The 55125-nt window shown below is 45.1% G+C and carries 59 protein-coding genes, 3 tRNA genes and 1 other RNA gene (2 of these 63 cut by a window edge); 36 read left to right on the top strand and 27 right to left on the bottom strand.

What is annotated here, in order from left to right:
• Nucleotides 1–2183, bottom strand: the 5' portion of a protein-coding gene (smc, locus tag THERU_RS08130; protein ID WP_025306776.1) for a chromosome segregation protein SMC. 1282 nt of this gene lie to the left of the window's left edge; the window shows 2183 of its 3465 coding nt (coding positions 1–2183); the start codon lies at nt 2181–2183; its stop codon lies off the left edge, out of view.
• 24 nt (nt 2184–2207) lie between these two features.
• Between smc and THERU_RS08125 the strand changes: the two genes are divergently transcribed.
• Nucleotides 2208–2999: a polyprenyl synthetase family protein gene (locus THERU_RS08125; protein ID WP_025306775.1), complete on the top strand. Its 792-nt coding sequence runs from the start codon at nt 2208–2210 to the stop codon at nt 2997–2999.
• A complete protein-coding gene (locus THERU_RS08120) occupies nt 2996–3490 on the top strand; it encodes a shikimate kinase (RefSeq protein WP_025306774.1) in 495 nt (164 codons plus the stop codon). The genes THERU_RS08125 and THERU_RS08120 overlap by 4 nt, the downstream gene beginning before the upstream one ends.
• On the opposite strand, the gene mraY is transcribed toward THERU_RS08120, so the two are convergent.
• Genes mraY through flhA form a run of 5 tightly spaced genes read right to left on the bottom strand, consistent with a single transcriptional unit; the run spans nt 3476 to nt 9111 of the window.
• Nucleotides 3476–4555 (bottom strand): phospho-N-acetylmuramoyl-pentapeptide-transferase, encoded by a 1080-nt coding sequence (gene mraY / locus THERU_RS08115; RefSeq protein WP_025306773.1) that lies wholly within the window; start codon nt 4553–4555, stop codon nt 3476–3478. The genes THERU_RS08120 and mraY overlap by 15 nt on opposite strands.
• Before the next feature lies 1 nt (nt 4556).
• Entirely contained in the window at nt 4557–5129 is a 573-nt protein-coding gene (locus THERU_RS08110) for an RNA methyltransferase (RefSeq protein WP_025306772.1), read from the bottom strand.
• A 10-nt stretch (nt 5130–5139) separates the two neighbouring features.
• A complete protein-coding gene (locus tag THERU_RS08105; protein ID WP_025306771.1) occupies nt 5140–5973 on the bottom strand; it encodes a MinD/ParA family protein in 834 nt (277 codons plus the stop codon).
• Nucleotides 5973–7085: a flagellar biosynthesis protein FlhF gene (locus tag THERU_RS08100; protein ID WP_025306770.1), complete on the bottom strand. Its 1113-nt coding sequence runs from the start codon at nt 7083–7085 to the stop codon at nt 5973–5975. The genes THERU_RS08105 and THERU_RS08100 overlap by 1 nt, the downstream gene beginning before the upstream one ends.
• The gene (gene flhA, locus THERU_RS08095) at nt 7075–9111 is read right to left on the bottom strand and encodes a flagellar biosynthesis protein FlhA (RefSeq protein WP_025306769.1); all 2037 of its coding nucleotides are present in this window, start codon (nt 9109–9111) and stop codon (nt 7075–7077) included. The genes THERU_RS08100 and flhA overlap by 11 nt, the downstream gene beginning before the upstream one ends.
• Before the next feature lie 18 nt (nt 9112–9129).
• Between flhA and THERU_RS08090 the strand changes: the two genes are divergently transcribed.
• The 4 genes from THERU_RS08090 to THERU_RS08075 are packed head-to-tail and all read left to right on the top strand — an operon-like array spanning nt 9130 to nt 13551.
• Nucleotides 9130–9618: an ADP-ribose-binding protein gene (locus THERU_RS08090; protein ID WP_025306768.1), complete on the top strand. Its 489-nt coding sequence runs from the start codon at nt 9130–9132 to the stop codon at nt 9616–9618.
• On the top strand, nt 9619–10635 hold the full coding sequence (locus THERU_RS08085) for a chorismate-binding protein (protein WP_025306767.1): 1017 nt from the start codon (nt 9619–9621) through the stop codon (nt 10633–10635). It begins immediately after the preceding gene.
• Nucleotides 10636–10681: 46 nt separating this feature from the next.
• Nucleotides 10682–11815 carry a 1-deoxy-D-xylulose-5-phosphate reductoisomerase gene (gene dxr, locus THERU_RS08080; protein WP_025306766.1) on the top strand — a complete coding sequence of 378 codons (1134 nt, stop codon included), beginning with the start codon at nt 10682–10684 and terminating at the stop codon, nt 11813–11815.
• Nucleotides 11812–13551: an ABC transporter substrate-binding protein gene (locus THERU_RS08075; RefSeq protein ID WP_025306765.1), complete on the top strand. Its 1740-nt coding sequence runs from the start codon at nt 11812–11814 to the stop codon at nt 13549–13551. The genes dxr and THERU_RS08075 overlap by 4 nt, the downstream gene beginning before the upstream one ends.
• Here the strand turns inward: THERU_RS08075 and THERU_RS08070 are convergent.
• The 3 genes from THERU_RS08070 to THERU_RS08060 are packed head-to-tail and all read right to left on the bottom strand — an operon-like array spanning nt 13544 to nt 16889.
• Nucleotides 13544–14938, bottom strand: coding sequence for a hypothetical protein (locus tag THERU_RS08070; protein ID WP_025306764.1), 1395 nt, complete (start codon nt 14936–14938; stop codon nt 13544–13546). The two genes, THERU_RS08075 and THERU_RS08070, sit on opposite strands and share 8 nt — an antisense overlap.
• Complete coding sequence (locus THERU_RS08065) at nt 14935–15543, bottom strand: hypothetical protein (RefSeq protein WP_169727104.1); 609 nt, start codon at nt 15541–15543, stop codon at nt 14935–14937. Before THERU_RS08065 ends, THERU_RS08070 begins: the two co-directional genes overlap by 4 nt.
• Before the next feature lie 23 nt (nt 15544–15566).
• The gene (locus tag THERU_RS08060; RefSeq protein WP_025306762.1) at nt 15567–16889 is read right to left on the bottom strand and encodes a TldD/PmbA family protein; all 1323 of its coding nucleotides are present in this window, start codon (nt 16887–16889) and stop codon (nt 15567–15569) included.
• Between the two features lie 29 nt (nt 16890–16918).
• Between THERU_RS08060 and THERU_RS08055 the strand changes: the two genes are divergently transcribed.
• Genes THERU_RS08055 through THERU_RS08025 form a run of 7 tightly spaced genes read left to right on the top strand, consistent with a single transcriptional unit; the run spans nt 16919 to nt 20657 of the window.
• The gene (locus THERU_RS08055) at nt 16919–17386 is read left to right on the top strand and encodes a flagellar basal body-associated FliL family protein (RefSeq protein ID WP_025306761.1); all 468 of its coding nucleotides are present in this window, start codon (nt 16919–16921) and stop codon (nt 17384–17386) included.
• Nucleotides 17383–17646, top strand: coding sequence for a hypothetical protein (locus THERU_RS08050; protein WP_156916213.1), 264 nt, complete (start codon nt 17383–17385; stop codon nt 17644–17646). The genes THERU_RS08055 and THERU_RS08050 overlap by 4 nt, the downstream gene beginning before the upstream one ends.
• A complete protein-coding gene (gene fliP, locus THERU_RS08045) occupies nt 17618–18361 on the top strand; it encodes a flagellar type III secretion system pore protein FliP (protein ID WP_156916212.1) in 744 nt (247 codons plus the stop codon). Before THERU_RS08050 ends, fliP begins: the two co-directional genes overlap by 29 nt.
• Nucleotides 18358–18627, top strand: a complete 270-nt coding sequence (gene fliQ, locus THERU_RS08040; RefSeq protein ID WP_025306758.1) for a flagellar biosynthesis protein FliQ — start codon at nt 18358–18360, stop codon at nt 18625–18627. Before fliP ends, fliQ begins: the two co-directional genes overlap by 4 nt.
• The gene (gene fliR / locus THERU_RS08035; protein WP_025306757.1) at nt 18624–19385 is read left to right on the top strand and encodes a flagellar biosynthetic protein FliR; all 762 of its coding nucleotides are present in this window, start codon (nt 18624–18626) and stop codon (nt 19383–19385) included. Before fliQ ends, fliR begins: the two co-directional genes overlap by 4 nt.
• 1 nt (nt 19386) lies before the next feature.
• Nucleotides 19387–20433: a flagellar biosynthesis protein FlhB gene (flhB, locus tag THERU_RS08030; protein WP_025306756.1), complete on the top strand. Its 1047-nt coding sequence runs from the start codon at nt 19387–19389 to the stop codon at nt 20431–20433.
• Complete coding sequence (locus THERU_RS08025) at nt 20430–20657, top strand: DUF2905 family protein (RefSeq protein ID WP_025306755.1); 228 nt, start codon at nt 20430–20432, stop codon at nt 20655–20657. Before flhB ends, THERU_RS08025 begins: the two co-directional genes overlap by 4 nt.
• Before the next feature lies 1 nt (nt 20658).
• On the opposite strand, the gene THERU_RS08020 is transcribed toward THERU_RS08025, so the two are convergent.
• Nucleotides 20659–20736 (bottom strand) — tRNA-Asp (locus THERU_RS08020).
• A 22-nt stretch (nt 20737–20758) separates the two neighbouring features.
• Here THERU_RS08020 and THERU_RS08015 point away from each other — a divergent pair.
• The gene (locus THERU_RS08015) at nt 20759–21403 is read left to right on the top strand and encodes a class I SAM-dependent methyltransferase (protein ID WP_025306754.1); all 645 of its coding nucleotides are present in this window, start codon (nt 20759–20761) and stop codon (nt 21401–21403) included.
• On the opposite strand, the gene THERU_RS08010 is transcribed toward THERU_RS08015, so the two are convergent.
• Both THERU_RS08010 and THERU_RS08005 read right to left on the bottom strand, forming a co-directional pair.
• Nucleotides 21387–21695: a 4a-hydroxytetrahydrobiopterin dehydratase gene (locus THERU_RS08010; protein WP_025306753.1), complete on the bottom strand. Its 309-nt coding sequence runs from the start codon at nt 21693–21695 to the stop codon at nt 21387–21389. The two genes, THERU_RS08015 and THERU_RS08010, sit on opposite strands and share 17 nt — an antisense overlap.
• Nucleotides 21677–22108 (bottom strand): Fur family transcriptional regulator, encoded by a 432-nt coding sequence (locus THERU_RS08005; RefSeq protein ID WP_025306752.1) that lies wholly within the window; start codon nt 22106–22108, stop codon nt 21677–21679. Before THERU_RS08005 ends, THERU_RS08010 begins: the two co-directional genes overlap by 19 nt.
• A 156-nt stretch (nt 22109–22264) precedes the next feature.
• Between THERU_RS08005 and THERU_RS08000 the strand changes: the two genes are divergently transcribed.
• The 3 genes from THERU_RS08000 (at nt 22265) to THERU_RS07990 (ending at nt 23558) form a co-directional block, all read left to right on the top strand.
• Nucleotides 22265–22352: transfer RNA gene (locus THERU_RS08000), tRNA-Ser, on the top strand.
• Between the two features lie 14 nt (nt 22353–22366).
• On the top strand, nt 22367–22945 hold the full coding sequence (locus THERU_RS07995; protein WP_025306751.1) for a CDP-alcohol phosphatidyltransferase family protein: 579 nt from the start codon (nt 22367–22369) through the stop codon (nt 22943–22945).
• A gap of 4 nt (nt 22946–22949) precedes the next feature.
• The gene (locus THERU_RS07990; RefSeq protein WP_025306750.1) at nt 22950–23558 is read left to right on the top strand and encodes a C40 family peptidase; all 609 of its coding nucleotides are present in this window, start codon (nt 22950–22952) and stop codon (nt 23556–23558) included.
• Here THERU_RS07990 and mutS read toward each other — a convergent pair.
• The 7 genes from mutS to amrB all read right to left on the bottom strand — a co-directional run bounded on the left by mutS (nt 23548) and on the right by amrB (nt 31925).
• Nucleotides 23548–26100, bottom strand: a complete 2553-nt coding sequence (gene mutS / locus THERU_RS07985; protein ID WP_025306749.1) for a DNA mismatch repair protein MutS — start codon at nt 26098–26100, stop codon at nt 23548–23550. The genes THERU_RS07990 and mutS overlap by 11 nt on opposite strands.
• A complete protein-coding gene (gene rny / locus THERU_RS07980) occupies nt 26081–27751 on the bottom strand; it encodes a ribonuclease Y (RefSeq protein ID WP_025306748.1) in 1671 nt (556 codons plus the stop codon). The genes mutS and rny overlap by 20 nt, the downstream gene beginning before the upstream one ends.
• 5 nt (nt 27752–27756) lie before the next feature.
• On the bottom strand, nt 27757–28317 hold the full coding sequence (locus THERU_RS07975) for a 5-formyltetrahydrofolate cyclo-ligase (protein WP_025306747.1): 561 nt from the start codon (nt 28315–28317) through the stop codon (nt 27757–27759).
• Nucleotides 28318–28348: 31 nt separating this feature from the next.
• A non-coding RNA gene (ssrS, locus tag THERU_RS08510) (6S RNA) lies at nt 28349–28518 on the bottom strand.
• A 1-nt stretch (nt 28519) separates the two neighbouring features.
• Entirely contained in the window at nt 28520–30799 is a 2280-nt protein-coding gene (gene pheT, locus THERU_RS07970; RefSeq protein WP_025306746.1) for a phenylalanine--tRNA ligase subunit beta, read from the bottom strand.
• A 153-nt stretch (nt 30800–30952) separates the two neighbouring features.
• Nucleotides 30953–31135 (bottom strand): DUF29 family protein, encoded by a 183-nt coding sequence (locus THERU_RS08765; protein WP_342666004.1) that lies wholly within the window; start codon nt 31133–31135, stop codon nt 30953–30955.
• 16 nt (nt 31136–31151) lie between these two features.
• Complete coding sequence (gene amrB / locus THERU_RS07960; RefSeq protein ID WP_025306744.1) at nt 31152–31925, bottom strand: AmmeMemoRadiSam system protein B; 774 nt, start codon at nt 31923–31925, stop codon at nt 31152–31154.
• 19 nt (nt 31926–31944) lie between these two features.
• On the opposite strand from amrB, the gene amrS reads away from it, so the two are divergent.
• The 7 genes from amrS to THERU_RS07925 all read left to right on the top strand — a co-directional run bounded on the left by amrS (nt 31945) and on the right by THERU_RS07925 (nt 38045).
• On the top strand, nt 31945–32964 hold the full coding sequence (gene amrS / locus THERU_RS07955) for an AmmeMemoRadiSam system radical SAM enzyme (RefSeq protein ID WP_025306743.1): 1020 nt from the start codon (nt 31945–31947) through the stop codon (nt 32962–32964).
• Between the two features lie 50 nt (nt 32965–33014).
• Nucleotides 33015–33857, top strand: coding sequence for a protein translocase subunit SecF (gene secF / locus THERU_RS07950; protein ID WP_245565820.1), 843 nt, complete (start codon nt 33015–33017; stop codon nt 33855–33857).
• Nucleotides 33857–35044, top strand: a complete 1188-nt coding sequence (gene folP / locus THERU_RS07945; protein WP_156916211.1) for a dihydropteroate synthase — start codon at nt 33857–33859, stop codon at nt 35042–35044. Before secF ends, folP begins: the two co-directional genes overlap by 1 nt.
• A complete protein-coding gene (gene cdaA / locus THERU_RS07940) occupies nt 35031–35783 on the top strand; it encodes a diadenylate cyclase CdaA (RefSeq protein ID WP_025306740.1) in 753 nt (250 codons plus the stop codon). The genes folP and cdaA overlap by 14 nt, the downstream gene beginning before the upstream one ends.
• Nucleotides 35784–35787: 4 nt before the next feature.
• Nucleotides 35788–36897 (top strand): RNA polymerase factor sigma-54, encoded by a 1110-nt coding sequence (locus tag THERU_RS07935; RefSeq protein WP_025306739.1) that lies wholly within the window; start codon nt 35788–35790, stop codon nt 36895–36897.
• A complete protein-coding gene (locus tag THERU_RS07930; protein WP_025306738.1) occupies nt 36894–37961 on the top strand; it encodes a M24 family metallopeptidase in 1068 nt (355 codons plus the stop codon). Before THERU_RS07935 ends, THERU_RS07930 begins: the two co-directional genes overlap by 4 nt.
• A gap of 10 nt (nt 37962–37971) precedes the next feature.
• Nucleotides 37972–38045 (top strand) — tRNA-Met (locus tag THERU_RS07925).
• On the opposite strand, the gene THERU_RS08395 is transcribed toward THERU_RS07925, so the two are convergent.
• The 6 genes from THERU_RS08395 to THERU_RS07890 all read right to left on the bottom strand — a co-directional run bounded on the left by THERU_RS08395 (nt 38027) and on the right by THERU_RS07890 (nt 43348).
• Nucleotides 38027–38899: an AEC family transporter gene (locus tag THERU_RS08395; RefSeq protein WP_025306737.1), complete on the bottom strand. Its 873-nt coding sequence runs from the start codon at nt 38897–38899 to the stop codon at nt 38027–38029. The two genes, THERU_RS07925 and THERU_RS08395, sit on opposite strands and share 19 nt — an antisense overlap.
• Nucleotides 38892–39833 carry a DNA double-strand break repair nuclease NurA gene (locus THERU_RS07910; RefSeq protein ID WP_025306736.1) on the bottom strand — a complete coding sequence of 314 codons (942 nt, stop codon included), beginning with the start codon at nt 39831–39833 and terminating at the stop codon, nt 38892–38894. The genes THERU_RS08395 and THERU_RS07910 overlap by 8 nt, the downstream gene beginning before the upstream one ends.
• Before the next feature lie 2 nt (nt 39834–39835).
• Nucleotides 39836–40387 (bottom strand): precorrin-2 dehydrogenase/sirohydrochlorin ferrochelatase family protein, encoded by a 552-nt coding sequence (locus THERU_RS07905; RefSeq protein WP_025306735.1) that lies wholly within the window; start codon nt 40385–40387, stop codon nt 39836–39838.
• Nucleotides 40387–41673, bottom strand: a complete 1287-nt coding sequence (hemG, locus tag THERU_RS07900; RefSeq protein WP_025306734.1) for a protoporphyrinogen oxidase — start codon at nt 41671–41673, stop codon at nt 40387–40389. The genes THERU_RS07905 and hemG overlap by 1 nt, the downstream gene beginning before the upstream one ends.
• Nucleotides 41670–42473: a thiazole synthase gene (locus THERU_RS07895; RefSeq protein ID WP_025306733.1), complete on the bottom strand. Its 804-nt coding sequence runs from the start codon at nt 42471–42473 to the stop codon at nt 41670–41672. Before THERU_RS07895 ends, hemG begins: the two co-directional genes overlap by 4 nt.
• A gap of 119 nt (nt 42474–42592) precedes the next feature.
• Nucleotides 42593–43348, bottom strand: coding sequence for a CsgG/HfaB family protein (locus THERU_RS07890; protein ID WP_084326331.1), 756 nt, complete (start codon nt 43346–43348; stop codon nt 42593–42595).
• 110 nt (nt 43349–43458) lie between these two features.
• On the opposite strand from THERU_RS07890, the gene hisD reads away from it, so the two are divergent.
• The 12 genes from hisD (at nt 43459) to THERU_RS07830 (ending at nt 52831) form a co-directional block, all read left to right on the top strand.
• Nucleotides 43459–44739: a histidinol dehydrogenase gene (gene hisD, locus THERU_RS07885; RefSeq protein WP_025306731.1), complete on the top strand. Its 1281-nt coding sequence runs from the start codon at nt 43459–43461 to the stop codon at nt 44737–44739.
• Nucleotides 44736–45290 (top strand): hypothetical protein, encoded by a 555-nt coding sequence (locus tag THERU_RS07880; protein ID WP_025306730.1) that lies wholly within the window; start codon nt 44736–44738, stop codon nt 45288–45290. The genes hisD and THERU_RS07880 overlap by 4 nt, the downstream gene beginning before the upstream one ends.
• The gene (gene lgt / locus THERU_RS07875) at nt 45290–46096 is read left to right on the top strand and encodes a prolipoprotein diacylglyceryl transferase (protein WP_025306729.1); all 807 of its coding nucleotides are present in this window, start codon (nt 45290–45292) and stop codon (nt 46094–46096) included. The genes THERU_RS07880 and lgt overlap by 1 nt, the downstream gene beginning before the upstream one ends.
• Complete coding sequence (locus THERU_RS07870; protein ID WP_025306728.1) at nt 46071–46307, top strand: hypothetical protein; 237 nt, start codon at nt 46071–46073, stop codon at nt 46305–46307. The genes lgt and THERU_RS07870 overlap by 26 nt, the downstream gene beginning before the upstream one ends.
• On the top strand, nt 46304–47389 hold the full coding sequence (locus THERU_RS07865; protein ID WP_025306727.1) for an SH3 domain-containing protein: 1086 nt from the start codon (nt 46304–46306) through the stop codon (nt 47387–47389). Before THERU_RS07870 ends, THERU_RS07865 begins: the two co-directional genes overlap by 4 nt.
• A 45-nt stretch (nt 47390–47434) precedes the next feature.
• Nucleotides 47435–47947 (top strand): DUF29 domain-containing protein, encoded by a 513-nt coding sequence (locus tag THERU_RS07860; RefSeq protein ID WP_038532280.1) that lies wholly within the window; start codon nt 47435–47437, stop codon nt 47945–47947.
• A gap of 28 nt (nt 47948–47975) precedes the next feature.
• Entirely contained in the window at nt 47976–48494 is a 519-nt protein-coding gene (locus THERU_RS07855; RefSeq protein ID WP_025306725.1) for a DUF29 domain-containing protein, read from the top strand.
• An 86-nt stretch (nt 48495–48580) separates the two neighbouring features.
• Nucleotides 48581–49123: a DUF29 domain-containing protein gene (locus THERU_RS07850; RefSeq protein ID WP_038532278.1), complete on the top strand. Its 543-nt coding sequence runs from the start codon at nt 48581–48583 to the stop codon at nt 49121–49123.
• 16 nt (nt 49124–49139) lie between these two features.
• Nucleotides 49140–50141, top strand: coding sequence for a uroporphyrinogen decarboxylase (gene hemE, locus THERU_RS07845; protein WP_038532275.1), 1002 nt, complete (start codon nt 49140–49142; stop codon nt 50139–50141).
• A complete protein-coding gene (locus THERU_RS07840) occupies nt 50138–51274 on the top strand; it encodes a tRNA (guanine(10)-N(2))-dimethyltransferase (protein ID WP_025306722.1) in 1137 nt (378 codons plus the stop codon). The genes hemE and THERU_RS07840 overlap by 4 nt, the downstream gene beginning before the upstream one ends.
• The gene (locus tag THERU_RS07835; RefSeq protein WP_025306721.1) at nt 51237–51779 is read left to right on the top strand and encodes a hypothetical protein; all 543 of its coding nucleotides are present in this window, start codon (nt 51237–51239) and stop codon (nt 51777–51779) included. The genes THERU_RS07840 and THERU_RS07835 overlap by 38 nt, the downstream gene beginning before the upstream one ends.
• Nucleotides 51776–52831 carry a geranylgeranyl reductase family protein gene (locus THERU_RS07830; protein WP_025306720.1) on the top strand — a complete coding sequence of 352 codons (1056 nt, stop codon included), beginning with the start codon at nt 51776–51778 and terminating at the stop codon, nt 52829–52831. Before THERU_RS07835 ends, THERU_RS07830 begins: the two co-directional genes overlap by 4 nt.
• Here the strand turns inward: THERU_RS07830 and ygfZ are convergent.
• Complete coding sequence (gene ygfZ / locus THERU_RS07825) at nt 52823–53701, bottom strand: CAF17-like 4Fe-4S cluster assembly/insertion protein YgfZ (protein WP_038532272.1); 879 nt, start codon at nt 53699–53701, stop codon at nt 52823–52825. The two genes, THERU_RS07830 and ygfZ, sit on opposite strands and share 9 nt — an antisense overlap.
• Nucleotides 53698–55125 carry the 3' portion of a citramalate synthase gene (cimA, locus tag THERU_RS07820; protein WP_025306719.1) on the bottom strand. It continues 156 nt past the right edge of the window, so the window shows 1428 of its 1584 coding nt (coding positions 157–1584); the start codon falls outside the window, past its right edge — the gene reads right to left on this strand; its stop codon occupies nt 53698–53700. The genes ygfZ and cimA overlap by 4 nt, the downstream gene beginning before the upstream one ends.

Here is a 55125-nt window from a genome sequence, read left to right as displayed (position 1 = left end):
TGCAGTCTCTGTTCCAGGCTCTTTATCCTTTCAAAACCTTCTTTGTGTTTTTGTTCCAACTCCTTTAGCCTTCTTTCAAGGATCTTTACCACTCCCTCCTTTTCTACCAGTTCATCCCTCAAGCTTTTGACTAAGGCTTCCTTTTCTGAAATACTCTCCTTTAACCTCTCCAAAACCTCCTCCAACTGCTTGATCTTTTCCTCGTAAAAACTTTTACCTAAGCTTGCCCTTGATTCCCAGTGCCCTCCGCTTATTACACCCGTCTTTTCAAAGAGTTCTCCATCCAGGCTAACCATCCGGTAGTTTCCTATGCCCAAAGCCTTTGCACTGTCAAAGTTCTCCACCACCAACGTATCTCCAAAAACAAACCTTATTGCCTTTTCAAACTTTTTGTCGTATTCCACCAGATTTACCGCATAGTCAATAACCACCGCACCACGGGTTCTTGGAAAGGGTGGCAAGGGTTGGTCCTTTATTCTGTTAAGTGGTATAAAGCTCATTCTACCGCCCCTGATTTCTTTTAATCTTTGGATGCATTTTTTTGCAACCTCTTCATCTTCTACCACCACAAAGGAGAGCCTTTGCCCACCAGCTGCTTCTACAGCTTTCAGGTATTCATAGTCTTTAACCTTTATTAAGTCCGCTACCCTTCCGTAAACACCCTCTATGTCTTCAAAGGGAAGATAGTCCTGCTCTGCAGACCTAAGCTTTTCTCTAAGGACTGCCAGCTCCTGCAAAACATCCTCTCTCTCTGCCCTAAGCTTTCTCAGTTGGTCTTCCACTTCTTCCAGCTTAGCCTTCAGCCTTTTTTGGGCAAACTCCTCTTCTCTTAGCATTTTTTGATAGTTCTCTTTACTCAGAACATCTTCCCCAAGACTGCCTTTAACCCTTTCTAACTCCTCTTCCAAATTTTTCAGCTCTTCCCTTACCCTCTCTTCCTTTAACTCTAACTCTTTTATTTTTAACCCCAAGGTAGATGCTTCTTTTTTCTTTTCTTCAATGGTCTTTGAAAGGGCACGCATCTTTTCTTCCGTTTGATGCATCTCCTCAAAGGCGCTCTGCATTTCCCTTTCCTTCTCCTTTAGTTCCTGGTTTATTGCGTCAAACTCTTCCTGAAGTTTTTGAACCTCTTCCTCCTTTTGACGGATAACCTCCTTGAGTTCTTCTTCCTCTTGGGATAAAACTTCCAGGTCTCTTTCCAAGTGTGCTATCCTCTTTCTTGCGTTCTCTACCTCCTCCTGCATTTTTTCAATCTCTTTGTATTTATCCTCCGTTTCCTTTTGGATAAGGTCTAACCTTTCGCTCAACCTTCCCGTTTTTTCTTTGAAGGGAAGTATGGCAGTCCTCAGGGAGGAAAGTTCGTTCTCTATAGCGGAGGCTTCCTCTTGGAGTTTTTGGGCTTGTGCCTTTAGTTGCCTTATTTCCTCCTCCAAACCCATAAGCCTTTGTTCTACGGAAGTTTTCTCCTCAAGGACCTTTAAAAGCTCCTTTGAAAACAGCTTTACTTCTATGTCCCTTTTTCTTTGGGAGAGTTCTCTGTATAGCTTTATCCTTTCCACCTCTTTGGCGAGCTTTTCCATCTGCACTTCCATTTCATCTATAAGAAGCCTTAGCTCTCTGTGTTTCAGCTCCACCTCCCCAAGCTGAACCAGTGCCTTTTGCTTTCTCTCTTCATATTCCCCTATGCCCGCCACCTCTTCGATGAGCTTTCTTCTTTCTATAGGCGTCATCTTCAGAAACCTTATGATGTCCCCCTGAAGGACCACATTGTAACCGTTTTCATATATGCCCGCCTTTGACAGAAATTCAGAAAGTTCTTTTTCTTTGACCACCTTCCCGTTGATCCTAAAAACACTCCTACCGTCTCTGTAAACTTTGCGGGAGACTATCACATCCTCCTCTGGTACAGGAAAGGCACCAAAATTTTTAAAATGCACCTCCACGTAGGCATAATCTGCCCTTTCTCCATCCTTGCTGAAGATAAGATAGGAAAGGTTTTTTGCCCTGAGGGCTTTGGAGGTGGCTATTCCCAAGGCAAAGGATATGGCGTCTCCTATGTTGGATTTACCCGCACCGTTGGGACCTACTACCGCAATAAAGCCCTCCCCTAAGGGAATTTCTATCCTCTGCTTTCCGTAGGACTTAAACCCCTCAATGACTAATTTTTCTATGTAACCCTTCACCTTAGTGAGTATAATTATAAAGTCTTGGAAGGTGAAAATATTCTTATAGACTGGAAGGAGAGGATAGAGAGAAAGCTACAGGAATTTCTTGAAGGTATCGAACCACCAATTTTACAGTCCGCTATGGCATATTATCCCCTTCAGGGAGGCAAAAGATTAAGACCATTGATCGTGTGTGCAGTGGCTGTGGCCCTTGGTGGAGACCTTGAGGATGCTATAACCGTGGGTTGTTCGGTGGAGTTCATTCATAACTACTCCCTGATACACGATGACATGCCCCCTTTGGACAACGACCAATACAGAAGAGGAAAGCCCACATGCCATGTGGTCTTTGGAGAGGATTTGGCGCTTCTTGCGGGTGATGCCCTGCTAACCTTAGCCTTTGAGGTGCTCTCTGATAAAAATAACTTTAGAACCTTAGAGGCAGGCAGGCTTCTTTTGATGATAAAGCTTCTTAGCGAAAAGGCGGGTGCCAAGGGTATGGTGGGTGGGCAGGTGATGGATGTTAGAAAATTGGGAGAACTTGAACATATAAGCCTTAAAAAGACCGCAGAGCTTTTTTCCGCCTGTTTTATGTTGGGAGGTTTGATCGCAAAGAGGGATGATCTTGTCAATGATTTGGAAAGGGTAGGCATGAACTTTGGGCTTCTCTTTCAGATGTGCGATGACTACAAAGATAAAGACGGCTTTTATCAAAAGTTTGGTGAAGGATTAAAGGACCTGATAGAAGCAAAAGGGCAAGAGGTGGCATCTCACCTTGAAGCCTTGGGCTTGCTTACTGCACAGATGCAAGCCATTTTAAAGAGTTTCCTATGAAACCCACCCGCATTTTTTTGGTAGGTTTTATGTGCAGTGGAAAAAGCACAGTGGGAAAGCTATTGGCGGACAAGCTTGGCTATACCTTTTGGGACATAGACCAAGTTATAGAGGAGAGGGAGGGTAAAAGCATAGAAGAGATATTTAAAAGTAAAGGAGAGGAGTACTTCAGAAACCTTGAAAGAAATGTGTTAGAGGAGTTTTTGGAAAAGGAAAGGGTTGTGGTTAGCACGGGTGGAGGGCTTGGAGCGAACCCTACTGCTATGGAAAAAATGAAGTCTGCAGGCTTGGTGGTATGGCTGGATTTGGATTTTGAAACCTTTTTGCAAAGGTGTGCCCACCAAGAGGGTAGACCTCTTTTGAAGAGAGGGTTGGATTATCTAAGGGTCTTAATGGAGGAGAGGGAAAAGGTTTATAGGCTAGCACATATTAGACTGAAAGCGGACAAACCGCCCGATGCTTTAGTAGAAGGGCTCTTATCTCAGCTTTAGGGTTGCCACCGCCAAGACGCTGAGCAGAATGGAGACTATCCAGAGCCTAACTACGATTTTGGGTTCTGGAATGCCCGAAAGCTCCAAATGGTGGTGGAAGGGTGCCATTTTGAAGAGTCTTTTGCCCTTTGTAAGTTTGAAGTATGCCACCTGGAGGATCACGCTCAGGGTTTCAAAAACAAAGATCCCTCCCGCTATGGGCAGAATGAGTTCTGCCTTTGCTACGAGGGCTATTACCCCAAGTCCTGCACCAAGGGCTAAGGCACCCACATCCCCCATGAATAGCTGGGCTGGATAAGCGTTGAACCACAAAAAGCCAAGTCCAGCACCCACTATGGCAAAACACAGAACTGTAAGGTCTCCCGCATAGGGCACATAGGGAATGTTTAAATACTTGGCAATGTTTGCGTGTCCTACTGCGTAGGCTATTATACCCAAGGATGCGGCGGTGGTCATAACAGGTCCAACTGCAAGCCCATCAAGCCCATCGGTGAGATTTACCGCGTTAGATGTGGCTACAATCACCAAAACCGCAAAGGGTATATAAAAAAGCCCCAGGTCTATCTGAAGGTTTTTAAAAAGAGGAAAGTAAAGCTTTGTACCAACCTCTGTAAATTTATAGAGGGCGAGGGCTGTAAGGGATGCCACAAGAACCTGGGCGGAGAACTTAGCCTTTGCGGATATACCCTTTTTGTTCTTTAGCTTGGTATAGTCGTCCCAAAGACCTATGAGCCCAAAACCGAGAATACAAAAGGAGATCACCCAAAAGTAAGCAAGGTCCAGCCTCATGAGAAGGAGGGAGGACAGAAGGACGGATATAAGTATCACCAATCCACCCATATTGGGAACCAGTTTTTTGACGGTGTGTCCCTCCGGTGCGTATTCCCGCACATAGCCCTTAAAAAGTCTTTGAAGGGCTTTCAGCTTCTTTAGGAAAATGGGCGTTAGCAGTAGGGTTAGAAAGAAGGCAAGCAGTATAGCCAAGAAGGACCTAAAAGTTATGTATTTGAAAACGTTAAAGCCAAAAAAGAAATCCTTTAGATAGAAGGAGAGATGATATAGCATGTCAGCACCTGTTTTTACTAAAAAGTCTATCCAGTATTATGGCGCAGGCGTTTCTCACCGAAAGGTGGTTCCAATCTCCTGCACCGTAAATAGGCTCCAGTATGTAGTCAAAGGTGTTCATAAGGTCTGGGGGAATGCCATAACCTGTACCAAAGAGGATTAAAAAGTCCTCCTGTCTTTTTTCTATCTCCCTTTTTAAAAACTCATAGCTTACAGTGTTTGGATAGGTTCTTGCGTCCGTACCCACAAGCTTTGGCTTTCTTCCTCTCCTGTTTTGTATATCCTCTATAACTTCCTCCAAGTTGTAAGCGAGCTGAACAAGCTTAACCGTTTCTGCCCTCGTTGGGTTGGTCTTTAGACCCTCTTCAGAAGACCAATACTCTATCTGTTTTTTTATCACAGCCCTTTGGGCATCTACTGGCTGGACTATGTAAAAGGTGTTTATTTCATAGGCTCTGGCTGGTCTTGCTATATCGTGCAGGTCCATGGTGGTAAAGGAGGTTATTATTGCTCTCCCCTCTCTATCCATAGCAGGAAAATGTAGAAGTGCAATGAACACATTGTGATTGAGCATTTAATTTATTTTAAATGCTTCTTTTTAACTTTGCCAAAAGTCTTTCCCAAAAGCTCACCTTTGGCTTTGCTTGCACCAAGGAAAGCCTGTTTAATATTCTGGTTAGTTCTTTTATAAGCTCGTCGTTGAAAGGATTTTGTCCTATTATGTTCCTTATCAGCTTTGGATGGTACTTTATACTACCTGCGTACTTTGGTTCTGCGGTGGTGAATTTTTGACACACAAGCCTTATGCTTTCATATACCTTTTTACCTTCCTCCTCTGAGGATACTTTATTGACAATCAAGAAAAACTCCTTCATACCCTCTTCTGAGTTTATCACCTTTATAAGACCGTAGGCATCAGCTATAGCGGTGGGCTCTGGCGTTGTGATCAGTATGGGTATTTGGGAGGAGGAAACTATGGCTATGGTGTCTGAGTGTATGCCAGGTGGCGTATCAAAGATGACCCAATCGTAGCGCCCTTCTGCAAAGTCCTGAAGCCTTTGAATTAAGGTCTTTAGCTTGCCAAAGGGCATATTTACCAACTCCCTTATACCACTGCCACTTGAGATGAAGTCAAAACCCTCCTCTACGGGAATAACTACTTCTTCAAGGGAAGCACTTCCTGTAAAGAAGTGATAGAGGTTTTTGGGTGGAGTTATACCAAGCATTAGATGTATGTTGCTCAGCCCAAGGTCTCCATCTATAAGTAGAACCTTTTTGCCGTTAGAGTAAAGGATCCTTCCTATGTTTATGGTAATTATTGTCTTTCCTACGCCACCCTTTCCGCTGGCAACGGATATATAGCCTGTAGGTTTCTCCTTCCCTTCCAAAACCTTCAGAGGCATGGTTTGCAGTTCCATTACTCTTCCACCTTCAGAAAAAGCTTAGTAAGGTATTCATAGTTTGCCATTACCAGATCCTTAGGAACACGCTGTCCAGTTGTCCAGCAGAGTATGGGCAGTTTGGTGCGGTAAGCAAGGTTCAGAACATAGCCATGGTAGAGTGTTTCGTCCATCTTTGTGAATATTAACCCTTTTATGGGCAATACACTAAACCTTTCCAGCGCTTCCGCCATAACCCTTTCGTCCATGTTGGCGCTTACTGTAAAGTATATTTCCAAGGTGGGCAGTTTGTTAAAGAAGGGTACCAGTTCCTTTACCTTTATGTCATCGTAATGGCTCCTTCCACCGGTATCCACAAGTACAACATCCATGGAGGAAAGCTCTCCTATGCATTCTCTTAATCTTTGGGGAGTGTCTGCGGTTCTGAAGGGCAATTCCATAATGCTAATAAATGTTTTTAACTGTTGAACTGCACCCACCCTGTAGCTGTCTATGGTTATAACACCCACCTTTTTTCCAAGCTCCTTTATGTAATAGGCGAGCTTTGCCACTGTGGTAGTTTTTCCCACACCTGTTGGACCCACCAGGGCTATGATCTTAAAATCCTGTAGGGAACTTTCAAAATCCCTAACCAAATTCAGGGTGCTTTCAAGACCCATCTTTAAGGATTCGTATGTTTCTCCCTTTAGGTCCAAACGCTTTAGCTCGTAGTCATACCCACACCCTGCGTCAATGATTGCCTTTGCCACATCCCTTGCAACACCTTTGTTTATAAGTTTGTTCATAAGATTTAGCGCCCTTAGAGAGTATTCGCTTTCTATAGGTTTTGTTTCCTCTGGAGGCTCTACCTTTTGCTTTTTGACTAATTCAACCACTTCCCTTAGGCTTTCTTTTAGTTTGTTGATCTCTTCATAGACACTCTCTTGGCTTTTGAGATGGTTAGAAAAATCTTCTGTGTCCGGGATGCCTATGGTAACTTCTAATTGAGAACGGGAGATAAAGGGCAGAAAGGGTATAAGCCTTTTCTTTATGATCCTTGTGGATAGTATGGTAGCATCTGGTCCGTAGAGATTTCTCACCTCCTCCACTGCCTCCTGAAGGGAGTTCACCACCAATTTTTTAATCTTCATCTACGACACCCAGAACTTTTAAGTTTACCTGTCTGTCAAGTTCATTATAAGATAAAACCGCAAGTTGAGGGAGGTATGCGGACAGGACTTTTTTGATGTGCCTTCTCAGGTTCGTGACGGTTATCAACACTGGTTTGGCTTGGTATTGGACAAACTTTGAAATTTCTGAGTTTAGCTTGGGATATATTTTGTTTATAAGCAGGTCAAGGAATTCCTCCTCCTTTCCCTCTTGCAAGTATGCACTGAGCTTTGCCTCCAATCTGGGAGAGAGTATCAGTGCGTAAAGGACATTGTCCGTTAAATATAGCCTTGTGATCCTCTTTGCAAGCCTCTGCCTGACATATTCAGTAAGCAGGTCTGGGTCCTTTGTCTGTTCCACATAGTCTGCCAAGGTTTCCACTATAGTTAGAAGGTCGTTTATTGGGATGCCCTCGCTTAAAAGGTTCTGCAATGTTCTGTGTAGGATAGAGATGGGTATAACGTCCGGCACGAGCCCCTGCATAGCTTTTGGATGCTTCCTGGTGAGGTTCTCCACCAGGTCTATAACCTCACCCCTACCGAGGATCTCATGAAGGTTTCTCTTTATTACTTCAGAAAGATGCGTAATTATGGCGGTGCTTACATCCACCACCATATAGCCCAGCCTTTGAGCCTTTTCTCTCATGTCCTCTGTGATCCAGTAGGCTTTTAAGTTGAAGGCAGGCTCGTGGGTTTCCACACCCTCAATGCTCCCTTTCACATTCCCCAAGTCTATTGCCAAGTATCTGTTTGGCATTACCTCGTAGCTACTGACTTCAAGCCCCCTTATGAGTATTCTGTATTGATAGGGTCTGAGGGTTAGGTTGTCCCTTATATGCACCAAAGGAACCACCACACCAAACTCTCGGGCTATCTGCTTTCTCATGGATTTTATCCTCTCCGGAAGGTCTCCGCCCTGAGACTCATCCACCAAGGGCACAAGCCCATAGCCTATCTCAAAGGCAAGGGTCTCCGGTTGTGTGATGATCTCCTCCTCGGTCTTTTCAGTTGGCTTTTTCTGTTCCACCAAAAGCTTTTCCAACTCTTTTAGCTCCCTTTCCTGAAGGCTCCTTTTCAGCAGATAGTAAAGTCCTCCTAAAAGCCCAGCCATGAAGAAGAAGGGAACCTTAGGAAATCCCGGAATGAGTCCTATAAACACCAACAGAGCGGAAGAGAAGAGGAACACCCTGGGCTCTTTGGAAAACTCCTGAAGCAGAACATTTCCCAGCGGATCCTTGGAGGAGGACTTTGTTACCACTATACCTGCAGAAGTGGAAAGCATCAAAGCGGGTATTTGGCTTGCAAGACCTTCGCCCACCGTTAGCAAGGTATAGGTAGAGATAGCCTCAGAAAAAGGCATGCCTTTAAGGACTATGCCTACTATAAGACCACCTACCAAGCTCAAAAAGAGTATTATCAATGCTGCGATGGCGTCTCCTCTTATGAACTTGCTGGCACCGTCCATGGCACCGTAAAAGGATGCCTCCTGCTCTAACTGTGCCCTTCTCCTACGGGCTTCTTCCTCGGAGATCAGGCCGGCGTTTAGGTCCGCGTCTATGCTCATCTGCTTTCCGGGCATGGCGTCCAAGGTAAATCTCGCTGCCACCTCTGAGATCCTCTCCGCACCCCTTGTAATAACCACAAAGTTTATGACTATGAAGATCAAAAACACCACCAAACCCACCACCACATCCCCACCCACAACAAACTTACCAAAACCTTCTATTATGTGCCCCGCGGCAGAGGTACCCTCGTGACCGTAAAGCAGAATCCTTCTTGCTGCGGCAATGTTTAAAGATAGCCTAAGGAGTGTTCCCAAAAGCAGTATGGAAGGAAAGGCTGAAAGTTCCAAAGGCTCCTTTATAAAGGCGGTAAGCGTTAAAACCGTCAAAGAAAAAGTTATACTTAATGCCAAAAGCACATCAAGAAGTAGGGCAGGAATGGGCAAAATTATGGCACCCAATATCACCACAAAAGCCAAAAGCACCCATCCCTGGGTAATGTTCATGCTAAAATTTTAAATCTCATGCAAATAGAAGTAATCAAGGGTAGCATCCTTGAGGTGGATGCGGATGTGATCGTCAATCCTGCCAACTCCTTGGGACTTATGGGTGGTGGTGTGGCGGGTGTGATAAAGCGGTTTGGAGGAGAGGAGATAGAAAAGGAGGCGGTGCAAAAGGCACCTATACCAGTTGGCTCTGCAGTGCTTACCACCGCAGGCAAGCTAAAATTCAAGGGCGTAATCCACGCGCCCACCATGGAAAAGCCCGCCATGGAAAGCTCGGAGGAAAAGGTGAGGAAGGCGGTGAGGGCAAGCTTGGAGTTGGCGGACAGTTTGGGCTTTGAGACCTTGGCGATGCCCGGAATGGGCACGGGTGTGGGCGGACTTCCCAAGGAACTCTCCGCAAAGGCAATGCTTGAGGAAATAAAAAACTTCAAACCCAAGAGCCTAAAAAAGGTCATTCTGGTAGATATAGACCCGGAGATGGTTCAAGCTTGGCAGAAAAATCTTTGAATGCTCCTAACATCGGGCGGATTTTTAGGAAAGTCTAACAAACTTTATAAATTTCCCATTAAGGAAGTGAAATTCTTCAACTCCCTTTTGGAGTTAAGGGAAAGAAAGGGTTTTGTAGTCATCTCTTATAAGCTCTCAGAGGAGACCCTTGGTGTAAAGGTAAAGGCATCCTCTTTTCCTCCAATTGTGCTTGTGGAAGTGGGAGAACCCGTTGAGGTTGAAATAGGACCCAAGCCTTTTAAACTGAGCTTGCAGGGCTTTTCCTTGAACAAAGAGGTGTACATAGAGAGGATCAGAAGGATAAAAGAGGAGATTGAAAAGGGCACTGTCTATCAGCTTAACCTTTCAACGAGGATGGACTTTAAACTTGAAGGCTCTCCACTAGACCTTTTCTTGAAATTCTTTGAAAGACAACCTACCCCCTACGCCTTTTCTCTTGACCTGAGGGACTTTTACATCCTAAGCGGTTCAATGGAGCTCTTTTTGGAGAAAAAGGGAGGTTTAATAAAGAGCAAGCCCATAAAGGGAACCGCCGAGAGTGAAGAGGTTTTACAAAACAGCCAAAAGGACAAGGCAGAGAATTTGATGATCCTTGATATGATGAGAAACGATCTTTCAAGGGTGGCAAAGGTGGGCAGTGTAAAGGTAGAGGAGCTCTTTAAGGTGGAAAAATATGCAACTCTGTGCCAAATGCACTCCACCGTGGTGGCACAAACGGACAAAGACCTTGAGGAGATTTTACTCAACACGTTCCCCCCTGCCTCCGTGACGGGTGCACCAAAGAAAAAGGCGGTGGAACTAATAGACGATTTAGAGCCCCATCCAAGGGACTATTACTGCGGGTGCGCAGGCTTTGTTTGGAATGAAGACTTTACCCTGTGCGTCCTTATTAGAACAGCCTTCGGCATTGGGCAAGATCTTTCTTATTACGCGGGCTCGGGTATTGTGTATGACTCGGATGAAGAGAAGGAGTGGGAGGAAACCCTAAGCAAAGCAAAGGCCTTTTGGTCCATGTAAATGCGAAGTTGAAGGAATTTCGTAAGCTCGTATAATTAATATCCCAATGATAAAACTGAGCATATTGGGTTCTACTGGCTCGGTGGGAACGCAAGCCCTGGATGTGGTTAGGGCATACAGGCAGGATATTGAACTGGTGGGTTTGGTAGCAAGGAGGGCATCTGATAAACTGCTAAATCAGGCAAGGGAGTTTAAGCCTAAGTATGTGGTGTCCTATCAGGAGCCCGAAAAGGATTGGCTTGAAAGTCTCCCAAAGGAGTGTGTGTATTTAAAAGGTGAAGAGGGTTTGTTGGCTGTTGTGGAGGAATCTGAAAGGGTTTTAAACGCCATCTCCGGCATAGATGGACTCTTGCCTACTTTTTTTGTGCTCTCAAAAAACAAGATATTACTTGCCAGCAACAAGGAATCTGTGGTATGTTTGGAAGAGCTTATCAGAGAAAAGTCAGAAAATGTGGTGCCCGTGGATAGCGAACACAACGCCCTTTTTCAATTGCTTTCAATGACAGATAGGAAAGAAATAAAGAAGGTATATCTTACCGCCTCCGGTGGTCCCTTTAAGGACACGCCCATTGAGGAGCTTTCAAAGGTAAAACCCGCCCAAGCCCTAAACCATCCCACTTGGCAGATGGGACAGAAGATCACAGTAGATTCTGCCACTTTGATGAACAAAGGCATAGAACTTTTGGAGGCTAAGGCACTTTTTGGTTTGGACCCAGACCTTATAGAGGTGGTGATCCATCCCCAGAGTCTGGTGCACGGGGCAATAAAGTTAAAAGATGGCAGTTTTCTCTTTCAGGTTTCTCCACCCGACATGAAAATTCCTATAATGAACGCCATCTTTTATCCCGAAAGGCGAGAATATCACTTCAGGGATATCAGCCTTTTTGAGCTTTCCCCAATAGTTTTTGAAAGGGTGGATAGGCAAAAGTTCAGGGCTTTGTCTCTGTGTGAATGGGTCGCAAGAATAGGAGGTGTTTATGTGCCCGTGCTTTTGGGTGCGGACGAGAGGGCAGTGGAGCTCTTTTTGGAGGAACGCATAAGCTTTGATAAAATAGTCCCACTGGTGGAGGAGGTGCTCTCTTCTGTAAACATAAGAGACCCAGAAACCATAGAGGAGATCATTCAAGCGGTAGAGTGGGGCTACAAAAAGGTGGATGAAGTGTTAGGCAAGGTGCTATGAGGGAAGTCTTTTACGCTATTCTCTTTGTTTTCTTTGCCTTTTTGCCCTTTCATCTTTTATCTTCTCCGAAGGCTTACTCGGTCAGCATGAAAAGCGTGGACCCATCCAAGTTTGAAGTAAAGGTAGGCAAAGAAGGGGGAACTCTTTATTACATACTTTTGGGAGACCCAAAGACCTTGAACCCAGCCCTTGCCCAAGAGACCAGTTCTACCGCAGTGCTCTCGGACCTTTTCAGTGGACTAACAAGGCTGAACCTAAAAACTATGGAGTATGAACCTGATCTGGCAGAAAGCATCTTAGCCCTTGAGGATGGAAAAAGGTATGTGGTAAAGCTAAGGAAAGATGTTAGGTGGAGCGATGGGAAGCCCTTTACTGCGGAGGATGTGGTCTTTACATACAGGGATGTCTATCTTAACAAAAACATTCCTAACTCTACTGCAGACATGCTTAGAGGAATTCTCAAAGAAGAAAAGGATGTGGAGAACTTTGTAAGGGCAATAGACCCATACACCCTTGAGTTTAACCTTCCAAAGCCCTTTGCACCCTTTCTTGGCATCTTGGCAAGTCCCATCCTACCCAAGCATAAGCTGGAAAAATTCGTCAAAGAAGGGACCTTTATGCAGGCTTGGAATGTGAGCACAAACCCAGAGGAAATCGTAGGCACGGGACCCTACAGGTTAAAAAGATACATAAAAGGACAGTTGGTGGAATACGAGGCAAACCCCTATTATTATAGAAAGGACGAAGAGGGCAAAAAACTACCATACATAAAAAGAAGGGTCGCTTACATAGTCCAAGACCCAGACACAGCCCTGCTCATGTTCTCCACTGGCAAAGCAGACTATCATGGCATCAGACCCACAGACCTTATGACTGTAGTTCGCTTGAAGGGGGTCAGCCTTTTTGATCTGGGACCCACTCCATCCACCACTTTCCTTGTTTTTAACCAAAACCCGCAGGCGGACATTCCCAAGTATAAGCTACGTTGGTTCCAAAATTCCCAATTCAGAAGGGCAATCTCTATGGCAATAGACCGCGCCGGAATAAGTCTGCTCGTCTATAATGGCTTGGCACAGCCCCTTTATGGACCAATCACACCCGCCAACAGACCTTACTATTACGAGGGACTGTTTCCAGAAATCCCTTATGACCTAAAAACCGCCAGAAAGCTTTTAGAGGAGCTTGGCTTCTCAGACAGAAATAAGGATGGCTGGCTTGAGGACCCAGAGGGAAACACCTTGGAGATCATACTTCTCACCAACGCGGAAAACAAAGAAAGACAAGCCATAGGAAACATGATAAAGGAAGACCTGGAGAAGTTGGGTATAAAAGTAATCTTCAACCCGATAGACTTTAATGCCTTGGTGCGCAGGCTTACAACACCTCCATACCAGTGGGAGGCTGTAATAATAGGTCTCACTGGTTCCTTGGACCCACACTTTGGCAGGAACGTGTGGCACTCTTCGGGTACTCTGCATATGTGGAACCCAAGGCAAAAAACGCCAGCCACAGCTTGGGAGAAAGAAGTGGATGAACTCTTTGACAGGGCTTCCTCCGTGCTAAACAGAGGAGAAAGAATTGAGCTATACAGACAAGCTTACAGAATAATAGCCAGAGAGCAACCCCTCATATTCTTGGCTACTCCAAAAAGCATGGTGGGAGCCAGAGATAAGCTTGAAAATTACTTTCCCACCGTTTGGGGTCAATACGAAGAGGAGTACATGTTTTTCAAGTGATAAGCTCTCTGAGTCTTTCCCGAAGAACCTCGTAGGTTATCTCCCTAATTATGCCTTCCAACGGTATTGATTCAATACTCTTTTTGAGTTCCTCCCTAAGGAGTTCCCTAACAAGGTCGCTCGGATTAAAACCTTGAAAGGCTTTTTTGATTTCCTCTTTAATGGTTTCCTCTACCACCTTCTTAATATCCTCTAAGGACACGCCTTTCAGTATATCTTCCAATCTTTCTGTTTTCCGCTCCGAAGCGCTTACGGTGGGCACAGCCTCCTCTATATGTATTTGTGGGACTGGGATGGGTTCTTCCTTTTGTTCTTCCAAGACGAACTCTTTTACAGGCAATGGGCTTTCCTCTAACTTAGGCATTTCAAGTTCTTTAGTGATCTCGGGAAATTCCTCAGTTTCAGTACCCTTTTCTTTTTCCTGCACAGCTTCTTGCTTTTTAAGTAGTTCTCCAAGCATTTGCATAAGTGTTGTTTCTTCTTCCTTCAAAGGAACGAAGATTTCTTTAAATTTTTCTACTATTTCATTTGGACTTTTTTCTCTTGAAATTGCGTGCTTATTTTTAAGCGGAACATCATCTATGTTTATGTTAAACAGTTCGTCTATCAACACTAAAAAGGGCTTTTGAGCTATATCATGGTCTTTAGCCAATTCCATTAATCTTTTCTTTGCTGCAAGTCCAGAAATTGCATCAAATATAACTCCATCTACATCTTTTAAAAGGCTTTCCAAGTTTCTAAAGGACCTTATCACAACCGGTTCAAAATTTTCAGATAGTAAGGAAGTAATACTATCCACCAGGGTACTATCAAAGGACACAACTGCAACTTTTTTCTTTGGATGAACGCTTTCGGGGATGTACTGGGAAACCTCCTCCTTAGACTCTGGCTGTACCTCTGTAGGTTTAAGCCCTTTTTCAAAGAATAGTGCTTCTATACTTTCCTGTTCCGAAGGAGCTATCTCTATCACCTTTTCCAACTCTTCCACGGTTTGTTTGTAAGTTTCTATTTCAAGCTCTAAAGTAGGCAATTGGTATTCCTCTGTTTCTTGAACAGACGCGGTAATAGCAGATAGAATTTGATCAGGTGTACTCTCCCTTGGTATAAGTATCTTTCTTTGTGGTTTTAGATTTTGAGCATTTATAGGGAATAGGTCATCTACAAGCACCACAAACTTTGCATCCTTGAATTTCTGTTGATACATGTTGTTTATATCTTCTTCGGATAGAGCTCCAGATATTGCGTCATAAATGATCACATCAAAATAGGGAATTGCCAGATTGAGAGCCTCTTCCCCATTTTTAACGTCCATAACTTCGTATTCACTAAGGACATTCTTTAGTTGTTTTACTAAGCTTCTGTCAAAGGAGACTATCAGGACTTTCATTTTCTCCCCTCCATTTCTTTAAGTATATCATCGAGTATTCTCTTTGCTTCTTCAATACTTTCTTTTGGTATTATCTCATGTGTAGCAATAGCCAGCCTAAGCGCCTTTAGCTTCCTTTCTAAGCCTTGTGGGTAGGTCTTTTCAACTATCTTTTCAACTATTTTTACTTCAGTGCTTTTCTGCTTGGCTTGTGGGATTAGCATATAAACAATACCTATTGCAAATAGTATTAATCCGGCCAAAGCTATGCCAAAGGAAGTTGGGTTTCTGAGCAGTTCTTCTATGTATTCTCCAAGGTTGTATTTTCTAGTGTATATATATACCTCTGCCTTGGTTGGCGATATTTTATGATAGGACGAATACATATTGATATCCGTAGGATTCTGAAATACTTGACCGTATGTGAACACCTTTCCTTCAGCAGTTTTAAATATAAAAAATCCTTGGTCTGGATATTCTATATTTTTCAACTCTTTGTTTTCACGTAGTGAAAGTATGAAGCCGGCAAAATTTGCATTTATTTTTTCCTGCTTTTTTGTGGCGTATATTTCAAAGGATGTATAAATTCCCCATCCAAACAATAATAAACCCAATATCATGAACATAAGAGACAGAAATCTTTTCACTTTTATCCCCCAACAGTTATAGCTTCTACAAGCAAGGATGGAGAACCCACATGTCCATACATCCTAAGGTCTTCTCCTATTCCCACCAAATTTTTCAGAAGTTCCTGAATGTTCCCTCCTATTACTACTCCTTTCACTGCTTTCTCCTTCTTGCCACTCTTGTAAATTATACCAGAAGCACCTAGGGAAAAGTCTCCGGAAATAGGGTCTACGGTGTGCAGACCCATTAAATCTAAAATCAAAAAGACCTCATCGTAAGCCCTCAACAGGTCTTCCAAAGTATGGGTTCCCCTCTCTATGTACAGGTTCCTTATGCCGGAGGTGGGCAAGCTTTTATAGCCGTGTCTTACCGAATTACCCGTTGGTTTTGCATTGCATTTGACCGCAGTGTATACACTGTGCAAGAAACCTTTAAAAATTCCCTTTTCAATTACTATGTTTTTCTTAGATGGAATGCCTTCCGCGTCCAACTCCAGAGTACCCACACCCCCCTTTAAGGTTCCGTCATCTATCACCGTTAGCAAGGGGCTTGCTATTGCTTGACCTTCTTTGCCTTTTAGCAAGGTTTTGTTTTTCACGAGGGCATCTCCCAGGAACATCGGACTGAAGGCCTCCAAAAGGGATACCGCACTTTCTCTGAAGAAGACAACAGGAATGACCTTTGTTTCGTAAGAAACCGCCCCCAACTGGGCAGTAGCCTTGAAGGCAACATCTCTCGCCATCTCTTCAAGGTCTATGTCCTTTAAATATCTACCGCTCCTGTATTCGTAGGATATAGCCTCTTCCCCGTTTTCTACTGCAAGGGCTGAGGTAAGGCAGGAAAAGTAGGTGGTTGTATAGCTGTATTCAAGACCATGAGAGTTAAAGCAACGAACATCCACTTTAAATTCCTTCAGGCTTGTCTTTCTTGTACCCACAATCCTTCTGTCAAGGTCCTTTGCGAGCCTTTCAAGGTTTATAAGCAACTCCGCTTTGTCCTCAACACTAAGAGAAAGTCCTTCCTGATCGTAATCCGCTTGCAATTGCCCTTTAAACTCGCCTTTGTTTAGAACAAAGCCGTCATCCTCTGGCGTTAGCTCCAAAGATTCCACTGCCCTCTTTACACAGTTTGAGACCGCCGTCCAGGATAGATCTGTAGTGTACGCAAATCCCTGTTTAAAATTCTTAAGAACTCTTATGCCCAGGCCAACCTCCTTCGACTTGGAAATGTTTTCCAAGCTTTCCCTTGAGGTCTCCACCAAAAGTTTTTCCGTGCTCTCTATGTATGCTTCGTATTCATACTCTCCTTTTAAGGAATCTTCTATCCACTTCTTTAATTGTTCCATCGTGAAAGATTTTATAATAGTTTTTGGCTATGGCGGAGGAAAAAGTAGAAGAGAAAAAGGGAGGAAGAAAGATATTATTTCTAATACCTATCCTCTTATTAGTTTTGGCAGTTGCAGGCGGAGGTGTATATTTCTTCCTACTCAACAAACCTAAGAAAGAAGGTGAGGAAAAGATTAGTCCCTCCCATGTGGGAGTTATGGTGGATTTGGGAGTATTCACCGTCAATTTGGCAGATAAGGGAACTGACGCCTATGCAAGGGTAGCCATAACTTTGGAACTTTCCAACGAAAAGGTAAAACAGGAGGTGGATAAAAGGATGCCCATAATCAAGGATGCAATCATAGATGTGATAAGTAGTAAAACCTCTGATTTTGTAAGGACGCCCGAAGGAAGGGAAGCCCTAAGGTTAGAGCTTATAAGAAGACTTAATATCATTTTGGTAGAGGGTGGTGTCCGAAACATATACTTTACTGAATTCGTAGTTCAGACATCGTGATGGATTTCTTTTATAGCCTTTTAAAGGTTCTACTATCTTTAGCTATAGTGGTGGTGCTCATACTCTTAGTGGTTCCATACCTGCATCCTCTTTTAACAAAGCTGAGCCTTAAAGGAAAGTCGGGGAATGTGAAGGTTTTAAGCATTGTTCCCCTTATGAGGGGTGCCTTTTTGGTGGAGCTTGAGGTGAAGGGTGTATATATGTTGATCCTTGTAAGCGAAAGGGGTGCGGATGTTGTTTATAAAGACCTTAGCCCTTAGCCTTTTGTTAATTGGTGTTTGCTACGCCCAAGAGCAGATACTGCCAAACATAGAGCTAAAAGTTGGCACAGGACAGCTGGATACTTCCATAAGACTATTGATTCTTCTAACTGTTCTATCCCTCGCCCCATCTATTCTAATCATGACAACATCTTTTGTTAGGATCGTTATAGTGTTATCCTTGATAAGGCAGGCTTTGGGTGTTCCCACCGTTCCGCCCAATCAGGTGATCGTATCCCTTGCCCTCTTTTTGACCTTTTTTATTATGAAGCCTGTTTTTGAAAACATAAACCAAAACGCCCTTCAACCTCTGCTCAGGGGGGAAATAACCGATCAGGTGTTCTTTGAAAGAACCTCGGACATTTTAAAGGAGTTCATGGCTAAGCATACAAGAAAGGAGACCATAAAGGTCTTTTTGGACATATCTGGTATGAGCAAAGAAGAAAGGGAAAAGATCAAATCGCCGAAGGATATTCCCTTGAGTGTGCTGATCCCCGCCTTTATGGTAAGCGAAATAAGCGTAGCTTTCCAGATAGTTTTTTTACTATTCCTACCCTTTTTGATTATAGATTTGGTGGTTGCGTCCATACTTATAGCCATGGGCATCCTTATGATTCCGCCCCAGATCATATCCTTGCCCTTTAAACTCATGCTCTTCGTGTTGGCTAACGGTTGGGAACTTGTTATACTTTCCCTTGTAAGGAGCTACCAATGAGCCCGGACCTGATCCTTTCTATGGGACAGAAGATGCTTGAGCTGGCTTTTATTTTGGTGGCGCCCGTTCTTTTGGTTACCTTCCTTGTGGGACTTATCGTTAGCATTCTTCAATCTGCCACCCAAATACAGGAAATGACCCTGAGCTATATCCCAAAGCTTATAGCGGCCTATGTGGTTGTTCTCCTTTTGGGTGCGTGGATGCTAAACAAACTGCTGGACTTTACAAAGGAGCTCATAGTTAATATTCCCGTCTGGCTCCGATGATCTCCCTTGATCTAAACAGCCTTTTAACCCTCTTTTTGCTTCATGTTAGGGTTGTTTCCTTTCTGTTTATGGTGCCCTTCTTTGGTAGAGAACTGTTGCCAAGCACTTTTAAGGTCTTCTTTGCTACCGCTCTTTCCTTTATGCTCTTTTTATACACAAACCAAAAACCTATAGAGTTTGCCACCACAGGGCACTTTTTTCTTGCAGTTTTAAAGGAGTTTATCTTTGGTTTTTTCAGTGGTCTTTTTCTTAGGCTTATCTTTGATGCGGTTGTGATGGCGGGAGAGATCATAGGCATAAACATGGGTTTATCCATTGCCACCCTTTTCCTTCCCCAACAACCCCAAGCTTCTGTTTTTTCTGTGTTTTTTATGCTACTTTTTACATCCTTTTTCCTCTCGGTGGGGGGTCCAGAGATCGTCTTCCTCTCCCTTGCCAATAGCCTGAGCAAGGTGCCCTTGGGAACCTTTGACCTCTATTCTATAAACCCGGATGTGTTCCTAAAGCTTTTCTATGAGAGCTTTAACCTTGCATTTAGAATTTCCCTGCCCATAGTTCTGAGTATGCTCCTTCTAAACCTAACCCTAGCCATAGTGAATAGGTTTATCCCCCAAATAAACGTCTTTATAGTTGGTTTGCCTCTGCAGGTGTTTTTGGGCTTTGCCCTTTTGGTGGTCCTCTTTCCACTAATATCCTATCTGCTCTCAAGCCATCTAAAGGAGTATATAATCAAATTCAGCAGGGCTGTAGGAGGCTAGTATGGCGCAGGAAAACAAAACAGAAAGGGCGACGCCTTACAGGAGAAGAAAGCTCAGGGAGGAAGGTAATGTAGCCAAAAGTGTGGAAATAGCCACCGCGAGCACGGTCCTCTTAGGGAGTATAGCGATCTTTTTCACAGGATACACGCTTTTTAGTAAGGTTTTGGAGCTATTTTGGAGTGTTTCTTTAAACCCATACATTGATTTCCATAGGATTTTCACTCAAATAAAGGAAGGTATATTTCCCCTTATACTGCCCTTCTTTTTGCTAAGCCTTTTGGTGGTTGTTCTTACCCACATCGCCCAGTTTGGTTTTATTTTCACCATAAAACCCCTTGAGCCCAAGCTTGAAAGGCTAAACCCCTTTGAGGGTCTAAAGAGAATTTTCTCAATGACTACCCTCTTTGAGCTTACAAAGAACCTGCTGAAGGTCTTCCTCCTTATGATAGTTGTCTATTTCTTTGTTAAATCTGGGCTTTGGGAACTCTTTAACCTCTTTGCCAGTGAGAACTCAACCGCAATAAGGAGTTTTTTAAACTTTACCTTTAAGTTGGTGGTCTTTATCTCGGTGATTGCCCTGTTTATAGCCCTTTTGGACTATGCATACAAACGGTGGGATTACGAAAGAAGGATCAGGATGAGTAAGGAAGAGGTAAAGGAGGAATACAAACAGCACGAGGGTAATCCCCTTGTTAAAAGTGCCATCAGGCGGAGGATGAGGCAGTTGGCTAAGGGTAGGATGCTTCAGGAGGTTCCCAAGGCGAGCGTTGTTATCACGAACCCCACTCACATAGCCATAGCCCTCCGTTATGATCCCAGCAAGGGAGATAAAGCACCCGTCATCTTGGCAAAGGGCAAAGGTGAGATAGCGGAGAGGATCGTAGAGGTTGCCATCGTTCATGGCGTTCCAATAGTCAGAAGGGAAGAGTTAGCCAGAGCCCTCTATCCAGTTGTGGAGGTTGGGGAGGAGATCCCACCTAAGTTCTACAGGGCGGTGGCAGAGGTTATAGCCTTTGTTCTCTCTCGCAGGAGGAGGATTGCGGTATGACGGACCTTGGAAAGTGGCTAATCTTTTTTGGTGTGTTTTTTATAGTCTTTGGTTTGGTCCTTCTGTTGGTTGAAAAGCTTCCTTTTGGCTTTGGCAAACTGCCTGGGGATATCTTCATAAAGAGGGACAATTTTACCTTTTACTTTCCCTTAGCCACTTCTCTGCTCATAAGCCTTTTGCTGACCCTTATCCTTAACCTTATATTTTGGCTTTTTAGAAAGTGAGTGGCGGAGCCGACGGGACTTGAACCCGCGACCTCCGGCTTGACAGGCCGGCGTTCTGACCTGGCTGAACTACGGCTCCTCAAAGTTATATTATAACACACATGGAGATTTTTGACCAATACGCCAAAAACTACGATCAGTGGTACGAAAGACCTTTTGGAAGTTCTGCCTTTGGGCTTGAGGTAGCTTGCCTTAAGAGAGTTATAAGTCCCTTTTCTTTATCCCTTGAGGTGGGGGTGGGGAGCGGTAGGTTTGCTCAAGCCTTAGGGATTCAATACGGATTGGATCCTTCAATAGAGCTTTTAAAGTTGGCAAGACAAAGGGGTATCCGTGGAGTCCTAGGAAGGGCGGAGACTTTACCCTTTAAAAGTTCAAGCTTTGACTTGGTTCTTATGGTGGTCTCTGTGTGCTTTTTTGAAGAACCATTGCGCGCTTTTAAGGAAGCCCACAGAGTTTTAAAGAACGACGGATATTTAGTGCTGGGGCTTGTTCTTTCGGACAGCCCTTGGGCGGACTTTTACAAAGAAAAGGCAAAGAGGGGACATCCTATTTACTCTCACGCAAGATTTTATTCCTTCGGAGAGCTTTCATCCATTTTAGCCCGGGCAAGCTTCAGGGTTGAAAGGGTATGCACTACCCTCTTTGAAGAACCACAAGACCAAGAGCCTGTGAAAAATCAAGAAATAAGGGAGGGCTTTTGGAGAGAGGGAGGGTTCTTCTGCGTAGGTGCTAAAAAGATAAACTGATGAGCCTTTCAATCAACTTGGCAAGGTTAAAATCCTTGTCTGTAATTGCTTTTGCGTCGTGGGTCATTAGCTTTATCTTTAGCCTTTTAAAACCCAGCTCTACATCCGGATGATGCCATAGGCTTTCAGCCAGGTAGGCTATGGCGTTAAAAAGCATGACAGTTTCCTTCCAGTTCTTGGTGTTGATCTCTCTGCAGATGTATCCATCCTCGTATTTCCATTGGGGAATTTCGTCCTGTATTTTTTGAAGGATCTCCTCAGGACTGTAGTGCTTTAGTCTTTCTTCTGACATGAGGGACACACCCCATAAATATAAAGGGAGCGGGATAATACCTTAAAGCCGTTTACCTCCTCGGGCACCCGGCATCCAGCATCTGCTTTTAGGTCCAGTATGGCTCCACACATTACGCAGACCAGGTGGTCGTGTTCTTGAATGTTGGCGTCATACCTTACTGAACTTCCCCAGTAGGCAACCCTTTTTATAAAACCCAGCTCCTCCAAAGTCTCCACCGTTCTGTACACGGTAGCCAGAGAGACAAAGGGATATATTTCCTTAACCTCTTCGTAAATTTCTTCAACGGTGGGGTGGTCCTTTCTGCGCAGAAGTATCTCATAAACCGCCAACCTTTGAGGGGTGATCTTTAACCCCTTCTCCTTGCAAACCTTCACAAACTCTTCAAGCCGTTCCTTTTGGTGCGCCGTCATAGCAAGTTTAATAATATAAATATAAATCAAATAAAAGTAATTCGCAACTAATTCGGACGGTAAATTGCACCTATCGATACCTTCCCTTCTTTAATAGATTTCCAGCTTTTTGGATTTCTTACCCAAGGTTTGCTAATATTATAATACTCTCCTGTAGGCGAGGTGCCGGAGTGGCCGAACGGGGCGGTTTCGAAAATCGCTGTGGGTTCAAAGCCCACCGGGGGTTCGAATCCCTCCCTCGCCGTAAAAGGTTTAACCATGAGTTATTTGACGAGGGAGCTAAAACCTTACTTTGAAAAGAGCTTTATGCCTTTGATTGATGCCATCAGCAAGGCTAAGGTGCATCCCAATTTTTTAACAGTCTTTGGCTTATTTCTCGTAGCGGTGGGCTCCTACTTCCTTTACCTTAAGGCTCATCTTCTTAGCTTTGTATTCTTGCTCTTGGGAGCCCTCTGTGATGCTTTGGATGGTGCCATAGCCAGAAAAACCAAACAGAATAGCCCATTTGGTGCATTTCTGGACTCTCTAACCGACAGATTTTCCGATGCCTTGCCCTTCATAGCCATAGCTCTATCCTCCCAAGATAAAGTTTTGCCTTTTCTCTCACTTTTGGCGTTGATCTTTTCTTTTGGTGTTAGCTATGCAAGGGCAAGGGCGGAGGGATTGGGCTTTGAGTTAAAGGTTGGTTTTTTTGAAAGAACAGAAAGGTGGATTGTTCTTTTAGCGGGCGTTCTTTTACAGCAGATATTTTTGGCTTTGATCATTTTAGCAGTAGGTTCCTTTTTGACCCTCATACAGAGGGTTTATACTTTTATGAAACTCTCCCAAGGGGGGTGAAAGGATGGGAAGGCTGATCATTGCGATCCTGTGTTTATTTACAGCTAGCGGATTGGTATTTGCCACTCAATCCAAAGCTCAGAAAAAACACAGCATAAGCCACAAAAAGACTCATATTAAATCCAAACCAGTAAGCCTAAGGGAGATAGCCTCAAGGTATGGAGATGGACCAACCTTTGAGGGAGACCCTGATGCCATAAGGCTGTCTTCCTTGCTCTTTTACGGCACTCCCTATAGGTTTGGAGGTAATAGCTCCAACGCCCTTGACTGCTCCGCTTTTGTTCAAAAGGTCTTCAGGGCAAACGGTATAGAGCTTCCAAGAGACTCAAGGGCACAGGCTAAGTATGGATATAAGGTTAGTCTCTCGGAACTAAAACCTGGAGATCTGCTCTTTTTTAAGACCTACAAGCAGGACGTGTCCCATGTGGGTATATACATAGGAGAAGGCAAGATGGTCCACGCTGCCACGAGGGGCGGGCGAGTAATGATCAGTAGCATACATGAGCCCTATTACAGACAGAGGTTCTTGTTCGCAAAAAGGGTTATAGAGGCTAAAGGGGAGGAAAAGACAGACCCTATAGCTGAAATTATAGAAAGGGAAACTAACAGATAGTTTTGCTCTTTTCTCTAACCTTTTCCTTTATCTCTGCCAAAAGAAGAAGTGCCTGCAAGGGCGTAGTCTGGGCTATGTCTATGCCTTCCAAGAATTCTTGCAGTTCCCTGAAAGCCTTTTCCCACTCCAGTTTCTCGGATTCTTGATAAACCTTTTCCAGTATAGGAACCTGCTTGTCAAAGCTTGCTAAAATTTCCTGGCTTCTTTGGATCACCTCTTCGGGCAAGCCTGCCTTCTTGGCTACATATATGCCAAAGCTACCTTCTGCCCTTCCCCTTTTGAGGGTGTAAAGAAAGTTAATGCCTTCATCACCTTTTGAGACTGCCATATGATAGTTTTTGACCATGGGTAGTTCTTCTTCTAGGTGTGTTAGCTCTAAGTAATGGGTGGCAACAAGTATGCGAGCCTTTATGTTCTTGGCTATGTATTCCACAATGGCCTTTGATAGAGCAATGCCGTCGTAGGTGGATGTGCCTCTTCCTATTTCATCAAGGATTATCAAACTTCTCTCGTCGGCAGAGTTCAGTATGGCAGATACCTCCATCATCTCGTTCATAAAGGTGGAAATGCCCAAGGCGAGTACATCCCCAGAGCCTATCCTTCCGTGAATGGAAGATGTTAAGCCTATCTCTGCACTTTTGCAGGGCAGAAAACTGCCCATGTGGGCAAGCAAAACTAAAATGCCCACTTGCCTTATGTAGCTGGACTTTCCCGCCATGTTGGGACCGGTAATTATATGAACCAGTTGTTTTTCATCCATATAGGTACTGTTGGGCACAAAATCCTTGCAAAAACTCTCTATGACTGGATGCCTACCTTCCTCTATGTATAAGACCTTTTCCTTTGAGAGCTTTGGCTTTACCCAGCCCCCCTCTATGGCTATCTGTGCCAAACCCTGAAGGTAGTCTATCTCCGCCACAATCTGTGCGTTTTTGTAGACTTTGTCTATGCTTTGCAGGACCTTTTCCTTCAGGGCTAAGAAGAGCTCATACTCCAACTCCTTAATTCTGCTGTCTGCGGATAGGATTTTCTCTTCCAACCTTTGCAACTCTTCGGTGGTAAATCTCTCTGCATTAGAAAGGGTCTGTCTTCTCTTGAAATAGCTGGGCACGTATCGTAGGTTTGGTTTTGTAACCTCTATGTAATAGCCCATCACCCTGTTGTAGCCTACTTTTAAACTTTGAATACCTGTTTCCTTTCTGAGTTTTTCCTCGTACTCCCTCAAAAGTGTCTCCCCTTTGGCTTTTATGCTTCTTAGCTCGTCAAGTTGAGGGTCTACACCATCCTTTATAAGTCCTCCCTCCTTCAGATGGATGGGTGGGTCTTCCACCAAAACACTCTCCAATTCCAAGTATAGCTCCTCCAAATCCACCATTTGGTTTAGTAGTTCCACCATGATAGAAGATCTGGCATCCTTTAGCGCTTCCCTCAACTCCTTCAAGGAGAGCAGGGCTTTCCTTAACAGGGAAAAGTCTCTGGGTGTGGCTAAGTTTCCGCTGATGCGTGATGCAAGTCTCTCCAAGTCTGGCATTTTTTCAAGGCATGTTCTTATTTCCCTGAGAAGCTCCCTGTTTTTTGTTAGTTCATCTACTCCCTCCTGCACCCTTAGTATGTCCTCTTCTCTCAAGAAGGGATGGGCTATGCGAAACTTTAGCAGGCGTCTTCCCATACCCGTTAATGTTCTGTTTATTGTTCCGAAGAGGGAAAGGTCCTCCCTTCCTTCGTAGCTTTCTAAAAGTTCAAGCCCCCTCCGGGTGCGGTAATCTATTCTAAGGTAGCCCTCTCCCGAGTAGGGCTTGGGCTTTTTCAAAAAGGGTGTGTAAGACTTTTGAGTTCTCTTTAGGTAAAGATAAGCCACACCGCATGGAATTAGACAATCTTCCTCCTCAAAACCTAAGGCTATGGCACGGAATATGTCAAAGTCCTCCTTTAAAAGTCTTAGACCCTCTTGGACCTCCTCCTGCCCGTAGTAGGTGAAAAAGCACTTAAGGAGTTTACCCAGATCTTCCTCAAAACCCTTGGGAACCAGAATCTCTTTGGGTTGGAACCTCAGCAGAAACTCCAAATAGTCTTCACCCCTAAAGGTACCCGCCAAAAACTCTCCAGTGGATGGGCAAAGGTAAGAAAGGTAGTACTTGTTTCCCTTTGGATATATGCAAGCTAAACCAGTTAAGTCTCTCTCAAAGTATGTGCCGGGTGTTATGACCCTTATTACATCCCTCTTTACGATTCCCTTAGCTTGGGAGGCATCCTCCAACTGCTCACATATGGCAACTTTGTAGCCTTTGCTTACCAGTTTGGCTATGTAAGACTGGGAAGAATGATAGGGCACTCCGCACATAGGAATGCGTTCTTTGCCCTTTCCGGCGGGCCTTGAGGTTAGCACCAAGCCGAGCTCTTTGGAACCTATTTGGGCATCCTCATAAAAGAGCTCGTAAAAGTCCCCAAGGCGGAAGAAAAGCAGGCAGTCAGAGTACTCCCTCTTTAGGGCGTGATACTGGGCAAGCATAGGTGTTAAGTCTTCACTTGGCGTATTCCACATGCCTTGTTTCCCTTATCACCACAACCTTTATTTGACCCGGGAACTCAAGCTCCTCTTCTATCTTTCTGGCGATATCCTTTGAAAGCTGGTAGGCTTCCTCGTCGCTGATCTCCTCTGGATTGACTATGACCCTAACCTCCCTTCCTGCCTGCACTGCGTATGCGTTGGCAACTCCCTTAAAGGATTTCACTATGTTTTCAAGCTTTTCTAAGCGCTTTAGGTATGCCTCCAAGGTTTCCCTTCTAGCACCGGGTCTGGCGGCGGATAGGGCGTCTGCAGCGCACACAAGGGCAACCTCTGGGAACTTCACTGGCTCTTCATTGTGATGGGCTTTTATGGCGTTGAGGACGGGCTCTGGCTCTCCGTAGCGCTTGCAAAGTTCAACACCTATATCCGTATGAGAACCACCAAGCTCGTGGGATATAGCTTTGCCGATGTCGTGAAGTAGCCCAGCCCTTCTTGCCATTTTAGCATCCAAGTTTAACTCTTCCGCCAGCAAGCCTGCAAGGTATGCTACCTCTTTGGAGTGCAAAAGTACATTTTGGGAGTAGCTGGTTCTAAAGTAAAGCTTGCCTATGTAGTAGTAGAGCCCTGGGTTTATGTCGTATAGCCCAAGCTCAAGGCAGGCTTCCTCTCCAATCTTCCTGATCCTTTCGTCCATTTCCTTTTTTACCTCATTGACCACCTCTTCTATGCGTGCAGGATGGATCCTACCGTCCTCTATGAGTCTCTCTAAGGCAATCTTGGCAATCTCTCTCCTAAGAGGGTCAAAGGATGATATGGTTACCAAATCGGGTGTATCATCTATGATCAGATCCACTCCCGTCAAAAGCTCAAAGGTCCTTATGTTCCTACCTTCCCTTCCTATGATCCTGCCCTTAAACTCGTTGGAGGGAAGCTCCACAGTAGTGGTGGTGTAGTTTATGGCGATTTCTGGGGCGAGCCTTTGGACTGCGGTGGTTATTACCCTTTTTGCCCTTAACTCTGCCATTTCTCTTGCTTCATCTTCTATCTTCTTAGCGAGCCTTATAGCCTCAATCCTCGCGTTCTCCTCTGCCCTTTTGAGCACTTCCGCCCTAGCTTCTTCCATGGTTAGGGATGCGATCCTCTGAAGTTCTAAGAGTTCCCTTTCCCTTAGTTGTTCCACTTCCCTTTCTTTTTCTTGAATCTCTTTTAGCTTATTTTCTATATCCTTCTGGGCTCTTTCCACCTGCCTTTCCAATTCCTTGAGTTCCTTTTCCCTTCTGTATAGCTCCTCCTCTCTTCTTTCAAGGGCTTCAAACCTTCTTTCTACCATTTGCTCCTTTTGGGTTAAAGCCTGTTCTTTTTGGCTTAAGCTCTGCTCTACTTCCCTTATTTTGCGCTCAAGTTCTTGCTCCTTCTTTTCAAGCTCCGCACGCTTTTGAGATAGAAGGCTTTCCACTTCTCTTTTCTTCTCCTCCGCCTCCTGCCTTGCCCTTTGGGCTTCTTCCTTGGCAAGGTTTATGATCCTTTCCGCTTCTCTTTGGGCATTCTCTAAAATTCTTTGCACGTCCTCCTCAAAGGTCTTGGTAGATTCTTTTTCTTTCCTTCTAAAAAGGAAAGCACTCGCGCCCAAGCCTCCAAGCAGGGCAAAAAAAGCTAAAATGACTGCCAACACAATCTCGTTCATCGCTCCTACCTCCTGTAGATTATGGTTTCTTCGGTGGCTATGGCATCCACCCTTTGGTCCCAAGGATCGCAGGGAATTTCTTCAAAAACCTGAAAGCTAAAGGCTACTCCCACCTTGAACCCTCTTATCCTCCCCAAAATCTTGTCGTAAAAGCCTTTACCCATCCCAAGCCTACAGCCCTTAAGGTCAAAGGCTACCCCGGGCACAAGGGCAAGCTCCACCAGTTCCGGTTCCACCTCTTCACACTGGGTAGGCTCAAGAAGGCAAAAACTGCCAGGGGCTAAGTTCTCAAGAGATCTGAGCTTGCACAGCTTCATACTATCGTGCTCTACTTTTGGGATTAAAAGGTCTTTGCCTTCTCTGAGGATTTCCTCCAAAAGAGGTGATATGTCCGGTTCTCCGTCAAAGGGGCAAAAGGCTAAGATCACTCTTGCAGACTTAAAAGGCTCCAAACTCCTTATGTTTTCCACTATAGCCCTTGAGAGCTGTTGGTATTCCTGAGTGGGCAGACTCCTCCGTAGGTTTCTTATTCTATGCCTTAATTCTTTTTTGCTCAGAACTTTCATTCTTCCGCCTCCTTTTGAGGAGGGGAAGGCAAGAAAACCCACCCGGCCGTAGAGGGAGAGGCTTCGGTGGGCCCCAGTTCCATTAGGTGGGTGTCCTCCCGGGACGTCCTCGGTGGGACAGCCCCGGAGCCCGGACTCCCTATTGCCTCACCTTGTGGACCCCAATTTAGTCCTCTCCACCTACGAGCAGGGCAGGCTTGTTTTACCTTAAGCTCACACCAAACTCTTTCTTTAAATCCTCCACCAACCCAAAGACCAATTGGTTGGCTTCTTCGTCAGATAAACTACCTTTCAAGCTCCTCAGAAAGAGCCTAAAGCTAACGCTTTTCTTGCCTTCCCCGAGTACGCGCTCATCTGTCCAAACACTAACCACCTTCAAATCTTCCACCTCTTCCAGCTTCCTTATATGCATAATTAATTTATCCACCGGTAGCCCTTTGTCCATAACCAGGGTAATGTCCCTGACCACCGGCGGATAGTTGGAAAAGGGCATATACTGAGCCCTCTTGGGTTTGAGCCTATCAAGGTCCAACTCCGCTATCAGGACCTTTTCCTTTAGGTCTAACTCTCTTTCCAAGAGGGGGTTCAAAAGTCCCAAAAAGCCAATTTCCTCCCCTTCCACCCAAAGGCTAACCTGTAGGTTTGGATGTAAAAAGGAAAATTTGGACCCCTGAGAGGTGTGCAACACCTCCATCGAGTGCAGGAGGTCTGAAACCAAGCTCCTAAACTCCTGCAGAGTATGCATGTTGGAAAGGATACCAAGCCTTCTACCTTCTCCCTCTTCAAAAAATACTTTACCCACCTCAAAGAGGGCTATCTGTTGGATAAATTTCCTTCTGTTTCTTAGGTATGAGTTGATCAAGGATGGGACCAGGGATGTGCGCAGGAACCTTTCCTCTTTTACCAGGGGGTTGATGATCTCAAGGGTTGGGCTTTTTAGACCTAAGGTTTCATAGAGCCTTTTTCCCTCAAAGGAAAAGTTGAGCACTTCAAAAAAGCCCCTTGCCTTCAGGAAATTTTTTATCTCCCTCTCCAACTTATCCTTTACCTTTGGCTTGGAGGGGACAAGAAGACGCTCCGCCCGAAGATTGTCGTAGCCCTTTACCCTCAAAAGTTCCTCCACTATATCCGCATCTCCCTGCACGTCAAAGCTTCTGAAGGCTGGAACCAGCACCTCAAAGCCACAATTCTGCACCCTCACATCAAAACCAAGTTTTTGCAGAACCTTTAGCCCACCCTCTGGGTCCAACTCTTCCCCTGCGTACCTCTTGAACTTTCCAAAGGAGAGAAAGATTCTCTTGGGTTCGTAAGGTTTAGGGTATATATCCTTTACCGCCCTCACTTCACCGCCCGTCAGTTGGAGGATCAAACCTACCGCCCTGTCTTGATGTTTCTTTAAAGACTGAATATCCACATTCCTCTCAAATCGGTAAGAGCTCTCCGTTTGCACACCCAAGGACCTGGCAGACCTCCTGATTCTAAAAGGTTCAAAGTACGCACCCTCAAGGAGAATGCTTTTTGTATGCTCCCTCACACCACTCTCCAAACCTCCCACAACACCCCCTAAGGCAAGGATCTTTTCACTGTCCGCTATGACCAAGTTTTCCTCCGAGAGCTCCTTTTCTACACCCATGAGGGTGTTGATCTTTTCTCCCTTTTTTGCCCTCCTTATTACCACTGGACCCTCTATTTTTTCCCAGTCAAAGGCGTGCAAGGGCTGTCCCCTCTCTAACATCACATAGTTGGTTATATCCACCACATTGTTTATGCTCCTTATTCCGCACTGCCAGAGCCTACGTCTGAGCCAGAGGGGAGAGGGCTTTACCTGCACTCCTTCTATCAACACCGCCCTGTATCTTTTGCAGTCTGGGTCTTCTATGCGTACTTCCACCGAACCAAAGTCCTCAAAGGTTTTGTCTTGTGGCTCTTTTAAGGGTAAATCAAACAGGGCAGAGATCTCTCTGGCAAGACCTAGGATGCTCAGCAGGTCTCCTCTGTTTGGAGTAATTTCCACCTCCAAGACATACTCACCAAAACCAAGGACATCCTTGGCGGGCGTTCCGGGACTGAACTTTTCTTCAATCACAAGAACTCCCTGACTACTATCCTCCAAACCAAGTTCCTGTGCAGAAAGAAGCATACCCTCAGAAACCACACCAGAGAAGTCTCTCTTAGAAATAACCCTATCGCCTACCCTTGCCCCCGGTAGTGCCACCAGCACACCATCCCCCTCCTTTATTTCTTGGTCCCTTGTGACCACCTGCACCACATCTCCCACATCCACCTTGCAAACCTTTAGTTCTTGCTTTTGTGGATGGTTTTCTACCTTTAGAACCTTCCCAAAGACCACTCCATCTACCGATTGCTCCCACACTTCCACGGAGGTTTCCACGCTCCTCAGGGTGAGCCCTTGGGCTATGTCCTCCGGGGATAGTCCTTTTAAATCCACGAACTCCGCAAGCCAGCTTAGAGGTGCCTTCATGGGAAGGAAATATTTTAAGGCTAAGTTTTATCCTTTAACCAGGGTTTGTATTCAAGTATCTGTTTAAAGGTGTAAGGGCAGTCTTTAGGAAAGTCTTTCTCGGTGGGAATGCTCCCAAAGTATTTTTGGGCAAGGTCGTGGTTTTTGGGCTTTTCAAACCATTTGGCTTATGACCGCATCCAAATGCCTTTGTCCTATGTGCCTTATCTCCTCCAAAAGGTTATCCCAATCTACGAGGTCGTATTCTTTGTTTTCCAAAAGCTTTAAATTCTCTTCCAACAAAAGTAGAAAGTCTTTTTCGTAGAGCTCCTTGAGTTGTTGGATTTTTAGTTCCATGGGTTTAAATATAAGCCTATTGGAAAAAAGCATAACCTCCGTAGCCTACCACTGCCTTTTTATCTCCAAAGGCGGAGGCGGAGGTGTCGTAAGCTATCAGCTTGGGCTTTAGCTTTTTCCTTTGGGCTATTATGAGGGATGCAAGGATGCCAACCTTACCACAAGCTTCGCATGTTTTTAGGCTTTCTCTATCTCCTTCAACAATACCCCTGTGGCAGTGTTCGTCTATCCACCTTGCGATCTCCTCCGGGTAATAGTGGCTTAGGTCAGAGCTTACCACGAAGTGTGTGTCATCCTCTAAGAAGAATTCCATAAACTCCGCTAAAGTTTCCGGGTCAATCCTACCATAAACAATGGGCACTATGGTTAAGTTTGGAGATAGTCTCTGCAGGAAGGGCAGTTGAACTTCCAAAGAATGTTCCCACATATGGGGTCTATTGTCCAAAGCATGAGGTAACCGGTATAGCCTCAAAAACTCTTCAATTCTTTCCCAATCTACCTTTACCCTTCCCAAGGGTGTTTCAAAAAATTGGTAATCACCGAAGGATATACCTTCAAAATCCACAAAGTGCGATGGTCCAATCAGCAGTACCTTTAGCTCCTTTCCACCCAAAAGCCCAAGGACCTTTCCCGCCACTTTGCCACTGTATACATATCCCGCATGGGGAGATATGACCCCGACAGGCTCTTCTTTGGTGTTCTTTTCCAACAGCTTATCCACCAAGCTTTTCAGAGTTTCTGGATCCTTTGGATAAAAACTTCCTGCTACTGCAGGTTTTCTTACCTTCACAGGGATAAATTTAATTCAGATGATGAGGATAGCTTGGATGTCGGAGAAGAAGGACCAAAAGGTGCTTTGTAAGGCGTGTATGCAAAGGTGCGTTTTAAAGGAGGGAGAGTATGGCAAATGCGGAGTGAGGCTAAACAGAGGAGGAGAGCTCTATCTTACTGTTTATGGTTTAGTCTCAGCCTTGAACATAGACCCTGTGGAGAAAAAGCCTCTTTATCACTTTCTTCCCGGAACTGCCACCCTTTCTCTGGGCACCGTAGGATGCAACCTGTCCTGTAAGTTTTGCCAAAACTGGGAGATATCCCAGTATCCCCAACTGAACAATTACAGGGTCTTTGGAGAGGAATACTCTCCTCAGGAGATTGTGAGCATTGCGGAAAGGTTTAATATACCCTCCATATCTTACACCTACAACGAGCCCGTGATATTCTTTGAGTTTGCCTACGATATTATGAAGCTTGCTTATGAGAGGGGCATAAAGAACATATTCGTTTCCAGTGGTTATGAGACGGAGGAGGTGCTTGAAAGGTCTGTGCCATTCCTTTCCGCAATGAACATAGACCTAAAGTCCTTCTCCGATGATTTTTATCAAAGGATATGCGGGGCAAGGTTAAAACCCGTTCTAAAAACCATAGAGAAGGCTTATAAGCTGGGCATATGGATAGAGATCACCACCCTTCTGATACCCGGCTACAACGATTCAGAAGGTGAAATTAGGGCAATAACAAGGTTCATAAGAGAGCTTTCTCCGGACATTCCCTGGCACATATCCAGGTTTTTCCCAGCCTATCTAATGGGAGACCTACCACCCACACCTGTGTCCACCCTTAAAAGGGCTTATGAGATAGGAAAGGAGGAGGGGCTTAGGTATGTGTATGTGGGGAACTATGCAGACCAAAGCTTAACCTCCACTTACTGTCCATCCTGTGGGCACATAGTTATAGAAAGGAGCGGATACTTGGGAGAACGGGTAAAGGTAAAACTCAGGGAAGGTAAGTGTGAGGTTTGTGGTTTTGAGATAGCGGGGGTTTGGGGCTAAAGCCTTTTAATGATAAAAATGATAAACTATACTCTGCAATGATTGAGTTTATGAGGTTCAGGTATTATGCCTACGGGGTTTCTCTGCTTCTTATTGGACTTTCTGTGTTTTTACTTTTTTGGAAGGGTTTGAACTTGGGACTGGACTTTACCGGTGGCACCCTTATGGAGGTTCGGTTTGAAAGGAAAGTGTCCTTGGGGGATGTTAGGAAAGCTATGGAAACTGCGGGATTGCGCGCATTTCGGGTGCAAGATACTGCCCAGGGGACCGTGATCGTAAGGTTGAGGGTGGATGAGCCAAGGGATAAGGCACTTAACGCCTTAAAAACTTTAGGAGACTATCAGCTTCTGAGGATGGAGACTATAGGAGGTATTGTCAGCAAGGAGCTGAGAAACAAAGCCTTTTGGTCAATAATAACAGCCCTTTTGGGCATACTCCTATACTTGGCCTACCGCTTTGAACCCATCTGGGGCTTGGGTGCCATCCTTGCCTTAGCCCACGATGTTTTGATAGTGGTGGGGGCATACTCTCTCACCCAGTTTGAGGTGGGCTTGGATGTTATAGCTTCTCTCCTTATTGTGGCGGGATATTCAGTGACGGATACGGTGGTAGTCTTTGACAGGATAAGGGAAAACCTAAGGATCAGAAAGGGCACAGACTTTGAAAGTCTGATAAACATCTCCATAAACCAAACCCTTTCAAGGACCTTGATGACCTCCCTAACGACCTTTGTGGTATCCCTTGTCCTCTTTGTGCTTGGGGGACCAGCCCTGTCTAACATTATGTTTGCCTTTGTGGTTGGTGTGGTGGTGGGGACTCTGTCTTCCATCTTTGTGGCAAGTGCCCTCGTGTTGGATATAAAGAGATTTTTCCTAAAGGAAGTGCCAGCCTGATGTTGGTTCTAAAAGAATTTGGAGACAAGGACCACTTTTATAGGTTTTTAAAGGACAAGGTGGGCGTTTTTTTTAGGGAGGCGGAGCAGAGGAGCCACGAAGGAGTCCACAGGGTGCTGTATTTTGAAAACAGACAGATAAACCCTCAGGTTTTCTTTGAGTGTGCAAGGCAGGGCTGTTTGCACGCATACCAAAGCGAAAACCGGTTTGCCCTTTCGGGCACAGAAGCCCAGATAAAAGAATTCTGCCGGTGTCTTTCCCAATTTCACAAGGATTTAGCCCTTGAAATTCTGCAAGCGTTGATAAATTATCGGAAAAAGTCCTTTAAGCTTCAGTTCAACTACAAAATTCTGCCCTTGGGCATAAAGACTGCCATAATGGGCGTTCTTAACGTAACTCCTGACTCTTTCTCCGACGGTGGGCTTTACTTAGAGACAAGCTCTGCGGTAAAAAGGGCGGTGCAGATGGCGGAAGAGGGGGCGGAGATCATAGACATTGGGGGAGAATCTACGAGGCCTGGTTCTCAGAGGATCAGTGCGGAGGAAGAGCTAAAAAGGGTTCTGCCCGTTCTAAAGGAGGTGAGAAAAGAGCTTCCAAAGGTCTGGATCTCGGTGGATACATACAAGGCGGAGGTTGCTAAGGCATGCCTTGAAGAGGGCGCAGATATCATAAACGACATAAGCGGAGGGACCTTTGACCCAAAGATGTTTGAAGTGGTTTCTCAGTATCAATGCCCTTATGTTCTCAACCACATAAAGGGAAGACCGGAGGATTGGAAAAGTATGACCATAGTCTATGAGGATGTGGTTCATGAGTCTATTGGGTGGCTGTGGGAAAGGCTCGGTAGGCTGAAGGCATTGGGCTACAAAGGGCAGGTTATAATAGACCCAGGCATAGGCTTTGGGAAACTTCCAGAGCACAACGTGGAAATTCTCAAGCGCTTAAACGAATACAAAATCTTTGGGGCACCTATACTGGTGGGAGTCTCAAGGAAATCCTTTATTGGTCTTGTGTTGGAGGGGCTTTTGAGGAAAAAAACGGAGCCTAAAGAGAGGCTATACGGAAGCCTTGGTGCCCTTGCCTACGCAGTGGTGAAAGGTGCCCACATCGTCAGGGTGCACGACGTAAAAGAGACGAGGGAGTTTTTAGCCCTTTTGGACACGGTGAGGACCTATGGAGATTTTTGAGTTTATATCCTACAAGGACCTTCTGGATATACTGGGGACTTCTCTGTTTGTGTATGCTGTGCTTTACTTTCTTAGGATCACAAAGGGTATTCAAATACTCAAGGGTTTGATTTTTTTGGCGCTAATATGGGCTCTTGCCAGCCTTCTGGACCTGAAGACGGTTTCCACCATCTTTGAAAAACTCTGGACGGTGGGACTCTTTTCTTTGGTGGTGATCTTTCAGCCGGAGATCAGAAAAGCCCTTAGCAAACTGGGTCAGGCTACCAAGCTAACCTCCTCTAAACCTTTGGAGGAAAGGGTTGTAGAAAGAATAGTGCGTGCCTGTGCTTTTATGTCCGAAAGGCAGATAGGTGCCCTGATAGTGATAGAGAGAAATCAGAACTTGGAACCTCTTTTGGAGGGCTGTGTGACCATTGACGCAGTGGTCTCAGTGGAGCTTCTTATCACCATATTTGACCCTCTTACTCCTTTGCACGACGGTGCGGTTGTAATAAGGGGAGATAGGATAGCCTACGCATCCTGCGTGCTACCCTTATCCAAGTCTTCGGAAATTCCCAGAAAGTATGGCACAAGGCATAGGGCTGGACTGGGAATATCGGAAGAATCTGACGCCATAGCGGTTATAGTCTCCGAAGAGACGGGAGAAATATCCGTAGCAGTGGGTGGTAAGTTTCACAGGAACTTGGATCAAGAACTTTTAAAGAGCTTGCTTTTAAAGGAACTGGGCATTAATCTATAAAGCTATGAAACTAAAAACTACCATCAAAACCAAGCCAAGCTTAAGCGTTGTGCTTGGTCCCTTTGTGGGTCTTTTGGAAAAGTCCACCGAAAGCCTTTTAGAGCAGTTGGAAGAAGAAGCCCAAAAGAATAGATGCATAACGCACTTTGTTAGAAGAAAGCCAAGGTTCTTCTTTTCTGAGGAGGTTCCACAGAGGGAGATACCCTTTAGCCAAAGCCAATGGGAAAGCATAATGAATCAACTAAAGGTTGAGCTTGATGAGGAAGAACTGGAAGTTGCCTTGGCAATTCTCCATCAGTTGGACCACAGGGGCTTTTTTGTGGGCGATGAAGCCCAGATAGCCAAAGAGTTTGGAACTTCCAAAGAATTCGTAGAGGATCTCAGAGAGTTTATAATGACCGAGCTTGAGCCCGTGGGCATCGCTTCCAAGAACTATGAAGAATTCTTCTGCGTCCAACTGAGGGAACTTTATCCAGAGGAGCCGGAGCTCTGTCAAAAGGTGTTGGAGTTTTTAAAGACAGGTGTAGGAGATCAAAGGGTAAAGGACATCGCTACCCGGCTGAGGCTAACGCCCTTTGAAGGAGAGCAGAGCCCTTACAAGGTGGGCAGTGTGGATGTGATCCTTGAGAGGGATCAGGACGGTTGGCTGGTGCTTTTGATGGAGGATTTTATAGACTTTGAGGTCCGAGAGGGAGAAAGGGAAGAAAAGGAAAGAGCCCTCCGGTGGAAAAAACTGCTGGACTTAAGGAGAAAACTTCTAAGAGGGTGCATAAACTTGGTGGTAGAAAGGCAGGAGGACTTTCTGTTGGGTATTGGTCCTCTTAAGGCTTTGGAGCTAACAGAGGTTGCACAAAAGCTTGGCGTTAGCGTCTCCGTTATAAGCAGACTTATTTCCAACAAATACGTAAAAACACCCACCGGGATCTATCCTCTTAGGTTCTTCTTTCAAAGGAGGTCCAAGGGGGGCTACAGCAGGGAGCAGGTCCTTAGGGCAATGAAGGAGATCCTTCAAAAACACGGTAAGCTCAGCGATGCCAAAGTGGCGGAGCTTTTGAGGGAAAAGGGCATAGAGCTTTCCCGTAGGACCGTATGCAAGTACAGGAGAATGCTATGAGGGAAAAGAAGGTTATAGGGCTGCTTGAGGAAAGGGGTTTAGACGGATTCCTTTTTAGCTTTCAGGCAAACGTGCTTTACCTTTCTGGTTTTAGGTCCTCCAACGCCTACGTGCTTGCCACTAAGGAGGGCTTTTACCTTTTTACAGACGCACGATATTACGAGAGGGCAAAGGGAACTTTGGGGGAGGGATGGCAGGCTGTTTTGGTAAAATCCTCCATGCACAGGACTATAAAGCAAACTATAAAAAAGCTGGGAATAAAAAGGGTAGGGTACGAGGAGGACAGGGTAAGCTGTGCCTTTAGAAAATCTCTACGTTCAAGGGACATACAATGGGTGGGCTTTAGCAACTTTCTTGGAAAACTGAGGGCTATAAAAAGTACTGAGGAAATAAAGATAATGAAAGAGGGAGTTTTGAAGGCAGACCAAATTTACAGGGAACTCCTTGAGTTTGTAAAGCCGGGGATGACTGAGTTGGACCTGAGGGGTTTTATAGTTAGAAGGGCCTTTGAAATGGGTGCAATGGGCGAGAGCTTTCCCGCCATAGTTGCCTTTGCAGAGGGTTCTGCAGTTCCTCATTGGGAAACTTCCCAGAGAAGGATAGAACAAAAGGGACCTCTGCTGATAGATATGGGCATTCTATACAAAAACTACTGCACGGATTTTACCAGAACGATCTACTTGGGAAAGGCAGACGATGAATTTAAAAAGGTCTATCAAGTGGTCAAAGATGCCCACCTCTTTGCCTTGGAGAAGGTGAAGGTGGGAACTCCCATAGGTGAAATAGACAGAACCGCAAGGGAGTATATAAAAAAGAAGGGCTTTGGCAAATACTTTACCCACAGCACGGGACACGGTGTGGGTATAGAAATTCACGAACATCCAAGGCTCTATTACAAAGGAAAGGGCTCAGAAGAACCCATAGAGGAAGGAATGGTCTTTACCATTGAGCCGGGTATATACCTACCGGGCAAGTTTGGAGTGAGGCTTGAAAACATGGTGGCAGTTGTGAAGGGTGTGGGTGAAGTGCTCTCTGAGGTGTCCCTTGACTTGATTGAGTTATAATATTTATATACGCGGGGTGGAGCAGCCTGGTAGCTCGTCGGGCTCATAACCCGAAGGTCGCGGGTTCAAATCCCGCCCCCGCAATACTTAACCACAAGAGGCACATATAAAAAGCTCAAAACCAAACCAAGCCCCACGCTGGCAAAGGCAAGGTTTGGATTAAGGTTATACCTAAGGGCAAGCACCGCAGAGAACATCATAGGTGGCATGGCAGACTCCAACAGGGAAACCTTGAAGGCGACGGGAGAGAGTTCCATAAATCTTCCCACCAAATAGACCGCAAGGATAGAAACAGAGACCTTTATGAGAATGGCAAGCAAAGATAACTTTAAGTGATCCCTTATACCACTAAGGTTTATGCTGAGCCCAAGGGCAAAGAGGATTACGGGCAAAGTGGAGTCGGCAACAAAGTTTAAGGCTTCTTCTAAGCTGGGATGCAAAGGAATCCCCTTAAAGACAAAGCCAAAGACTAAGCCCAAGAAGGGAGGAAAAAGGAGAACTTCCTTTAAGTCTGGCTTTCCACTTGCAACCATCACTCCCAAGAAGGAAACCATCAGAAAAGAACCCAAATTGTCGTAAATGATGGCGATCTGTAGTCCCTCCTGTCCAAAGTAGCTAAAGGCATAAGGGTAGCCCAAAAAGGCAGTATTTCCAAAAGAGGAGACCAAAAGAAATGTCCTCAGGTCTTTGTTAGAAAGCTTATAAAGCCGGGCTATAATGTATGCTACTAACATACATAAAACTATTGAAGCCCAAGCCAAACTGGAGATTTTTATAACCTCCAACCCAAGCTTGATCTGGTGTCCTTCCTTAAAGGCAAGGATAGGAAGGGCAAAGTACATTACATAGTTTATAAGGACCTTCTCTTGCTCCTTTTGGAAAACACCAAAGTGTTTTAGAAGTTTACCACCTATTATGGGCAGGACCACCTCAAGCATTTAAAAAGATTTCCTGAAGTCTCTTTCTTGCTATGTCTGGTGCTCCAAGATGTTTTCTGAGGGTGTTTTCCAAAACCTTTATGGGTAGTAAATTCTGTGGTGACCTTGGGTCCTGAAAGGGCGCACTGGCAAACATAGGCAGGACGCCCGCGGTTAAATCGGCAAGTTCTTTAACCTTTTCTTTTGGCAAATTGCCAAAGGCTTCTAGCCTTGCCAAGGTGCCAATTCCCTCTCCCTCTGCCAATTTCACATACCAGGTGTATTTATCAACCTTTGCCTGCTCCTCTATCTTTCTTTGGGAGTGCACCCTTATAAGAGGTGTGCGGTAGCCCTTTTTTAGGTTTTGAAGAAGGTTGGCATACTCTCTGCTTATAAAGAGTCTTTTTATGGTTTTTACAAAGCCCACGCAGGTGATACCCCTGTGCTCACTGGTCAAAGTGCCATCGCAAACCAACAGCTGAGGCTTTACCTTTTCCCAGACTTCCCTTGCGGTATTTACTTCCTCCCTTCTAAGTAGCCTTAATAACTCAAGGGATAGCTCTTTATCCTCTAAAAGTTTTTTAACCTCGTATTCCAGTCCGGAGAAAGCGGACTCCTCTATATCACCCTTTACCAAAAAGACCTTTCTGACCCTTTGCATGCGAAAAGACTGCTCTATAAGGTTTATGCTTTTTGGCTTGAGAATGATAGCGCCAGCAGACAGAGTGGCAAAGACTGCCTCGTAAGATGAGTTTTTTGACTCGTCCCACACATAAGCACTGTGGTCTATGCGCCTTATTCCATCCACAAAGGCTATGGTAAACTCTTCTGGCACATACCCTTTGTATGCATCCGTTGGGTCTTCTTCAAAGCCAGCAAACTGTTCTGATTCCTCGTATTCCAGATCTTCCATTTCGTTCATTTCCCACAGCTTTAAGCTTACTCTGTATCGCATCCTTACATCCTTTTCTCTAAAAATTCCTTTAAGACCCTTTGCCTCCTCTTTCCCTTCTTCATAGAGGACCTTAGCCTGTACGCCTCCTCTAAAAGTTTATCAACATCCTTTGGTATGCACTCTTCTATTTTTTCCCTTAGCAGGGCAGACAGGGCTGGCACCTTACCCGAGGTTGATATACCTATCACCACATCCCCTTTATGGACCAAGGCAGGGAATATAAAATTGCAGTAATCTGGACTATCTACGGCGTTGCATAGAATTTTTCTCTTGCTACAGTAGTTAAACACCATCCTTTGGAGCCCTATGCTATCCACTGCTACCACCACCATGTAAGCGGACCTCAGGTCCTTTATGAGGAACTTTCTTTTCTTCCAAGATATCTTTCCAGCTAAGAAAAGCCTTTGCAGTTCCTTTGTGATCCTTGGTGATACCACCTCTATCTTAGCACCAAAGGGTAAAAGCTTCTGGACCTTTCTGGTGGCAACCTTTCCGCCACCCACCACCAAAATTCTTTTGTCCTTCAAGTCTATAAAGGCTGGAAACAGAGGCATTAGAGAAACTCCAAAACTCTGTTTGCTAAATCCTCCGAATTTCTGATGCAGTCTGCTACAGAGACACCTTTCAGATAGTTTCCTGTTAAAAAAAGCCCAGGGTGTTCCTTTTCCAAGGTCTCCGCCAATTCGTAAAATTTGCCGTAGCCCAAATTATACTGTGGGATGGCTTTTTTCCACTTGGTGATCTTCAAAATGTTTACATCTACGCCCAAAATTTCCTTAAGTTCCTTCTCCACGGTAGCGCTTATTAGGTCATCGTCCTCTTCTACCACCTGTGGGTCTGTGGCACCGCCCAAGTAGATGGTTAATAGGTTTCCTTTTCTTCCTTCAAAGATGTTAGAGGAAAAAAGCACGCCAAGGATCCTTTTGCCCTCCTTCCTTGGCACCAAAAAACCAAAGCCGGGTGGGATAGAGTCCCTTGTGTGTGCATGAACAACAACCACAGGTGCGTAGTATATACTGTCAAACTCCTGGGCTGCGCTCCAAGAGAGTTCCCTCAGTAGGTATCCTGCGGAGGTTGCCGGTGCAGAAATCACCACCGCCCTTGCAGAAAACTTACCCTTTCTACTATCTATCACAAAATGATCATCCTTTCTTCTGATCTTTAGCACCACGTTTTCCACATCCACATCCAAAGCCTTGGCTAGATGGGAGGGTAAGGTATGGTTCCCACCCTCAAAGGATATGAGCCTTCCGCCCGGACCAAGGGCTTTTAGCTTTATTGCACCCTTTATGAGACTACCAAACCTTTGTTCCAGTTCATAGACCCTTCTGACCGCATACTTCACCGACAGCTTATTAACATCCCCTGCATACACACCGCTGACAAAGGGTTCCACAATGTAGTCAAGGAACTCCTGCCCAAGGCGTCTTTTAACAAACTCTGCGATGCTCTCTTCCTTCTTTATAGACTTGGGAATAAAGGGCTCCTTTAGAACTCTAAGCTTTGCACTCAGGGAAAGTAAGGGAGAGGTTAAAAAGCTCAAGGGAGACATGGGCAAGGGCACAAGCTTGCCCTTTTTGTAGATGTATCTTATTTTAGCCTCTTCCTTTGCATACAAGGGCTTTATACCCGCCAAGGAGAGGAATTCTTCCACCTTTTTATCCGCCAAAATGGTCTGAGGTCCCAACTCGCACAAAAATCCCTCTATTTCCTCCGTTTGTATGTTTCCACCGACCTTTTCTTCCTTCTCAAAGACCTTTACATTAACCCCGGCCTTTTGAAGGCGTAGGGCTACCGAAAGCCCCGATATACCCGCCCCCACTACTGCCACATCAATCATGACTTATATGGAACACCCTTCAAAGGTGAAGAGGGCACCGCATAGGTTCTCTTGGGCATCCTACCCGCCAAGTAAGAGAGCCTGCCCGCTATGACCGCATACTTCATGGCTACTGCCATCCTTATTGGGTCCTTAGCCTCTGCCAAAGCGGTGTTTGTTAAAATACCGTCCACTCCCAGCTCCATAACTGGCGGAATGTCTGCGGCGCTACCTATACCCGCGTCTACTATGACGGGCACAGAAACCGCCTCCTTTATAAACATTAGGTTGTAAGGGTTTTGAAGCCCAAGCCCAGAGCCTATGGGCGCTGCCAAGGGCATCACCGCCGCACAGCCCACATCCTCAAACTTTTTGGCGTAGACAGGATCATCAAAGATGTAAGGAAGTACCACAAAGCCCTCCTTTACCAAAAACTTTGCCGCCTTTAAGGTCTCCTCCATGTCTGGCAAGAGGGTCTTTTGGTCTCCGATCACCTCCAGCTTAACCCAGTTTATGCCCGTAGCCTCCCTCGCCAGCATGGCAGTTTTTATGGCTTCTTCTGCAGTATAACAGCCAGCAGTGTTTGGAAGGATCAAATATTTTTTGGGATCTATGTAATCCAAAAGGTTTTCTTTGGTTGGGTCTGTGATGTTGACCCTCCGGACCGCTACGGTAATCATCTCCGCTCCGCTCGCCTCAAGAACCTCCTTGGTTTCCTGGAAGCTCTTGAACTTACCCGAGCCTATGATCAACCGAGATCTAAAGCGCCTGCCCGCAATCTCAAAAACATCATCTTCTAGCAGCTTTTCCCAGTCTAACATCTCCGTAACCTCCTGATCTTATAAAAATATAAAGATAGTCTCAAAAGGAAAGAGATTGAAAAGAAAAAATCCCTCCCTTGAGAGCTCGCTTTAAACTTAAATCAATAGGTTCGGAACTATTATTCCCGATCTTTTTCTTCCTTCTCTTCTTTTTTCTCTGGTGGCTTTGGTCTTTCAACTATTTTGTCTTTGGCGAGGCTCTCCGCTAAAGCATTTGCCACCTGAACTACCACATCTCTTGCTACCATATCAAGGGAAAGGTTTTTGCTTATACTCCAACCAGCTCCGCCAAAGGCACCACCGCCAGCACCCGCACCAAATAGACTCCAAGAGGTCTTCTCCGAGTTTGCTTCAAAAGACTTAGAATAAGCTACCTCTAATGTCTCAGGCTTTATTACATTCACATCTACCGCCAGCTTCGCCTTGTCCTTTTTGATGCTTATGGCACCCAAAAGTGGAACAACACCACCACCAAGAGGTCCGCCACTCCTTTCAAGCTCCAAAGCGGTTATAGAACCGCTTATCATGTAATCCACTTTGGGAGGTTGGACCTTTTGTCCAGTAACCTCAAGGAGTTTTTTCATCTTCTCGTATTGTTCCAAATCCACTATCTTAAAGCAATTGGTGGCCTTTAGGGCATTTGTCAGCATGGTAGATACACCCTTCCCTAACCCTTGAACTCCGCTTCCTGTGGTAAGAACCTCAAATATGGGAAGAAGTTTAGGGTTATTTGGCTGTTGGCAAGCGGCCGCCTTGCAATCAAAGTCCATTACCATTACAGAATATGCGGGCTCAGAGCACTTCACAACAGGTATTTGCCTCTCCGTAGTTTTTGTTTCATTTGCAGAGGAGATGGCACCACCCACACCAATCATGCCTATAGTTAACCCTAAAGCCAGGGCTCTTTTAAGCACGATTGACACCTCCTTTGGTTTTTTTTGAACAGGACATTATAACACATCCTAAATGGTTTAATATATTAACCATGCAAATAGAGGACCTTAGAAACTCTGCATGGCGTTTTAACAGTAGGTTGAGGTTTGTTATGGCAAGGGGGGAGGTAATGGCGGAAGAGTACGAGCCTGTGGTCAAGGAGATCATAAAGCAGGTAAGGGAGAAGGGAGACACTGCTCTTTTGGAGTACACAAAAAGATTTGATGGAGAAGAGCTAACGGAAGAGGACTTGGAGGTTCCCTACCAGGAACTGGAAAGAGCCTACGAGGAGATTGAGCCAGAGGTAAGAACCGCTTTGGAGGTAGCCCACGAGAGAATAAAGAGATTTCACGAAAAACAACTGGAGAGGTCCTTTTTGGTGGAAGAGGATGGGATCCTTTTGGGAATGAGGGTATTTCCCTTAGAAAGGGTTGGTATATACGTGCCCGGAGGCAAGGCATCTTACCCTTCCACCGTCCTTATGAACGCAGTGCCGGCAGTTGTGGCTGGTGTGGAAGAGGTGATTATGGTTTCTCCAAGACCCAACAAATACACCTTGGCGTCTGCCTTCATTGCGGGCGTTAGTCGGGTTTTTAGGGTAGGCGGTGCTCAGGCGGTTGCAGCATTGGCTTATGGGACCGAGAGGGTGCCAAAGGTGGATAAGGTGGTGGGACCGGGCAACATATACGTAACCCTCGCAAAAAAACTACTCTTTGGAGTGGTGGACATTGATATGATTGCCGGACCCTCTGAGGTTCTTGTGATCTCTGATGGCTCCGTAGATCCCAGTTGGGTGGCTTGGGATTTGCTCTCTCAGGCGGAGCACGATGAACTTGCGGGAGCTTTTCTGATCACCACAGACCCCAAGCACGCCCAAGAGGTTAAGCTAAAACTAGAAGAGATCCTTGATAACTTCCCCCGAAAGGACATAGCCCAAAAATCCCTTGAGCGGTTTGGCACCATATTCTTGGTGGAGGACTTGGAGCAGGCTTGTGTGGTTGCCAACTACATAGCACCAGAGCACTTGGAGTTGATGGTGGAGGAGCCCTTTGCCCTCCTACCAAAGATTAAACACGCGGGCGCAGTATTCGTGGGTAAATACACCACAGAACCTTTGGGAGATTATCTCCTTGGACCAAATCATACACTACCCACAGGACGCACTGCCAGATTTTTCTCACCCCTTGGAGTTTATGACTTTATAAAAAGGAGCTCTTTGATGTATGTGTCAAAGGAGGGTTTTGAAAGGGTGGCGGAGTATGCCCAGCATATAGCAAAGGCGGAGGGGCTTATAGCCCACTATGGGGCAGTAGAGGTTAGGAGGAAGCAATGAAGAAGCTTGCTCTGTTGTTGGCTTTTGGTTTTGTCTTATCCTGTGCTCCTTTGCTATGCAGACCAGATCAAACCCTGCTTCTTAACCATTTGGAAGACCGAGCGCCAGAAAAATACACAAGCCAACTGCTCATATCCTACGGTGTTTTAAAGGTGCCCGTAAAGGTAGAAAAAGACAAAGATAAATACAGGGTGGAATCTGCAAGGTTTGGAGGGTTTAGCTTTGACAAAAAGGGTCTATGTTTAAACGTTGTATGCATTGACCTGCCCTTTAGCCCCGACGGTATCATCTTTGGAAAAACGCTAACGGGTGAAGAAAAACCCAGTTGCACCTCTGAGGCGCTAATATTGAGTAGGGATGCGGATGCTTACCTGGTTAAACACTACTTTGTGAATAACCAACTTGCCAAGGTGGAAGTTTTTGACAAAAAAAAGGATAGACTGATAACCCTTACCTACGGACAGAAGGCACCCGAGGGCTACTACAGAAGGGTCAAAGTCAATTGGGAAGATCTTACCTTTACTATAAACGTGGAGGAGGTTAAGTTTTAATGTTCCCAGTGCTCTTTGAATTTTTTGGTATAAAGATATACACCTACGGAGTTTTGGTTGCCCTTGGTGTTTTTGTGGGCTACTTTTTGCTTTTAAGACTTGGCAAAAAAGAGGGTTTAAATACAACCCATTTAGAAAATGCCCTACTCATTACACTGTTTTTTGGTATAGTTTTCGCAAGGATCGCCTATATCTTGGAACATCCGGAACAGGTAGGGAAAATATTTGACATATTTGCCATATGGCAGGGAGGGCTTTCCTTCTTTGGTGGCCTGATTGGCGGTCTTTTGGGTGCCCTCTTTAGCATACACAGATACAAACTACCCCTTTGGAAGACAGCAGACCTCAGCGCCATAGCCATAGCCATAGCCCACAGCATAGGGAGGCTCGGATGCACCTCCGCAGGATGCTGTTATGGAAAACCCTTCCTTGCGGAAGACGTTACACCCGGCATACATCTTTCAAGCAAGTTTCCCTTTTTCTATGTAGTGTTTCCGGAGGGTGCTGTGGCACCTCCCTACATGCCCCTCTATCCCACTCAGCTTGTGGAGTTCTTCGGACTGTTGGTGATCTTTTTTATTCTGCTTTTCTTTTACAGGAGAAAACCCTTTGATGGTGCGGTTTTTAGCCTTTACCTTCTTCTTTACGGTGCCCTCAGGTTCTTTTTGGAGTTTTACAGGGGTGTTACTCCACTCATAGAACCCATAGGGCTAACGTGGAATCAAATTGTATCTCTTCTTATGGTTTTATCTTCCTTTGCCCTGATGTTTGTTTTGAGACATGAGGGAAAGGTTAAAAAGGCTTAAGCAGTTACTAACAGACCCCTTTAAACCGGAAGAGGTGTTAAAGGAGTTGGAAGAGCTTTTAAAGGAAATTCCTCAGATGAAGAGGGAGGAGCTCTTGGAGTTGGAGGAGGAGATGACAAAGATAAAGGGAATTTTGGAAAGAAACTTTCACATTGCCTTAGGCTGGCTGGAAGAACTTCCCAAAAAGATTAAGTTTGAACGGAAGGTATGAGGCTTTTGATCCTTCTTTTAAGCCTTTCCTTTGCCTTTTCCCTTGAGCTTTTCCCTCAGATGGCAAACCTGAGAAGCTTTCCTCGTCAGTTGGAAGGAGAAAAGCTCAAGTCTTGGCTCTCGGAGGATAGCTATCCAAAAACTAGGCTCTACCTGGGCAATGTGCCATTAACTGAAGGGCTTATGAAAAAACTCCTTGAAAATGCTAATTTAGACGCAGTGCCTCAACAGGTGGATGTAAAGTACGGCATAACCCTAAGGAGGGCAGACCTAAAGCTCCTTCCCACAGAGTTGACGGTCCATAAGGGAAACCCGGAGATAGATTACAATCAGTACACCGCCCTTGACCCTCTTACGCCTTTGGCAGTGCTCCACCGGTCCAAGGATGGAAGATGGCTCTATGTTCAAAGTCCTATAATGAGGGGATGGCTCAAGGTTGAGGACGTGAGGGAGTTGAATGAGGAGGAATTTTTTAGACTTCTTGACCTTCCCTTTTTGGTGGTTATAAAGCCCAAGCTTAAGATAGGAGGGCTTGAATACTCAATGTCCGCAAAAATTCCCTATCTTTCAAAGGAAAAGGACAGATACTTGGTTTTGATGCCCGATGGGAGTGTGGAGTGGATAAAGGGTGAGGGCGTTATAGAAGGCTACTGGCAATTTTCAGAAGATAAGGCAAAGCTTCTCCTTGATAGTCTTCTTGGTATGCCTTACGAGTGGGGAGGCTTTTATGATTGCTCCGCAGTGGTGCGTGCCTTCTTTGGTGTTTTTGGTATAGAACTTCCAAGAAACTCCAGCCAGCAAGCTACCGTCGGAAGGGGTGTGGAGAGAACTTTTAACAGCTACCAAGAGCTGAAGGAACTCTTGAAAACATTTCCACCTTACCGGACAGTGTTATACATGAAAGGGCACATAATGATCTTTGGAGGCTTCGAGGGAGAGGACCCGGTGATCTATCATGCGGTCTATGCCATAAAAAGGGACGATGGAAAAATGGTTTATCCAAAGGCGGTGGTTAAAAACCTTTTGGAAAGGGATGGACTTACCAATCTGTACAAAAGGATCGTGGCGGTGAAGGTATATTAAACGATAGCCAAGCTTTTTACCCTTTTGTGCTTAAACTTAAATTCTATGGAGCTAAAGGTAAAAAGCCTAAAGGAGCTTTACGAGAAAGACTTTTACCTATGGGTTCAGGAGAACCTAAGGCTTCTCAAAAACAAAGAGTATGAGCTTGTAGATTGGGAGAACCTTTTAGAGGAGATAGAGGATATGGGACGGAGATATCTGGACAGTGTGGTTAGCCTGATGGCGGTAATTATGGAACACCTCTACAAGTGGGAACACTTCAGATACAAGGAGTATGCAGGACACGGCTGGATAAAGAGCATAAACAATGCAAGGAAGGAGCTGAGAACAATATTTAAAAGACATCCGTCCGTAGAGGTAAAAGCTCAGGAAAAGGAAAATATACAAACCGCATGGGAGTTGGCAGTTTATAGTCTGATTGACTGGTTTAAAGAACCTAAAAACCAAGACCTTGCTAAAAAATACTTTGGAAAGTTGCCAACAGAAAAGGATTTCCCGCAAGAATGCCCCTATACCTTTCAGCAGGTTATGGAATACGAACCTTGGGTTAAGTTATAACCAAACCACCGGTTTATATTTAAAACTCATGGAGCTAAAAACACAAAGTCTAAAGGAACTCTATGAAAAAGACTTTTACCTGTGGGTGCTGGAGAACCTAAAGCTTCTCAAAAATAAAGAGTTTGAGCTTGTAGATTGGGAGAACCTTTTAGAGGAGATAGAGTATATGGCAAGGAAAGAACTGAGAAGTGTAATAAGCCTTATGGCGGTCATAATGGAACACCTCTACAAGTGGGAAAACTACAGGGAATCCGCTTATATGGGTAGCAGTTGGAAAAAGAGCATCCTCAACGCAAGAAAGGAACTAATAGACCTCTTTGATGAAATGCCATCGTTGAAAAGGATAGCCCAAGAAAAGGAGAGCTTGAATAAGGCTTGGAGAAGGGCGGTTAATAGTCTCATTACTTGGTTTAAAGAGGAGGAGGATTTAGCCCAAAAATACTTTGGCAGGTTTCCCACAAAAGAAGATTTTCCAAAGGAATGTCCCTATACCTTTGAACAAATTATGGAATACGAACCTTGGATTGAGAAAAAAATAAATCATTGAGAGCTTAGAACCTTATTTAGAGCTTTAACCACAAGCTAAGAAACTTGGCGAATTATAGCCAAACCGCTGGCTTATATTTAAAACTGATGAAGCTAAAAACCCAAAGCCTAAAAGAACTTTATGAAAAGGACTTTTATCTGTGGGTGTTGGAGAACCTAAAACTTCTCAAAAATAAAGAGTTTGAGTTTGTGGATTGGGAAAACCTCTTAGATGAAATAGAGGATATGGTCAGAAGGCATTATGAAAGTATGATCAGCTATATGGCAGTCATTATGGAACATCTTTACAAGTGGGAGAAGTTCAGAGAGAATGAATACGTGGGTGACCATTGGAAGAAAAGTATAAATACTGCAAGAATGCAAATCGCAGACCTTTTTGATGATAATCCTTCCTTGAGGGGGGTTGCCCAAGAAAAGGAAAGTTTGAGCAAGGCTTGGAAAAGGGCAGTTCGTAGGTTAATTGTTTGGTTTGATGAAGACGAAAATAAAGACTTAGCTAAAAAATACTTTGGCAGACCTCCCACAGAGGAGGACTTTTCAAAGGATTACCCGTACACCTTTGAACAGGTGATGGAATACAAGCCCTGGCGTGAGGAGATAAGGGAGAGCACGGAAACATCACAGCCTTAGTGGTAAAATACTCAAAATGCTTCTTCTCAAAAGTCTATCGGGCGAAAAGATAGAGAGATTTCCCGTTTGGCTTATGCGTCAAGCGGGCAGGTATATGCCTCAATACAGGGAGCTTAGAGCAAAGGAGAAGGATTTTTTGAGCTTTTGTAAAAATGTGGAGCTTGCGGTAAAGGTGTCTTTGCTTCCCTTGGAGCTTTTGGATGTGGATGCTGTTATCATCTTTTCAGACATTTTGGTTCCCCTTGAGCCTATGGGCATAAACGTGCGTTTTGAAGAGGGGGAAGGTCCCCATTTGGAGTGGGATGGAAACGTTAAGGCGCTTAGGAAGATCACAAGCAAGGACACAGAGTTCATTAATGAAATAATAAGAGAAGTTAAAAGAACACAAGATCGGGTGCCTGTTATTGGCTTTTGCGGAGCACCGTGGACCCTTTTTGCCTACGCGGTGGAGGGCAAAGGAAAGGCGGACTTCAAAAGAGCCAAACTCTTTATGTGGGAAAGAAGGGAAGAATACCTTGAGTTTCTTGGGTTGCTGTCGGAAAACTTAGTGGAGTACTTAAAAGGGCAGGTTAAAGCGGGTGCGGACTTGGTACAGGTTTTTGACAGCTGGCTCATGCATATGCCCTACGAAGATTTAAAAGAGTATGCAATCCTACTGAAGGCTTTCTTTGAGAGGCTAAAGAGGGAACTTGGAGTACCCGTTATATACTTTTACAGAGGTTCTGGAGAGTATTTGAAACTGCTCAGACATGTACCCGTGGATGCCTTTTCTGTAGATTGGACGGTGGATATGTTCTCTTGGATGGAAAAGGAGGACATGGCTTTTCAGGGAAACATGGACCCATCCATTCTTTACTGCACGGAGGATGTTATCCAGCGTAAGGTTTTGGAGTTTTTAAAGAGGGTGCCAAGGAAAACCAAATACGTATTCAATTTGGGACATGGGCTTTCGCCCGATATGGAACTAAAAAAGGTAAAGCTTTTGGTGGATACGGTTAAAGGCTACAAGGTAGGATGATAAGAGAGGGGAAGGTCCTTCTCAAGGTGGAAGTTCCCAAAGTTGTCTCCTCAGAAATGCCCGTTTTTTACAACCCAACTATGATTGTAAACAGAGACATAAGCCTACTCATCGTTTGGGCTATGGAAGGTGAGGAGCTTGTGGTCTGTGATCCTATGGGTGCAAGCGGTGTTAGGTCTTTGAGGTTTTTGTTGGAGGTGCCAAAGGTAAAAAAGGTCATATACAACGACATAGACCAAAGGGCGGTGGAAAGCTTCAAGGAGCATTTGCAGATCAACCAAGTGCCAGAGGAGAAGGTGGAGATATACTCTGAAGACGCCAGCCTGCTTTTAAGGAGGCTAAGAAATTGCCATTATGTGGATATAGACCCCTATGGCTCACCCATTCCTTTTTTGGATTCTGCGGTATTTCCTGTCAGGAGGGGTGGCGTTCTGTCTGTTACCGCAACGGATACTGCGGTGCTCTCTGGAACTTACCCCAGCACGTGCCAGAGGAGATACTCTAGCAAGCCTCTGTTGGAGTGTGAGTTTTACCACGAGGTGGGTATAAGGATCCTTATAAAGAAGGTGGTAGAGGAAGGTGCCAAGCACGATTATGCCCTAAAGCCTATCTTTTCATACTCTTACAAGCATCACTTTAAGGTCTTTTTCAGAAAGGACATAGGAGCAAGGAGAACAGACAAGCTCATTGAAAAAATAGGCTACCTGCTTTACTGCACCCATTGTTTATACAGAGAGGGCGTTTCCCTTGAAGGCGTAAAAGGGCAGTGTCCCCACTGCGGGCATAAACTTTTGCTAGCTGGTCCCCTTTGGCTTGGAGAGCTTTGGGAGAAGGAAACAGTGGAGAGGGTTTGGAGTTTGAGGGGTGCCATAGAACTTTCGGAAGAGACCGCCAAGCTATTAAAAAAGATCAGGCGAGAATCAGAGGTCAACAGCCTTGGTTTTTACAGTCCCTCCTACATAGCAAGGGCTTTCAAACTTGCCCAACTACCACCAAAGGAATTTTTCTTAAAATTCTTTGAGGGCAAACCCACCCACTTTAGCCCAGAGGGCTTTAGAACATCCCTTGAGCATGGAGAGTTTTTAAGGAGATTGCATGAGTTCATACAGAGAGGTAGCAGAACTAATCCTTAAGTTAAAGGGAGAGCTCTTTTTGTCTCCGAGGGAAAGGTGGTTTCTGAAGAGGTTGGAAGAGTCCGCCTACCCTTGGCATTTGGTGGAGGAAGGGATAAAGAGGTTTTACGCCAAGCTTCCACCGGAGAGACGAAAAAAGACCCCCGCCTTTTTTGCCCTTGGTGAGATTGAAAGGTTAAGAAAAAAAGCAATAAAAAACTCCGCAGGGAAAGAGGATAACTGGAGGGAAAGGTTCAAGAGTCTTTTGGAAAAGCTGGGAGAGTATATTGAGGTGCCAAAGGTGGAACCCAAAGACAAAATGTCCGCAGAGGAAATTTTAGCGGACCTGGAGAGCAAACTATACAAACACCTCTGGGATAACTTGCCAGAGGAAGAAAAGAAAGCCCTTCTTAAAAAGTACGCCCAATTTAAGCAGGATAAAACCGCCCTTAGTTTTATGATAAAAGGTGAGCTTAGAAAGAAGTTTGGGCTTGGTGTGTTCTCCCTTTTTGTGGAGGAAAGATGAGCTTTGATGCGGTGGTTGTGGGTGCAGGTCCGGGTGGTGCATTCAGTGCTTACTGGCTTGCAAAAAACGGCTTAAAGGTTTTGCTTTTGGAAAAGAAGAGACTTCCCAGGTTCAAGCTTTGCGGAGGTTGTCTTTCTGCAAGGGTGGTCTCTCTCCTGCCGGAAGGCTGGCAGGGTTTGATAAAGGCAGTGATAAGAGAGGGAACCCTTGGCTGCCGTGGAGAGGAAAGCTTTAGTCTTTCAAGTGAAAAGCCATTGGCATACATAGTAGACAGGGCGGAGTTTGACTACTTTTTGGTGCAAAATGCTCAGCGGGTAGGCGTGGAGCTTTGGCAAGAGTGCGAACTTTTGGGCTTTGAAGAGGGAGAAAGGATAAAGGTTTACACTTCCAAAGGGGAAGTGGAGGCGGACTTTCTAATAGGTGCGGACGGCTTTTATTCAAAGACCGCCGACCTTTTGGGCTACAAAAAGAAGAAGTTCTTTCGGTCCTTAGAATTCCAATGCCTTACAAACCTCAAAGAGGGTGTGCGCATAGATGTGGGGCTTGTGGAAAGAGGTTACGCATGGGTTTTTCCCACCAATGTGGGCATCGCCTCCACAGGGAAAGAAAACCTTCTGGAGCTACTTAAGGATTATTCAACTAAGCTGGGTCTGAAGGTGGAGGGCAAGGTCTATGGCTGGCACATACCCTATTTAGAAAATAAAAAGGACTTTCACGCTGGAAGGGGTAGAATTCTCCTGGTGGGTGATGCGTCCAACTCGGTGGACCCGCTTTTAGGGGAGGGTATATACTATGCCCTTTGGGGGGCAAAAAATGCAGTGCAAGCAATCCTTAACTGCCCAAATAATCCGGTGGAGGAGTATTTTAGACTTTCAAAGCCCATGATAGAAGAGCTTGTGTATGCAGGAAGGATCGCAAAGATAGCCTACCGCTTTCAGAGATTTTCTTACAATTGGGGAAAGAAAGGAGCACTGAAGGCTTACTACAGGCTTTTAAGGGGAGAGGAAAGCTACAAAAAGCTGTTTTTTAAGGCTTGGCTTCATTTAATCTAAAACAACAACCTTTCCAGTAGTCGTGGAGAATTCCCTTTTCTCTTCCAGCTTGGTAGTAAGGATATAGCCTAACGCCAAGCCTTTCCTTGACACAGATGTTATCAGACCTACCTCCTTTTCTCCGTCAAAGACTTTTTGCTCCTCCTGAAGGTTTTCTCCTTTAAAAAGAACCAAAGTTCTGGGAAGCCTGCCCTTGTAGTGAATTCTTGCTATAACCTCCTGTCCCACATAACAGCCTTTTGTTAGGCTTATGGCAACGTTCAAAAGCCCAGCCTCAAGGGGTGAGTAGCCCTCTCTCAACTCCTTCCTTATCCTCGGGACCTTTCTCTCTATCCTTAGGTCTTCAAAGTCCTCTTCAGTGATCTCTTCTTCCTTTGGAAGTTCAAGTCCATCCAGCTCGCCAAAAACATCAAATCCTTCTTCTCTGATCCTTAAAGGATTGTTTGCCACAAAAACACCATCCTTTTCAAAGAACTTGCCCTCTTCTGGCACCATACCAAAGGTCTTCTCCACCCAATCTTTGGCAGATTCTCCAAAGACAAAAACGTGCCCAAATGTAGTTAGGTCTTCAAAATATACCTTCAGAGAGAGCTTTAACCTTTCAAACTCCTCTATGATCTTTTTTGCGTCTCCCTCTGTGTCCAAAAGGTATGCGTCCTCCAGCTTATACACGAAGAAATCCTCTATAGGAGAACCGTTTTGTCTGAGCCAAAGGTTGTAGTTAAAGCTAAAGGGCTTTAGACCCTTTATATCGTTGGTTAGCAGGCTGTGTAAGAAGGAGGTGTGCTCCTCCTGAAAGCCCTTTGGTAGAGTTTTACCTTTTTTACCAAAGACCTTTATCTTTGACCTTTTTAGCCTTACCCACTTCACTCCATTTCCTCCTCGTCTTTCATAAGCTTGTACACGATGCTGTCTGTTAGGGCAATCCAAGAGGCTTCTATGATGTTCTCCGAGACACCCACCGTGCCCCACTTTCTTTTGCCGTCGGTGGATTCTATAAGGACCCTCACCTTGGCGGACGTGCCCTCAGATTCATTGACAATGCGAACCTTATAGTCTATAAGTTGCACCTCTTTTAGGTTTGGATAGAACTCCTCCAAGGCTTTCCTAAGAGCACTGTCTAGGGCACTGACTGGACCGTTGCCCAAAGATGCGGTATGTTCTTTCACACCACCCACAGAGAGCCTCACCGTTGCCTCGGAAACTGGTAGCTCGTCGGTGCTCCTTTTGGCTATTAGGACCCTGTAGGCATCCAAATCAAAGTAGTTTCTAACAAGTCCAAAGTGCCTTTTGCAGAGCAGTTCAAAGGATGCCTCTGCCGCCTCAAAGTGATAGCCTTCCTTTTCTAACTCCTTGATCTTTTCCACCAGCTTTAGAACCTCCGGAGATCTCTCATCCACCTCTATACCCATTTCTCTTAGCTTATAGACTATGTTGCTCTTTCCGGAGAGGTCCGAGACGGTGATCTTTCTTCTGTTGCCTACCAAAGATGGGTCTATGTGTTCGTAGGTATCGCTCCTTTTCATTACCGCTGATGCATGCACTCCAGCCTTGTGGGCAAAGGCACTTTCTCCCACGTAGGGCATGTTTCTGGGTACGGGCATGTTGGATATTTCTGCCACGAAGTGGGAAAGTTCGGTGAGCTTTTTGAGGTTTTCCTCGGGCACCACCTTAAAGCCAAGCTTTAACTGAAGGTTGGGTATTATGGAGCAAAGGTTGGCGTTGCCCGTCCTTTCACCTATGCCGTTTATGGTACCATGTACCTGCCTTGCTCCAGCCAAAACTGCCATTATAGAATTTGCAACAGCGGTGTCTGAATCGTTGTGGGCATGTATGCCTATCTTTGCCTCAGGAAAGGTCTCCACCACTTTTTTTGTGATCTCATAGACTTCGTGGGGCAGACATCCCCCGTTGGTATCGCACAAAACTATCCAATCCGCCCCACCCTCAATGGCATACTGGATTACCTTTAGGGCATACTCGGGATTTCTCTTGTATCCATCAAAAAAATGCTCCGCATCAAAGATCACTTCCGGCACATACCTTTTTAGATAGGCTATGCTTCCAGCCACCATGTCCAAGTTCTCTTCTAAGGTTGTTCTGAGGGCTTCTAACACATGCAGGTCCCAGCTTTTTCCAAAGATGGTTATTGCCTGTGGTTGGGCTTTTATCAGGTTTTCAAGCTGAGGGTCCTCTTCTGGCCTTTTTCCCGGTCTCCTTGTGGCACCAAAGGCCACAATCTTTGAGTGGTTTAGTTTGATATTTTTGAGTTTTTCAAAGAGCAGTGTATCCTT

Origin of the sequence: Thermocrinis ruber (assembly GCF_000512735.1) — a bacterium.
Taxonomy (GTDB): Bacteria; Aquificota; Aquificia; order Aquificales; family Aquificaceae; genus Thermocrinis; species Thermocrinis ruber.
The sequence above is the reverse complement of the archived record's forward strand: the minus strand, read 5'-3'. Positions and strand labels throughout refer to the sequence as shown.

What these genes read in the sequence shown, in the direction of transcription:
- THERU_RS08120 (WP_025306774.1), top strand. Translation starts at nt 2,996, where the DNA reads ATGAAACCCACCCGCATTTTTTTGGTAGGTTTTATGTGCAGTGGAAAA.
- mraY (WP_025306773.1), bottom strand. Translation starts at nt 4,555, where the DNA reads ATGCTATATCATCTCTCCTTCTATCTAAAGGATTTCTTTTTTGGCTTT.
- THERU_RS08110 (WP_025306772.1), bottom strand. Translation starts at nt 5,129, where the DNA reads ATGCTCAATCACAATGTGTTCATTGCACTTCTACATTTTCCTGCTATG.
- THERU_RS08105 (WP_025306771.1), bottom strand. Translation starts at nt 5,973, where the DNA reads ATGGAACTGCAAACCATGCCTCTGAAGGTTTTGGAAGGGAAGGAGAAA.
- THERU_RS08100 (WP_025306770.1), bottom strand. Translation starts at nt 7,085, where the DNA reads ATGAAGATTAAAAAATTGGTGGTGAACTCCCTTCAGGAGGCAGTGGAG.
- flhA (WP_025306769.1), bottom strand. Translation starts at nt 9,111, where the DNA reads ATGAACATTACCCAGGGATGGGTGCTTTTGGCTTTTGTGGTGATATTG.
- THERU_RS08090 (WP_025306768.1), top strand. Translation starts at nt 9,130, where the DNA reads ATGCAAATAGAAGTAATCAAGGGTAGCATCCTTGAGGTGGATGCGGAT.
- THERU_RS08085 (WP_025306767.1), top strand. Translation starts at nt 9,619, where the DNA reads ATGCTCCTAACATCGGGCGGATTTTTAGGAAAGTCTAACAAACTTTAT.
- dxr (WP_025306766.1), top strand. Translation starts at nt 10,682, where the DNA reads ATGATAAAACTGAGCATATTGGGTTCTACTGGCTCGGTGGGAACGCAA.
- THERU_RS08075 (WP_025306765.1), top strand. Translation starts at nt 11,812, where the DNA reads ATGAGGGAAGTCTTTTACGCTATTCTCTTTGTTTTCTTTGCCTTTTTG.
- THERU_RS08070 (WP_025306764.1), bottom strand. Translation starts at nt 14,938, where the DNA reads ATGAAAGTCCTGATAGTCTCCTTTGACAGAAGCTTAGTAAAACAACTA.
- THERU_RS08065 (WP_169727104.1), bottom strand. Translation starts at nt 15,543, where the DNA reads ATGTTCATGATATTGGGTTTATTATTGTTTGGATGGGGAATTTATACA.
- THERU_RS08060 (WP_025306762.1), bottom strand. Translation starts at nt 16,889, where the DNA reads ATGGAACAATTAAAGAAGTGGATAGAAGATTCCTTAAAAGGAGAGTAT.
- THERU_RS08055 (WP_025306761.1), top strand. Translation starts at nt 16,919, where the DNA reads ATGGCGGAGGAAAAAGTAGAAGAGAAAAAGGGAGGAAGAAAGATATTA.
- fliP (WP_156916212.1), top strand. Translation starts at nt 17,618, where the DNA reads ATGTTGTTTATAAAGACCTTAGCCCTTAGCCTTTTGTTAATTGGTGTT.
- fliQ (WP_025306758.1), top strand. Translation starts at nt 18,358, where the DNA reads ATGAGCCCGGACCTGATCCTTTCTATGGGACAGAAGATGCTTGAGCTG.
- fliR (WP_025306757.1), top strand. Translation starts at nt 18,624, where the DNA reads ATGATCTCCCTTGATCTAAACAGCCTTTTAACCCTCTTTTTGCTTCAT.
- flhB (WP_025306756.1), top strand. Translation starts at nt 19,387, where the DNA reads ATGGCGCAGGAAAACAAAACAGAAAGGGCGACGCCTTACAGGAGAAGA.
- THERU_RS08025 (WP_025306755.1), top strand. Translation starts at nt 20,430, where the DNA reads ATGACGGACCTTGGAAAGTGGCTAATCTTTTTTGGTGTGTTTTTTATA.
- THERU_RS08015 (WP_025306754.1), top strand. Translation starts at nt 20,759, where the DNA reads ATGGAGATTTTTGACCAATACGCCAAAAACTACGATCAGTGGTACGAA.
- THERU_RS08010 (WP_025306753.1), bottom strand. Translation starts at nt 21,695, where the DNA reads ATGTCAGAAGAAAGACTAAAGCACTACAGTCCTGAGGAGATCCTTCAA.
- THERU_RS08005 (WP_025306752.1), bottom strand. Translation starts at nt 22,108, where the DNA reads ATGACGGCGCACCAAAAGGAACGGCTTGAAGAGTTTGTGAAGGTTTGC.
- THERU_RS07995 (WP_025306751.1), top strand. Translation starts at nt 22,367, where the DNA reads ATGAGTTATTTGACGAGGGAGCTAAAACCTTACTTTGAAAAGAGCTTT.
- THERU_RS07990 (WP_025306750.1), top strand. Translation starts at nt 22,950, where the DNA reads ATGGGAAGGCTGATCATTGCGATCCTGTGTTTATTTACAGCTAGCGGA.
- mutS (WP_025306749.1), bottom strand. Translation starts at nt 26,100, where the DNA reads ATGTGGAATACGCCAAGTGAAGACTTAACACCTATGCTTGCCCAGTAT.
- rny (WP_025306748.1), bottom strand. Translation starts at nt 27,751, where the DNA reads ATGAACGAGATTGTGTTGGCAGTCATTTTAGCTTTTTTTGCCCTGCTT.
- THERU_RS07975 (WP_025306747.1), bottom strand. Translation starts at nt 28,317, where the DNA reads ATGAAAGTTCTGAGCAAAAAAGAATTAAGGCATAGAATAAGAAACCTA.
- pheT (WP_025306746.1), bottom strand. Translation starts at nt 30,799, where the DNA reads ATGAAGGCACCTCTAAGCTGGCTTGCGGAGTTCGTGGATTTAAAAGGA.
- THERU_RS08765 (WP_342666004.1), bottom strand. Translation starts at nt 31,135, where the DNA reads ATGGAACTAAAAATCCAACAACTCAAGGAGCTCTACGAAAAAGACTTT.
- amrS (WP_025306743.1), top strand. Translation starts at nt 31,945, where the DNA reads ATGATGAGGATAGCTTGGATGTCGGAGAAGAAGGACCAAAAGGTGCTT.
- secF (WP_245565820.1), top strand. Translation starts at nt 33,015, where the DNA reads ATGAGGTTCAGGTATTATGCCTACGGGGTTTCTCTGCTTCTTATTGGA.
- folP (WP_156916211.1), top strand. Translation starts at nt 33,857, where the DNA reads ATGTTGGTTCTAAAAGAATTTGGAGACAAGGACCACTTTTATAGGTTT.
- cdaA (WP_025306740.1), top strand. Translation starts at nt 35,031, where the DNA reads ATGGAGATTTTTGAGTTTATATCCTACAAGGACCTTCTGGATATACTG.
- THERU_RS07935 (WP_025306739.1), top strand. Translation starts at nt 35,788, where the DNA reads ATGAAACTAAAAACTACCATCAAAACCAAGCCAAGCTTAAGCGTTGTG.
- THERU_RS07930 (WP_025306738.1), top strand. Translation starts at nt 36,894, where the DNA reads ATGAGGGAAAAGAAGGTTATAGGGCTGCTTGAGGAAAGGGGTTTAGAC.
- THERU_RS08395 (WP_025306737.1), bottom strand. Translation starts at nt 38,899, where the DNA reads ATGCTTGAGGTGGTCCTGCCCATAATAGGTGGTAAACTTCTAAAACAC.
- THERU_RS07910 (WP_025306736.1), bottom strand. Translation starts at nt 39,833, where the DNA reads ATGCGATACAGAGTAAGCTTAAAGCTGTGGGAAATGAACGAAATGGAA.
- THERU_RS07905 (WP_025306735.1), bottom strand. Translation starts at nt 40,387, where the DNA reads ATGCCTCTGTTTCCAGCCTTTATAGACTTGAAGGACAAAAGAATTTTG.
- hemG (WP_025306734.1), bottom strand. Translation starts at nt 41,673, where the DNA reads ATGATTGATGTGGCAGTAGTGGGGGCGGGTATATCGGGGCTTTCGGTA.
- THERU_RS07895 (WP_025306733.1), bottom strand. Translation starts at nt 42,473, where the DNA reads ATGTTAGACTGGGAAAAGCTGCTAGAAGATGATGTTTTTGAGATTGCG.
- THERU_RS07890 (WP_084326331.1), bottom strand. Translation starts at nt 43,348, where the DNA reads ATGATTGGTGTGGGTGGTGCCATCTCCTCTGCAAATGAAACAAAAACT.
- hisD (WP_025306731.1), top strand. Translation starts at nt 43,459, where the DNA reads ATGCAAATAGAGGACCTTAGAAACTCTGCATGGCGTTTTAACAGTAGG.
- THERU_RS07880 (WP_025306730.1), top strand. Translation starts at nt 44,736, where the DNA reads ATGAAGAAGCTTGCTCTGTTGTTGGCTTTTGGTTTTGTCTTATCCTGT.
- lgt (WP_025306729.1), top strand. Translation starts at nt 45,290, where the DNA reads ATGTTCCCAGTGCTCTTTGAATTTTTTGGTATAAAGATATACACCTAC.
- THERU_RS07870 (WP_025306728.1), top strand. Translation starts at nt 46,071, where the DNA reads ATGAGGGAAAGGTTAAAAAGGCTTAAGCAGTTACTAACAGACCCCTTT.
- THERU_RS07865 (WP_025306727.1), top strand. Translation starts at nt 46,304, where the DNA reads ATGAGGCTTTTGATCCTTCTTTTAAGCCTTTCCTTTGCCTTTTCCCTT.
- THERU_RS07860 (WP_038532280.1), top strand. Translation starts at nt 47,435, where the DNA reads ATGGAGCTAAAGGTAAAAAGCCTAAAGGAGCTTTACGAGAAAGACTTT.
- THERU_RS07855 (WP_025306725.1), top strand. Translation starts at nt 47,976, where the DNA reads ATGGAGCTAAAAACACAAAGTCTAAAGGAACTCTATGAAAAAGACTTT.
- THERU_RS07850 (WP_038532278.1), top strand. Translation starts at nt 48,581, where the DNA reads ATGAAGCTAAAAACCCAAAGCCTAAAAGAACTTTATGAAAAGGACTTT.
- hemE (WP_038532275.1), top strand. Translation starts at nt 49,140, where the DNA reads ATGCTTCTTCTCAAAAGTCTATCGGGCGAAAAGATAGAGAGATTTCCC.
- THERU_RS07840 (WP_025306722.1), top strand. Translation starts at nt 50,138, where the DNA reads ATGATAAGAGAGGGGAAGGTCCTTCTCAAGGTGGAAGTTCCCAAAGTT.
- THERU_RS07835 (WP_025306721.1), top strand. Translation starts at nt 51,237, where the DNA reads ATGAGTTCATACAGAGAGGTAGCAGAACTAATCCTTAAGTTAAAGGGA.
- THERU_RS07830 (WP_025306720.1), top strand. Translation starts at nt 51,776, where the DNA reads ATGAGCTTTGATGCGGTGGTTGTGGGTGCAGGTCCGGGTGGTGCATTC.